Origin of the sequence: Lentisalinibacter salinarum (assembly GCF_040706555.1) — a bacterium.
Classification (GTDB): domain Bacteria; phylum Pseudomonadota; class Gammaproteobacteria; order Steroidobacterales; family Woeseiaceae; genus Lentisalinibacter; species Lentisalinibacter salinarum.
The window spans coordinates 853633-908862 of record NZ_JAPDRH010000002.1; the positions used below are offsets into that span (position 1 = coordinate 853633).

General features: G+C 67.0%; 56 protein-coding genes (2 of these 56 cut by a window edge). 34 read left to right on the forward strand and 22 right to left on the reverse strand.

Annotation, left to right across the window (positions count from 1 at the left end; genetic code table 11):
- On the reverse strand, positions 1-1654 hold the 5' portion of the coding sequence (locus tag ACJMKZ_RS06955) for an aminotransferase class III-fold pyridoxal phosphate-dependent enzyme (protein WP_405232463.1). The gene continues 713 nt to the left of window position 1, outside the view; the window shows 1654 of its 2367 coding nt (coding positions 1-1654); the start codon lies at positions 1652-1654; the stop codon falls past the left edge of the window.
- A gap of 8 nt (positions 1655-1662) precedes the next feature.
- On the reverse strand, positions 1663-3066 hold the full coding sequence (locus tag ACJMKZ_RS06960; protein WP_405232464.1) for a M20/M25/M40 family metallo-hydrolase: 1404 nt from the start codon (positions 3064-3066) through the stop codon (positions 1663-1665).
- Positions 3067-3142: 76 nt separating this feature from the next.
- Here ACJMKZ_RS06960 and ACJMKZ_RS06965 point away from each other — a divergent pair, with 76 nt between their 5' ends.
- Positions 3143-3760 (forward strand): DUF1294 domain-containing protein, encoded by a 618-nt coding sequence (locus ACJMKZ_RS06965; protein WP_405232465.1) that lies wholly within the window; start codon positions 3143-3145, stop codon positions 3758-3760.
- Here the strand turns inward: ACJMKZ_RS06965 and ACJMKZ_RS06970 are convergent.
- Entirely contained in the window at positions 3749-4141 is a 393-nt protein-coding gene (locus ACJMKZ_RS06970) for a DUF1499 domain-containing protein (protein WP_405232466.1), read from the reverse strand. The two genes, ACJMKZ_RS06965 and ACJMKZ_RS06970, sit on opposite strands and share 12 nt — an antisense overlap.
- A 192-nt stretch (positions 4142-4333) precedes the next feature.
- Entirely contained in the window at positions 4334-4939 is a 606-nt protein-coding gene (locus tag ACJMKZ_RS06975) for a PIN domain-containing protein (protein WP_405232467.1), read from the reverse strand.
- A 111-nt stretch (positions 4940-5050) separates the two neighbouring features.
- Between ACJMKZ_RS06975 and ACJMKZ_RS06980 the strand changes: the two genes are divergently transcribed.
- On the forward strand, positions 5051-6367 hold the full coding sequence (locus tag ACJMKZ_RS06980; protein ID WP_405232468.1) for an MFS transporter: 1317 nt from the start codon (positions 5051-5053) through the stop codon (positions 6365-6367).
- A 31-nt stretch (positions 6368-6398) separates the two neighbouring features.
- On the opposite strand, the gene ACJMKZ_RS06985 is transcribed toward ACJMKZ_RS06980, so the two are convergent.
- Complete coding sequence (locus ACJMKZ_RS06985; RefSeq protein WP_405232469.1) at positions 6399-6902, reverse strand: GNAT family N-acetyltransferase; 504 nt, start codon at positions 6900-6902, stop codon at positions 6399-6401.
- Between the two features lie 96 nt (positions 6903-6998).
- Here ACJMKZ_RS06985 and ACJMKZ_RS06990 point away from each other — a divergent pair, with 96 nt between their 5' ends.
- A complete protein-coding gene (locus ACJMKZ_RS06990) occupies positions 6999-9398 on the forward strand; it encodes a TonB-dependent receptor (protein WP_405232470.1) in 2400 nt (799 codons plus the stop codon).
- 89 nt (positions 9399-9487) lie between these two features.
- Here the strand turns inward: ACJMKZ_RS06990 and ACJMKZ_RS06995 are convergent, their stop codons facing one another.
- Positions 9488-10438, reverse strand: coding sequence for a metallophosphoesterase (locus tag ACJMKZ_RS06995; RefSeq protein ID WP_405232471.1), 951 nt, complete (start codon positions 10436-10438; stop codon positions 9488-9490).
- A gap of 147 nt (positions 10439-10585) precedes the next feature.
- Between ACJMKZ_RS06995 and ACJMKZ_RS07000 the strand changes: the two genes are divergently transcribed.
- Positions 10586-11683 (forward strand): hypothetical protein, encoded by a 1098-nt coding sequence (locus ACJMKZ_RS07000; protein WP_405232472.1) that lies wholly within the window; start codon positions 10586-10588, stop codon positions 11681-11683.
- A gap of 25 nt (positions 11684-11708) precedes the next feature.
- On the opposite strand, the gene ACJMKZ_RS07005 is transcribed toward ACJMKZ_RS07000, so the two are convergent.
- A complete protein-coding gene (locus ACJMKZ_RS07005; RefSeq protein WP_405233150.1) occupies positions 11709-12161 on the reverse strand; it encodes a YaiI/YqxD family protein in 453 nt (150 codons plus the stop codon).
- A 95-nt stretch (positions 12162-12256) separates the two neighbouring features.
- Here ACJMKZ_RS07005 and ACJMKZ_RS07010 point away from each other — a divergent pair, with 95 nt between their 5' ends.
- From ACJMKZ_RS07010 to ACJMKZ_RS07020, 3 genes are all read left to right on the forward strand, one after another.
- Complete coding sequence (locus ACJMKZ_RS07010) at positions 12257-12697, forward strand: hypothetical protein (RefSeq protein ID WP_405232473.1); 441 nt, start codon at positions 12257-12259, stop codon at positions 12695-12697.
- Between the two features lie 57 nt (positions 12698-12754).
- Positions 12755-13984 carry a lipase family alpha/beta hydrolase gene (locus ACJMKZ_RS07015; RefSeq protein ID WP_405232474.1) on the forward strand — a complete coding sequence of 410 codons (1230 nt, stop codon included), beginning with the start codon at positions 12755-12757 and terminating at the stop codon, positions 13982-13984.
- Between the two features lie 229 nt (positions 13985-14213).
- On the forward strand, positions 14214-15458 hold the full coding sequence (locus tag ACJMKZ_RS07020; protein WP_405232475.1) for a DEAD/DEAH box helicase: 1245 nt from the start codon (positions 14214-14216) through the stop codon (positions 15456-15458).
- A 59-nt stretch (positions 15459-15517) separates the two neighbouring features.
- On the opposite strand, the gene ACJMKZ_RS07025 is transcribed toward ACJMKZ_RS07020, so the two are convergent.
- Positions 15518-17263 carry a winged helix-turn-helix domain-containing protein gene (locus ACJMKZ_RS07025; RefSeq protein WP_405232476.1) on the reverse strand — a complete coding sequence of 582 codons (1746 nt, stop codon included), beginning with the start codon at positions 17261-17263 and terminating at the stop codon, positions 15518-15520.
- Positions 17264-17438: 175 nt separating this feature from the next.
- On the opposite strand from ACJMKZ_RS07025, the gene ACJMKZ_RS07030 reads away from it, so the two are divergent.
- The 9 genes from ACJMKZ_RS07030 to ureG all read left to right on the forward strand — a co-directional run bounded on the left by ACJMKZ_RS07030 (position 17439) and on the right by ureG (position 24825).
- Positions 17439-17738: a DUF4242 domain-containing protein gene (locus ACJMKZ_RS07030; RefSeq protein ID WP_405232477.1), complete on the forward strand. Its 300-nt coding sequence runs from the start codon at positions 17439-17441 to the stop codon at positions 17736-17738.
- A 211-nt stretch (positions 17739-17949) separates the two neighbouring features.
- Entirely contained in the window at positions 17950-19815 is a 1866-nt protein-coding gene (gene recQ / locus ACJMKZ_RS07035) for a DNA helicase RecQ (RefSeq protein ID WP_405232478.1), read from the forward strand.
- The gene (locus ACJMKZ_RS07040) at positions 19812-20681 is read left to right on the forward strand and encodes an urease accessory protein UreD (RefSeq protein WP_405232479.1); all 870 of its coding nucleotides are present in this window, start codon (positions 19812-19814) and stop codon (positions 20679-20681) included. The genes recQ and ACJMKZ_RS07040 overlap by 4 nt, the downstream gene beginning before the upstream one ends.
- A 14-nt stretch (positions 20682-20695) precedes the next feature.
- Positions 20696-20998, forward strand: a complete 303-nt coding sequence (locus tag ACJMKZ_RS07045; protein ID WP_405232480.1) for an urease subunit gamma — start codon at positions 20696-20698, stop codon at positions 20996-20998.
- 35 nt (positions 20999-21033) lie between these two features.
- Positions 21034-21339 carry an urease subunit beta gene (locus tag ACJMKZ_RS07050; protein WP_405232481.1) on the forward strand — a complete coding sequence of 102 codons (306 nt, stop codon included), beginning with the start codon at positions 21034-21036 and terminating at the stop codon, positions 21337-21339.
- Positions 21336-23048 carry an urease subunit alpha gene (gene ureC / locus ACJMKZ_RS07055; RefSeq protein WP_405233152.1) on the forward strand — a complete coding sequence of 571 codons (1713 nt, stop codon included), beginning with the start codon at positions 21336-21338 and terminating at the stop codon, positions 23046-23048. Before ACJMKZ_RS07050 ends, ureC begins: the two co-directional genes overlap by 4 nt.
- A gap of 13 nt (positions 23049-23061) precedes the next feature.
- A complete protein-coding gene (gene ureE, locus ACJMKZ_RS07060) occupies positions 23062-23529 on the forward strand; it encodes an urease accessory protein UreE (protein WP_405232482.1) in 468 nt (155 codons plus the stop codon).
- Entirely contained in the window at positions 23522-24205 is a 684-nt protein-coding gene (locus ACJMKZ_RS07065; protein WP_405232483.1) for an urease accessory protein UreF, read from the forward strand. Before ureE ends, ACJMKZ_RS07065 begins: the two co-directional genes overlap by 8 nt.
- 11 nt (positions 24206-24216) lie before the next feature.
- Positions 24217-24825: an urease accessory protein UreG gene (ureG, locus tag ACJMKZ_RS07070; RefSeq protein WP_405232484.1), complete on the forward strand. Its 609-nt coding sequence runs from the start codon at positions 24217-24219 to the stop codon at positions 24823-24825.
- Here the strand turns inward: ureG and ACJMKZ_RS07075 are convergent.
- Positions 24800-25411, reverse strand: coding sequence for a TetR/AcrR family transcriptional regulator (locus tag ACJMKZ_RS07075; RefSeq protein WP_405232485.1), 612 nt, complete (start codon positions 25409-25411; stop codon positions 24800-24802). The genes ureG and ACJMKZ_RS07075 overlap by 26 nt on opposite strands.
- Before the next feature lie 48 nt (positions 25412-25459).
- Here ACJMKZ_RS07075 and ACJMKZ_RS07080 point away from each other — a divergent pair, with 48 nt between their 5' ends.
- Positions 25460-26188 carry a CPBP family intramembrane glutamic endopeptidase gene (locus ACJMKZ_RS07080; RefSeq protein WP_405232486.1) on the forward strand — a complete coding sequence of 243 codons (729 nt, stop codon included), beginning with the start codon at positions 25460-25462 and terminating at the stop codon, positions 26186-26188.
- 16 nt (positions 26189-26204) lie between these two features.
- Here the strand turns inward: ACJMKZ_RS07080 and ACJMKZ_RS07085 are convergent, their stop codons facing one another.
- Positions 26205-26369: a hypothetical protein gene (locus ACJMKZ_RS07085; RefSeq protein WP_405232487.1), complete on the reverse strand. Its 165-nt coding sequence runs from the start codon at positions 26367-26369 to the stop codon at positions 26205-26207.
- 180 nt (positions 26370-26549) lie between these two features.
- Between ACJMKZ_RS07085 and ACJMKZ_RS07090 the strand changes: the two genes are divergently transcribed.
- The gene (locus ACJMKZ_RS07090) at positions 26550-27239 is read left to right on the forward strand and encodes an SDR family NAD(P)-dependent oxidoreductase (protein ID WP_405232488.1); all 690 of its coding nucleotides are present in this window, start codon (positions 26550-26552) and stop codon (positions 27237-27239) included.
- A gap of 17 nt (positions 27240-27256) precedes the next feature.
- On the forward strand, positions 27257-28081 hold the full coding sequence (locus ACJMKZ_RS07095) for a CmcJ/NvfI family oxidoreductase (RefSeq protein ID WP_405232489.1): 825 nt from the start codon (positions 27257-27259) through the stop codon (positions 28079-28081).
- A 90-nt stretch (positions 28082-28171) separates the two neighbouring features.
- Here ACJMKZ_RS07095 and ACJMKZ_RS07100 read toward each other — a convergent pair whose 3' ends face one another.
- From ACJMKZ_RS07100 to ACJMKZ_RS07120, 5 genes are all read right to left on the reverse strand, one after another.
- Positions 28172-28996, reverse strand: coding sequence for an alpha/beta hydrolase (locus ACJMKZ_RS07100; RefSeq protein WP_405232490.1), 825 nt, complete (start codon positions 28994-28996; stop codon positions 28172-28174).
- A complete protein-coding gene (locus ACJMKZ_RS07105; protein ID WP_405232491.1) occupies positions 28990-29379 on the reverse strand; it encodes a type II toxin-antitoxin system death-on-curing family toxin in 390 nt (129 codons plus the stop codon). Before ACJMKZ_RS07105 ends, ACJMKZ_RS07100 begins: the two co-directional genes overlap by 7 nt.
- Positions 29369-29581 (reverse strand): hypothetical protein, encoded by a 213-nt coding sequence (locus ACJMKZ_RS07110; protein ID WP_405232492.1) that lies wholly within the window; start codon positions 29579-29581, stop codon positions 29369-29371. The genes ACJMKZ_RS07105 and ACJMKZ_RS07110 overlap by 11 nt, the downstream gene beginning before the upstream one ends.
- Before the next feature lie 99 nt (positions 29582-29680).
- Entirely contained in the window at positions 29681-30502 is an 822-nt protein-coding gene (locus tag ACJMKZ_RS07115; protein ID WP_405232493.1) for a VOC family protein, read from the reverse strand.
- A gap of 73 nt (positions 30503-30575) precedes the next feature.
- Entirely contained in the window at positions 30576-31469 is an 894-nt protein-coding gene (locus tag ACJMKZ_RS07120; RefSeq protein ID WP_405232494.1) for an AraC family transcriptional regulator, read from the reverse strand.
- Positions 31470-31540: 71 nt separating this feature from the next.
- Here ACJMKZ_RS07120 and ACJMKZ_RS07125 point away from each other — a divergent pair, with 71 nt between their 5' ends.
- From ACJMKZ_RS07125 to ACJMKZ_RS07145, 5 genes are all read left to right on the forward strand, one after another.
- On the forward strand, positions 31541-31945 hold the full coding sequence (locus tag ACJMKZ_RS07125) for a hypothetical protein (protein ID WP_405232495.1): 405 nt from the start codon (positions 31541-31543) through the stop codon (positions 31943-31945).
- Between the two features lie 46 nt (positions 31946-31991).
- Entirely contained in the window at positions 31992-32600 is a 609-nt protein-coding gene (locus ACJMKZ_RS07130) for a TetR/AcrR family transcriptional regulator (RefSeq protein ID WP_405232496.1), read from the forward strand.
- A gap of 103 nt (positions 32601-32703) precedes the next feature.
- On the forward strand, positions 32704-34905 hold the full coding sequence (locus ACJMKZ_RS07135) for a TonB-dependent receptor (protein ID WP_405232497.1): 2202 nt from the start codon (positions 32704-32706) through the stop codon (positions 34903-34905).
- Positions 34902-36254: an MFS transporter gene (locus ACJMKZ_RS07140; protein WP_405232498.1), complete on the forward strand. Its 1353-nt coding sequence runs from the start codon at positions 34902-34904 to the stop codon at positions 36252-36254. Before ACJMKZ_RS07135 ends, ACJMKZ_RS07140 begins: the two co-directional genes overlap by 4 nt.
- On the forward strand, positions 36247-36879 hold the full coding sequence (locus ACJMKZ_RS07145; protein ID WP_405232499.1) for a glutathione S-transferase family protein: 633 nt from the start codon (positions 36247-36249) through the stop codon (positions 36877-36879). The genes ACJMKZ_RS07140 and ACJMKZ_RS07145 overlap by 8 nt, the downstream gene beginning before the upstream one ends.
- Before the next feature lie 33 nt (positions 36880-36912).
- On the opposite strand, the gene ACJMKZ_RS07150 is transcribed toward ACJMKZ_RS07145, so the two are convergent.
- Positions 36913-37137: a hypothetical protein gene (locus ACJMKZ_RS07150; protein ID WP_405232500.1), complete on the reverse strand. Its 225-nt coding sequence runs from the start codon at positions 37135-37137 to the stop codon at positions 36913-36915.
- 137 nt (positions 37138-37274) lie between these two features.
- On the opposite strand from ACJMKZ_RS07150, the gene ACJMKZ_RS07155 reads away from it, so the two are divergent.
- From ACJMKZ_RS07155 to ACJMKZ_RS07180, 6 genes are all read left to right on the forward strand, one after another.
- Positions 37275-37745, forward strand: coding sequence for a (2Fe-2S)-binding protein (locus ACJMKZ_RS07155; protein ID WP_405232501.1), 471 nt, complete (start codon positions 37275-37277; stop codon positions 37743-37745).
- Between the two features lie 2 nt (positions 37746-37747).
- Complete coding sequence (locus ACJMKZ_RS07160) at positions 37748-39949, forward strand: xanthine dehydrogenase family protein molybdopterin-binding subunit (protein ID WP_405232502.1); 2202 nt, start codon at positions 37748-37750, stop codon at positions 39947-39949.
- A gap of 107 nt (positions 39950-40056) precedes the next feature.
- Positions 40057-40650, forward strand: coding sequence for a TetR/AcrR family transcriptional regulator (locus ACJMKZ_RS07165; protein ID WP_405232503.1), 594 nt, complete (start codon positions 40057-40059; stop codon positions 40648-40650).
- Positions 40651-40689: 39 nt separating this feature from the next.
- The gene (locus ACJMKZ_RS07170) at positions 40690-42081 is read left to right on the forward strand and encodes a phytoene desaturase family protein (RefSeq protein ID WP_405232504.1); all 1392 of its coding nucleotides are present in this window, start codon (positions 40690-40692) and stop codon (positions 42079-42081) included.
- Entirely contained in the window at positions 42074-42496 is a 423-nt protein-coding gene (locus ACJMKZ_RS07175) for a nuclear transport factor 2 family protein (protein ID WP_405232505.1), read from the forward strand. Before ACJMKZ_RS07170 ends, ACJMKZ_RS07175 begins: the two co-directional genes overlap by 8 nt.
- A 16-nt stretch (positions 42497-42512) precedes the next feature.
- Positions 42513-44234: a class I adenylate-forming enzyme family protein gene (locus ACJMKZ_RS07180; RefSeq protein ID WP_405232506.1), complete on the forward strand. Its 1722-nt coding sequence runs from the start codon at positions 42513-42515 to the stop codon at positions 44232-44234.
- On the opposite strand, the gene ACJMKZ_RS07185 is transcribed toward ACJMKZ_RS07180, so the two are convergent.
- Positions 44231-45754, reverse strand: coding sequence for an HNH endonuclease signature motif containing protein (locus ACJMKZ_RS07185; protein WP_405232507.1), 1524 nt, complete (start codon positions 45752-45754; stop codon positions 44231-44233). The genes ACJMKZ_RS07180 and ACJMKZ_RS07185 overlap by 4 nt on opposite strands.
- 141 nt (positions 45755-45895) lie before the next feature.
- Here ACJMKZ_RS07185 and ACJMKZ_RS07190 point away from each other — a divergent pair, with 141 nt between their 5' ends.
- Positions 45896-46723, forward strand: a complete 828-nt coding sequence (locus tag ACJMKZ_RS07190; protein WP_405232508.1) for an arylamine N-acetyltransferase family protein — start codon at positions 45896-45898, stop codon at positions 46721-46723.
- Positions 46724-46771: 48 nt separating this feature from the next.
- Here the strand turns inward: ACJMKZ_RS07190 and ACJMKZ_RS07195 are convergent, their stop codons facing one another.
- The 3 genes from ACJMKZ_RS07195 to ACJMKZ_RS07205 all read right to left on the reverse strand — a co-directional run bounded on the left by ACJMKZ_RS07195 (position 46772) and on the right by ACJMKZ_RS07205 (position 48343).
- Complete coding sequence (locus ACJMKZ_RS07195; protein WP_405232509.1) at positions 46772-47158, reverse strand: type II toxin-antitoxin system death-on-curing family toxin; 387 nt, start codon at positions 47156-47158, stop codon at positions 46772-46774.
- 12 nt (positions 47159-47170) lie between these two features.
- Positions 47171-47398, reverse strand: a complete 228-nt coding sequence (locus ACJMKZ_RS07200; RefSeq protein ID WP_405232510.1) for an AbrB/MazE/SpoVT family DNA-binding domain-containing protein — start codon at positions 47396-47398, stop codon at positions 47171-47173.
- 171 nt (positions 47399-47569) lie between these two features.
- Complete coding sequence (locus ACJMKZ_RS07205; protein ID WP_405232511.1) at positions 47570-48343, reverse strand: SDR family oxidoreductase; 774 nt, start codon at positions 48341-48343, stop codon at positions 47570-47572.
- A gap of 279 nt (positions 48344-48622) precedes the next feature.
- Between ACJMKZ_RS07205 and ACJMKZ_RS07210 the strand changes: the two genes are divergently transcribed.
- Together ACJMKZ_RS07210 and ACJMKZ_RS07215 are read left to right on the forward strand one after the other, a co-directional pair.
- Complete coding sequence (locus ACJMKZ_RS07210) at positions 48623-50797, forward strand: TonB-dependent receptor (RefSeq protein WP_405232512.1); 2175 nt, start codon at positions 48623-48625, stop codon at positions 50795-50797.
- Positions 50794-52356: a hypothetical protein gene (locus tag ACJMKZ_RS07215; protein WP_405232513.1), complete on the forward strand. Its 1563-nt coding sequence runs from the start codon at positions 50794-50796 to the stop codon at positions 52354-52356. Before ACJMKZ_RS07210 ends, ACJMKZ_RS07215 begins: the two co-directional genes overlap by 4 nt.
- A 49-nt stretch (positions 52357-52405) precedes the next feature.
- On the opposite strand, the gene ACJMKZ_RS07220 is transcribed toward ACJMKZ_RS07215, so the two are convergent.
- Positions 52406-52621, reverse strand: a complete 216-nt coding sequence (locus ACJMKZ_RS07220) for a type II toxin-antitoxin system HicB family antitoxin (protein WP_405232514.1) — start codon at positions 52619-52621, stop codon at positions 52406-52408.
- 135 nt (positions 52622-52756) lie between these two features.
- Between ACJMKZ_RS07220 and ACJMKZ_RS07225 the strand changes: the two genes are divergently transcribed.
- Positions 52757-53599, forward strand: coding sequence for a penicillin-binding transpeptidase domain-containing protein (locus ACJMKZ_RS07225; protein WP_405232515.1), 843 nt, complete (start codon positions 52757-52759; stop codon positions 53597-53599).
- Here ACJMKZ_RS07225 and ACJMKZ_RS07230 read toward each other — a convergent pair.
- Positions 53586-55230 carry the 3' portion of a TonB-dependent receptor gene (locus ACJMKZ_RS07230; RefSeq protein ID WP_405232516.1) on the reverse strand. It continues 509 nt past the right edge of the window, so 1645 of the gene's 2154 nt are visible here — the last part of the coding sequence; its start codon lies off the right edge, out of view; its stop codon occupies positions 53586-53588. The two genes, ACJMKZ_RS07225 and ACJMKZ_RS07230, sit on opposite strands and share 14 nt — an antisense overlap.

Below are 55230 nucleotides of genomic sequence, written 5' to 3' on the forward strand. Positions count from 1 at the left end.
CCCGATCGGCCAGCCCTGCGATCGCCTCGTCCAGCGTCGCGCCGTAGCGCGCGGACGCATCCTCACCCCGGAACGGCCCGTTGTAGACGTCCGGCGCCGGCACGGTCGCGACCCGGTCGGGCGTCCGGCGTTCCGGCAGTTCTTCCGGCGAGAACGCCGCCACCGCCATGGTGTTGCCGTGGTAGGCATTGCGGCTGACAATCGCGCCGTCCCCGCCGGTGACCGCCTGGGCCATCTGCCAGGCCAGGTCGTTGGCCTCGCTTCCGGTGCAGACGAAGAAGCAGACGGAGAGTTCGCCGGGCAGCCGCGCGCCGAGACGCTCCGCGTAATCCAGGATGTGCTCGTGCAGATAACGGGTGTTGGTATTCAGCGTGCGTGACTGGCGCGCTATCGCCTCCGTCACCGCCGGATGGCAATGGCCGACGCAGGCGACGTTGTTGTAGGCATCGAGATAGGCGCGGCCCGATGCGTCGTACAACCAGACTCCTTCGCCGCGGACGATGTGCAGCGGCTCGTCGTAAGTGAGCGAGAGCCCGGGGCCGAGCAGGGCACGGCGCCGCTCGCGCAGGCTGGCGTCGCCATAGCCATTCCCGCCGCGCCGCTCCGTGGCGGCAGGCAGCCCGAGCTCGTGCCGCAGTACCCGCGTCGCCTCCCGTTCGTCGATCGCCTCCAGCCGCTCCATCGTGCGCAGGGAAGCCTCGTGGCCGCCGAGTATGTAGTCGACGTTTTCCGGGTGCTCCCGGGCCCGCCAGGCGCAGATCGCCACCGAGGTGGCGAGCCGCAGCTGCACGAGATGGAACAGGATGTCGACCTCGGCCGGCTCCAGCGGCCGCACCGTGTGGAAGGCGGCAGCGATCTCGGCGAGCACGGCGAGCTCGTCGTCGTGGCCGATGACCTGGTAGGCCGCCAGCACGGCGAGATCGTTCACCAGCGGTGCGTGCACCATGTCGCCGAAATCGATGATGCCGCTCACCCGCTCCGGATCCTCTGCACTCACCAGTACGTTGTCCGGGTTGAAATCGTTGTGGATCACCTGGGCACGCAGTGCCGCGAGCGCCGCCTCGCCCCGTGACGCATACCGGTCGAAGACCCGCTCGGCCAGTTCCCGGCCGCGGCGCTCTTCGATGTGTACGGCGAGTTCGCGCACCGCCGCCGTCTGGTTGACGTCCCACAGCAGGGGATGACGCGCCGCGGCGTGGAAGAAACCCTGCAGGGCGCGGCCGAGCGCCGCCAGCGTGGCGCCGAGATGGCGCCTGAGTCCGGGTGTCGAGGACACGTCGCCCACCGGCACGCCGGGCAGATAACTCACCAGGCGCACCAGACTGCGGCCGCCGGGCAGATCCACCGACTGCAGCAGCTCACCGTCGGGTCCCGGCTCGATACGCGGCACGGGCAGGTCCGGCGCGGTGCGGGCGATGTGGTCCAGCGCCCGCGCCTGGAAGTCGAGCACGGCCGGCGATTCGGCGGCATTGGAGACCTTCAGCACGAACTCGCGGCCGTCGTCCGCCGTGTAGCGGAAGTTCCGATCCCGCTCGCTGTCGAGCGGAGTTGCGCTGCCTGGGAGGGCGTAGTGCTCGCGCACCAGATCCGCGGCCTGTTCCGGCGTCAGGTCCGGAGCCGGCGTGGTCATCAAGCGTAGGGGGTCGGTGGTCATCGGCCGGGTCACTCGGCGGCGCCGATCTCCATGACGATCTCCCAAAGGAAGCGCACCATCTCCTTCAGCGACTCCTCGGCCACGCGCTCGTTGTCGCTGTGGGCGCCGTAGCGGCTGTTGATCTCGGCCAGCGTGCGTGCCGGGCCGATGCCGTAGGCCTGCACGCCCTTCGCCCTGAGCTGGGACATATCCGTGGCGCCGGTGGCCATCACCGGCAGCGTGGTCGAGCCGGGATAGAGCCGCTGAGCCACGCCCTCGATCACCTGGAACATCTCGTTGTCGATGCCGGACGGCGGCGCCTCCGGGCGGTAGATCTCCTCGGGCACGATCTCGATGGCCGGGTTGTCGATGAGCGCGGCGAGCTTGTCATAGAAGCCGTCTACGTCCTCGCCGGGCAGCATGCGGATGTCGAGCATGGCCTCGGCCTCGGACGGGATCACGTTGCGGCGGAAGCCGCCGTCGACGATGGTCGGCACGACAGAGGTGCGCAGAGCCGAGTAATGATAAGGGTCGTTCTGCCGGAACCAGGCGTCGATCTCAGTCTGGTGCTCCGGATTTTCGACGTTGGCGTAGCGCCAGGATGTCTCGCCGTCGGTGAGCTCGGCCATGCGCCGGAAATACGCGCGAGTGGTCTCGTTCAGCCGTATCGGCGTCTCCCAGTTGCCGGCCTTCGCTACGGCCTCGGCCAGCATGGTGACGGCGTTGTCCGTGCGCGGCATCGAGCCGTGACCGGCCGTGCCCCGCGCCACCAGCTTCGCCCGCCGCGGCATCTTCTCCGTGGTCTGGATACCCACCACCTTCACCTGGCCGTCCTCCAGCCGGTTGGTGCCGCCCTCGGCGATCGCGTACTCCGCCGCGATCTTGTCCCAGTGGTTCTCGATCATGTACGTGATGCCCCACTGCGGCGTGCCCTCCTCGCCGGCCTCGGCCAGGAAGATGACGTCCCGGTCCATCTCCACGCCGAGACGATTCAGCAGCAGGATGACCATGAGCCCGGCCGTCACGTTGTCCTTGTCGTCCAGCGTGCCGCGGCCCCAGACGTAGCCGTCCTTGCGCAGGCCGCTGAACGGCGGCTGCGCCCACTTATCCGCCTGCACGCCCACCACGTCCGTGTGGCCCATGATCAGTATCGGCGCTTTCGTGCCGTTGCCCTCGTAGCGGGTCACGAGATTGGCGCGGTCCGGATCCAGCGCGTACGTCTCGTATGCGATGCCCTCTTCCTGCAGCACCTCGCCCAGATATTCCGCCACCTCGGTCTCGTTGCCCGGCGGATTCACCGACTCGATCTGCACCAGGTCCACGAGGTAGCCGATGGACTCCTCGCCGACGGCTTCCCAGTCGACGAAGTAGCCGCTCTGGGCGGCGGCGGTGAGGGGAAGAACAATGAGTGTCGCCGCTATGGTCTTGAGCATGGAAGCACCTTGCACGAGTTCGGGTACAGTTTACTGAATCGGGTAGACTGGCGCCGTTCGGGCGGGGAGCAGAACGGTGCGGGTCAAGGGAACGATCACGTCGTGGCACGATGACAAGGGATATGGCTTCATCAAACCAATCGATGGAAGTGCCGATGTCTTCGTGCATGTAACCGCTTTCCGTAACCTGAGCCGGCGGCCCGCAACTGGCACGATCGTTTCCTACGCGCTGAGCAAAGACAAACAGGGCAGGCCCCGCGCCACAAGCGCAACGCTAGCCGGCGACCGGCTTCCGGTCAGAAAGAGGCTGGAGACCAGCCGGCTGCTAATTGCGCTCGCACTCGGGTTTCTGGCTTTTGCGGGTGGCGCCGTCTTCACAACGGGCTTGCCATGGATCGTATCGACCGCCTATCTGGCTGCCAGCACTGCAAGCTATCTCGTCTATTGGCTGGACAAGGCGGCGGCTCGAGCGGGCGGGCGACGTGTCCCTGAGAGCACACTACACCTGCTGGCGCTCGTCGGCGGATGGCCCGGCGCACTCTTGGCTCAGCAGCAATACCGGCACAAGACACGGAAGCCGGAATTCCGGATAGTCTTCTGGTTCACCGTCCTCGGGAACATCGCCGCGTTCGTCTACCTGATGACCCCGACGGGCAGCACGGCGTTGAGCGAGTTCATCGCGTCATTCGATTGAGCTGAGCGCCGTTCGCAGCGCATCCAATCGCCGTCGATTCTTGCCGAGGTCGGAGTAGCCGAGCCGCGACGACGAACGCATGGCGATCACTCGCTCCTCCGGCCGCAGGTGGAAGACGACGTCGTCGACGAAGCGCAGGATCTTCGTGCGGGCCTCGGCACGCAGGTAGTTGTCGCGCTGATCGACGATGGTGTACGAGGAGTCGTTCTCCACGTAATCAACCAGCCGCTGCCAGGCATCGTCCGGGTCACCGTCGATCTTCAGCGGCTCTATATGATGAGTGCCGTCCGAGGGCTCGGCATCACTGGAGACGCAGTTCGGCGTGGACGGGCACGGCGGCAGCCGGCCGGCCTCGGTGAGTTCCAGTTCGGGTCCGGTCATGGTGGCACAGCCTGTCAGGATGAGAATCGCGGCGGCAAGGGCCGCGGGATGCAGTCGGTGGCTCACGGGCGAATGATAGCCCACGCTCGAAGAAGGAGCCTTTTCAGGAAGGGCTCTTTGTGGGAGGGGCTCTTTGTGGGAGGGGCTTTAGCCCCGATTCACTAATCAATCGGACCTGAAGGCCCTCCTGCATCAGCGGCGCGTGATCGGGCGCGCGTAGTGCACCGTCTCCCCCTCGAAGCGCACGCAGCCCTGCTCTACCAGCGCCTCCACCAGCGCCTGCACCTCGGCGAAGTCGATTTCGCGGCCGAAATGGGAATGGACCAGGCGCATGAGCGTGCGGCGACGCCGGGGCCGGGCGAGGCCGCGGGAATGGAGATTGCGGATCACCTCCGCCACTCGCTCCTCCCGGGAGCTCGCTGTCGTGGCACCGAGGAACGGCAGCTCCGCCAGACTCCGCGCCCTGCGCACGGACATGCCCTCCGCTCGCAGCTGCGTGATGAAGGCATCGAGACCTTCGTCGGGCGAGACGACGTGCAGGTGTGCCTCCGGTTCCCGTTCGGCCATGCGGCCGAGGTAGCAGGCGATGTGGAGTTCGAGGGCGCGACGGCCGTCGCCGGTCACGGGCACGTAGGTCGCCCGCTCGCCCAGGGCCTGGACGGAAGAGACCAGGTCGAAAGGCAGACTCGCTTCCGGATCGCCCACGAAGAGAAAGACCCGCACAGGCTGGCCGTGCAGCGGCGCCAGATCGTCCGGCTGCACGTTCTCGTAATCGATGAGGATGCAATGTTTCCCCATGCTGCCCCCTCGAGGCCGCCCTGCGGATGAGCTTAGCACCGCGGCGGCGTTCCGGCATTTCCCGGCCGCAAAAAACGGGTACACTGCGGCGTGCTCAGGCGGGGAAGCCTCTTGTCGAAGAAGAACATGCTCGATAGCCGCAGGGGTCGCCTGACCACCTTCGGCATCCTCTACATCTGCGAGGGCATCCCGCTCGGGTTCGCCGCCGTCGCCATCGCCACCTACATGCGCCGGGCAGGCCTGGACGTGGCCCAGGTCGGCGCCTTCGTCGCGTCGTTCTACCTGCCCTGGGCGTTCAAGTGGGCCTGGGCACCGCTGGTGGACCTGGTGACGCTGAATCGCTTCGGCGGGCGCAAGGCGTGGATCGTGCTGTGCCAGGTGCTGATGATCGTCACGCTGTACTTCGTCGCCCAGCTCGACTACACGCAGCACTTCGACCTGCTGATCACGATGGTGATCGTGCACAACGTGTTCGCCGCCACCTGCGACGTGGCCATCGATTCGCTGGCGGTAAGCAGCCTGCGCGAGGAGGAACGCGCCCAGGGCAACGGTTTCATGTTCGCCGGCGCCTACATCGGTCAGGGTCTCGGCGGCGGCGGCGCCATGTTCGTCGCGGGTCTGTACGGCTTCGATGTCTCCTTCCTCTACGTCGCCCTGCTGCTCTGCCTGGTGCTCACCTTCGTGGTCTTCTTCGTGCGGGATCCGGCCGCGGGTGCAGCGGTGGCGGCGCGGCTGCACGGCGTATGGCAGGCGTTTCGCGATTCCGTGACGGGTTTCGCGCGGGAACTCGGCATCGGGCTCTTCCGCTCCGGCAAGGGCCCGCTGATCGGCGTGGTCTTCGCGCTGACGCCGATCGGCGCCATGGCGCTCTCCGGCGCGGCGTCCACCGCGCTGCAGGTGGACCTCGGCATGAGCGACAGCCAGATCGGGACGCTGAACATCTACGCCATGATCACCTCGGGCGCCGGCTGCGTGGTGGGCGGATGGCTCGCCGACCAACTCGGCAAGCGCAGGATGCTGGCGCTGTTCTACGCGCTGACCACGCTGCCCACGCTCTGGCTCGCCGTGGCCCTCGGCGGCGGCGCCGGCGTCGAAGGCGTCACCATCAACCAGTACTTCGCCGTGGCCATCGCCTTCTATCTCTGCATGGGCCTGCATTACGGCGTGGGCGCGGCCATCTTCATGGGCCTCACCAACCCGGCCGTCGCCGCCACGCAGTTCACGGGCTTCATGGCGCTGCAGAACCTGACCATCTCCTACTCGAATGCGTGGCAGGGCGTAGCGGTGGATGCGTGGGGCTACAGTGCGATGTTCTACCTGGATGCGGCGCTGGTCGCCGTGCCGATCCTGCTGATCCCGTTCCTGACCGACCGCCAGCCGCAGGAAGCGCCGCCGTCGCCGGCCCGGCCACTCCCGGAGGCCAGCTAACGTAGGAGGGGCTTCAGCCCCGATGCCTCACTCAAAGATCGAGCTCCATCCTGATCAGCACGCCCTCCCCGTCCCAGAGTTCTTCGCGGCTCTCGGACACGAGGCGGAAACCGAGCGAATCGTATAGCCGCCGCGAGGCCTCCAGCCCGTCGGTGGTCTGCAGGAAAACGCGCCGCATGCCCTGCCGCCGGCAGTAGTCGAGGGCCTGCTCGACCAGCCGCCGGCCGAGCCCCGCGCCGCGGACTTCCGGCCGCGCGAGCACCCATCGCAGCTGCCCGGCATCCTCTCCCCGACGGGCGATGGCGCAGCAGCCGACGAGCTGAGCGCCCTGCTCGGCCAGCCAGACCCTGCCCCGGGCTGCGTTGTCCAGCACGAATTCGGCGATGGTCCTGGCCACGAAGGCCTCGAAGCGCAGCCCGTAACCCTCCGCCTCGCGTTCGTAGATCTCGCCGTGCAGCGCCACGATGCGGCCAAGGTCGCCGCAGCGAAGATCGGTGCGGATCGCTATACCGTCTGCTGCCTGGTCGTCAGACATGGTCGCGTGATGCTTTATTACAACAGGAAAAAGTAGTGGGCTTTAACAATATACCCTGCTAGATTGCAGGTACACGACTTATCGGGGGAGAAAGTCATGAAATGTTGCGTATACGCTACGGTTGGTGGCCGGCATCTGCTGGCCGGTTTCGTCGCCCTGACGCTTCTGTCGGGTGGCGCCGCACAGGCCCAGCAGGAAACCATCGAAGAGGTCGTCGTCACGGCGACGAAGCGTGAGTCACGCATCCAGGACGTACCGTTCTCCATCAACGTGCAGACGCAGGAGGATATCCGGCGGCTCGGTGCGACCGATCTCGAGGAACTCTCTCGCAGCATCGCGGGCCTGGCCATCCAGAATCTCGGCCCCGGCCAGAGCCAGGTAGCCATCCGCGGCGTGTCCGCCGGCCAGATCGTCCGCGACCAGCCGGGCGTGAAGGAACAGGTCGGGGTCTATCTCGACGAATCGGTCATTTCGCTGTCGCTGTTCACACCGGATTTCGACCTGTATGACCTCAACCGTGTGGAAACGCTGCGCGGCCCCCAGGGTACGCTGTTCGGTTCCGGGTCCATCGGCGGCACCATCCGCTACATCACGAACCAGCCGCAGCTCGACCAGTTCGAGGGCTCGGTGGAGGCGGAGCTGAATACCGTAACGGACGGCGAGGTGGGCGGTCATCTGAAGGGCATGATCAACGCACCCTTCGCCGACGGCCGGGCCGCAATTCGCGCCGTCGGCTACACCACCCAGTACGGCGGCTTCATCGACGCCCTGCGCGAAGGCGGCGGCGTCGACGAGGACGTGAACAGCGGCTCGCGCAACGGCGCCAGGGTCGCACTCACCTTCACACCCACCGACAACCTCACGATCACGCCCCGGGTGGTCTACCAGGAGATCGAGACCGACGGCTTCAACCGCCAGGAGGTCTACAACCTGTTCGCCAACCCGTACACCACCACCCGCCCGGCGATTCAGCTCGGCGAGCGGGAGCAGTATCTGTTGCTGAGGGAAGAGTTCTCCGACGAAACACTGCTGTCGGACCTCGTGGTCGAGGCGACTGTGGGCGACTATGCAGTCACTTACGTGGGCAGCATCATGGACCGCGACATCCTGGTGAGCCGGGATGCGAGCGCACTGACCGGCAGCGTCTCGGTGGATCTGGGCTATCCGGACGAGGCGGTCACCCTGCCGTCGAATCTCCGCGATACGACAGACCTCAAACAGACGACGCACGAGCTGCGCGTAACCTCCGTCGCACCGGGGCCGCTGCAATGGGTACTCGGCGCGTTCATCTCGGATACCGAGCGCGAGTACATGCAGCGCCTGCCGACGCCGGGCTATGCCGATTTCACCGATGCCACGCTCGGCGCCGGAACGTCCGCGGCCGTCGCCAACGGGTTCCCGAATCTGGACTCGCCGTTCAACTCCGACCTGTTCTACGACATCCAGCAGACGGCAATCTTCGGCGAGGCATCGTATGACGTCACGGATCGCCTGAACATCACCGCCGGCGGGCGCTGGTACGACTTCGACGAGGACCGCACCATCAGCACCGGCGGCCTGTTCGCGGCGGGTGATTCCAACGTCCAGGACCAGACTTCCTCGGACGGTTTCACGCCCCGCTTCCTCGCCAGCTTCGACGTCAGCGAGAACTTGACCATCAACGCACAGGCCGCCCAGGGCTTCCGCCTCGGCGGCGTCAATGACCCGCTGAACGTCACGCTCTGTTCCGACGAGGACGAACTGATATTCGGCGCATTCCAGGACTACGACGACGAGACCCTCTGGAACTACGAGATCGGTCTGAAGTCGCGTTTCGACAACGGCATCACGTTCAACGCGGCGGCGTTCTACGCCGATATCGAGGACCTGCAGGTGACGCTGGACGCCGGGTCCTGCTCCTCTCGCATCTCGTTCAACGTGCCGGAGGCCGAAAGCACCGGCGTGGAGTTCGAACTCGGCGGCATGCTGACGGAGGCGCTTGAGTTCTCGCTCATCGGCTCCGTCATCAACTCGGAGTTCAAGTCGACGGTCACGGACGCCACCGGCTCGGTGCTGGGCGGCGTCCAGGACGGGAACCGGCTCGCCTCCGTACCCGAGCTCCAGCTCGCCGCCACCGGCACCTACTACTTCCCGCTGAACTTCGGCGGCAACCAGTCGGATGCCTACGTCTCGGCCACCGTCCAGCACGTGGGGGATCGGTTCACCCAGCCGGGCGACCAGGTTCCGGGCGCCGGCGAGTTCGTCTCCGGCCTGCCCTTCGGCGGCGCGACCGGTAACGAGGTGACGAGCGTCGATCTGGAGCTCGATGCCTACACGATCGTGAATCTGCGTGCCGGCATCCTTAAAGAGACCTGGGACGCGGTCCTCTACATCGATAACCTGACGGACGAGAACGCGGACCTGTCCTTCGACCGGGAACGCGGCGGCCGCGCGCGGCTCGCATTCCGCACCAATTACCCGCGCACGGTGGGCGTGACCGTCCGCATGCGCTTCTGAGATCCGGAGCATGTAGGAGGGCCTTCAGGCCCGATTGATCAATGTATCGGGGCTAAAGCCCCTCCTACAGGCCCCTCCTACAGGCCCTCCTACATGCGATCGACGGACACGAAGCGCTCGCGGCTGAGTTCCACATCCCCGTCGTCCCAGCGGTAGGCCACCAGCTTGCCGCCTTCCTTCGCCACGCTGTAGTCCAGGCAGGCGATGTTTGGCGCCAGCGGTGCGGGCTCGCCCTCCAGCCAGTAGTGGCCCACGAAGCAGGGCGGGTCGTCGTGGGAGTACTCGACGAGGTGGTCGCCCTCGATGGGGTCGTCCGGGATGTGGGTCTCGACGGATTCCGGCCCGAAGTGCGCCTCCCGGTAGGTCGTGGCGTGCGAGTCCCACCAGCGCACGCGGATGCGGTGGCGTTGATTGCCGCCCTTGTCGCGCACCGACTTGCCGTCCGGCAGGTCGATCTCCTTGCCCTTCAGCAGCGAGTCGATGGCCTCGTGCTGCCAGGTGCCCGGCTCGCTGCCGGCCACCAGGAACGCCTCTGTGAGATGCTGCCCGCCCACCTCCGCGCGCACCTCCGAGAGCAGGTGCGGGTCCCAGCAGGCATGAATCACCCTGAGTGCGCCGAGGTCCAGCCACATCGGCAACGTGCGGAACCAGTCGAGCGTCTCGCGCATCTCGTCCTCGCGGCCTTCGTAGGCGCTGATGAAGGCGTCGTGCTGGTCCCGGTTCTTTTTCGACCAGGGCCGCAACGGCTCGCCGGTGTCCGGGTGCGGCGTGTGGAAACCCAGCGCGTTGAACTCGTGGTTGCCCATGACCGCCAGCGCCGCACCCGAGTCGATCATCGGCCGTACCACGTCGATGACCGCCCGCTGATGGGGTCCGCGGTCGATGAAGTCGCCGAGGAAGATGACCTCGCGGGTGGGGTGCCGCCAGACACCGTCCTGCTCGGTGTAGTCGAGCTTCTCCAGCAGTCGGACCAGGGGATCGGCGTAGCCGTGGATGTCGCCGATGAGATCGTAGCCCTGTGGCGGATGGGGGTGGGTCATGAGGATATTCTAATGTAGGAGGGCCTTCAGGCCCGATTCCGAATCGCTAATCGGGCCGGAAGGCCCTCCTACATGGCATTCGGGCGATTTGACAGGCACCGCCCGCAGGCGGATAAAGGACGCTCACCCGCCGGACAGGTGATCGCCTTGAACGGTATCTCGGCGCGGCATCGCGGGACTCTCGCTCCCGCGCAAATTCCAGCGGCAGCACTGCTGCTGGCGACGATGCTCGTGTCCGGTACCGCGCCCCGCGCCGAATCCATCCAGCCCGGCTTCTTCTACCACGACCCCTCCGGCATCCGGCTGACCGAGGCGCGGTCCGGCGCCGCATGCGTCGAGGACGAGAAGCCGACCGGCGTCTGCGAAACGGCACACAAGATCCTGATCACCGGCGAGGAGACCTGCGACTACCCGCCGGACAAGCGCTACCCGTGTACCTGGTTCGGCTACGAGTTCGATTATCAGGATGCGACGCCCGGCACCGATATCGAATGCACGGTGAGCCGCACCGATCCGCGCGGCCGGCGCACGACCGGCGAGTATAGCCATCGACTGGCGGACGCCAGTGGCCACATCTTCAAGGCGGACTTCCGGACCTATGCGCCGGTCGAGGAACGGGTGATCCTCGCGGAGGTACACCAGTGCGCCTATCAGGGCGAACTCGTCTCCACCGTGGAGTTCCTCATCTACTACGAGCCGGGCACCGGGATCGCCGCCGCGGATGCAGCCGGAGATGACGACCCGCTCTTCGCCGAAACCCCGAACGCGTGTTCCGATCCCTACCTGACGGAACGCACGGCCGAAGGCCTGCTGAATGCCCCGGCCGTGCGCAAGCATGCAGCCTCCGAGCACATCCCGACTTTCTGGAGCCAGTGCCTGTACGGGGGCACCGGCGGCGGGCGCGGCAGCGTCGGCTACGCCTTCAAGTTCATGCTGTCGGACATGTTCGATGTGGACAAGGTCGAGCGCCGGCAGATCATCTTCAATGCCACCTTCGCCCAGGGCAATGCGCCGCTGAAGGAGGTACGCGAGGACCTCGGCGACCTCGCCTTCGTCTTCGAGGAAGGCAACCGCAGCACGCTGTTCGTGATCACGGGCATCAAGGGTCCGAAGGACGGCGCCAACCGCTCCACCGAGTTCACTGCGAACTACTACATCGAGCACCCCGAGATCGGCCACGAGGACCGCATCGCGAAACTCGTCGAGCAGGCCGAGCGTCACTTGCGGGAGTGGGGGGTCGACTGAGACCGAGCCGGCTGCGCCGCCGGCTTCAGTCCGTCCGGTGGTGCCGGGTCAGCAAACGATCCAGGTGATTCGCGAATTCCTGCTTGTCACGCTGGCTGAACGCCGCAGGACCCCCGCCCGTCTCCACGCCGCTCGAGCGCATCGTGTCCATGAAGTCGCGCATATTGAGCCGCGCGCCGATGTTCGCTTTGGTGTGCAGCTCGCCGCGGGGACTCAGCGCATGGGCCTCTTTCGCGATCACCTCGGCCGCCAGCGGTATGTCGCTGGTGATGACGAGATCGCCGGGCTGCACCCGTTTCACGATCTCGTTGTCCGCCACGTCGAATCCGCGGGAGACCTGCAGCGCGTTGACGTTGGCAAGCCGTGGCGTCGCCACCGGCTGATTCGCCACCAGCGTGACCTCGACCCCGGTGCGCTTCGCGGCACGGAACAAAATCTCCCGCACCACGACGGGACAGGCGTCGGCATCCACCCAGATCTTTACGCCTCACCCCCGCCCGTATTGGCAAATTTGACAGCAGTGCAATTTGTCATACATTGTAATACAAGAATCGGAACAGGAGACTCCTTGACGTGGCGAAGCGTACCGCGCGCAGGAAGACGAAACACCGCAGGAAGAAGGACAGGATCGTCCAGGCAAGGATACCGGAGGAACTCGATGAGGAGTTACACACCCGCGCGGGCGAGTTCGGGCTCTCGGTCTCGGCAATCGTACGCAACGTGCTGCTGAATACGTTCAATCTGGTCGAGGACGTGGTCAACGACAGCACCGGCATCGCCCGGGCGCTGGGCGGAGCGGCCCCGCAAGGTGCGGATGGCGAGCCGGGGACAGTGGAGACGAAAGAGGAAGACTCGGCGATCGTCGGCTGGCAGGAGCTGACACTGAACGTCAACGGCGTCTGCCACGAATGCAACACTGTACTCCGGCGGGGAGACCAGGCGGCCGTCGGTGTACCTCTGTCCGCCCGGCCTGTCTTCCTCTGCCCGGACTGCCTGGACTCGCTGGCGAAATAATCGTCCCCCGAATCGCCGTCCCGAAGTCACCGTCCCGAAGTCACCGAGGATATCCCCATGGCCACATCCCTCAGGAACGTGCGCGGTCTGACACGCCTCGGCTTCGACTCCGTCGCCGGCCTGGTCGATACGGTGGAGCGGATGCACGAGACGATCGCCCGCCATCCCCTTCCTTTCATGCCCCGCCCCGCGGGACCCACCCGCGCCCGCGGCCTCATCGCGAGCGGCATCTACTCCATCATTCGCGGCGTCAACGGCGCCGTCCGGGAAGGCACGGATCTGTCGCTGCGCACCCTGTATCCTCAGGAAGCTGCGCCGCGCACAGCCCGGAACGACGCCGCCTGGATATCCGCCGTGAACGGCGTCTGCGGCGATCATCTCGAAGACACCTCCAACCCCCTCGCCATCACCATGGGATTCTCCACGCCGGAGGTCGCGCTGGAGCCGACCCGCAGCGATCTGGCCGAGGCGGTGCCCGACGCCAGCCCGCGCGTCGCGGTGTTCGTGCATGGCCTCTGCATGTCCCCGTACAGCTGGTGGCGGAAATCCTCACCCTCGGCCGGTGACCGGTTGCGGGACGAACTCGGCTGGACGCCCGTTTATCTGCACTACAACTCCGGCCGGCACATCGCCACCAACGGACGCGAGCTGGCGGAGCAACTCGAGCGGCTCTGCGCCGCATGGCCGGTGCCGGTGGAATCTCTCAGCCTCATCGGTCACAGCATGGGCGGCCTGGTCATACGCAGCGCCTGTCATTACGTGGGTGAGAGCGACCGGCAATGGCTCGATCGGCTGGACCGCGTCGTCTGCCTCGGCACTCCCCACCACGGCTCCGCGCTGGAGAAAGCCGGCAGTCTCGTCGACCGGGTCGCCGAGACGATCCAGTACACCGAGCCGCTGATGCTCGGGCGCAAGCGCAGCGCCGGCATCCAGGATCTGCGGCACGGCAATCTGCTCGACGAGGACCGGGACCAGGACGACCCCCGGAATCCGCTGCAGGATCCGCGACGCCCGGTGCCACTGCTCGACGACGTCGACTACTACTTCGTGGCCGCGGCGGTGGGCCGCCACGAACACGATCCGGCGAGCGTCATCCTGGGCGATTTCCTGGTCCGGCTCGGCAGCGCGACCGGTGCCCACAACGACGAGCTGCGGCGGCTGCACATACGCCCGGAGAATTGTCGGGTGTTCCCCGAGACGAGCCATATGGATCTCCTCTCCGACGAGGGCGTGCACCGGCAACTGATCCGGTGGTTCGGCGGCGGTGCGTCAGTGGGTCGGGCCTGAAGGCCATCATGCATCGGGCCTGAAGGCCCTCCTACGTGATTCGGGGCTAAAGCCCCTCCTACCTTGCCGCTCTTGTGGTACAGTGCGCGCAGCCTGGCGCCCATCGGTCGGCGCCAATCACTCCGCAGCGCACCCTGCGCTTCCGGAGCCACACCCAAAGAATCCAGTCTGGGCCGAACCGTGCGCGACTCCGTCGTGCTGCGGGTCAGACGAATCGGAGTAACTATCCATGCTTTTTTCTGAACTCGGCCTTTCGGCCGAATTGCTGAGTGCTGTCGAAAAACAGGGTTACCGTGAGGCGACCCCCATCCAGCGCGAGGCCATACCCCCCATCCTCGAAGGCCGGGACATCCTGGCCAGCGCCCAGACGGGCACCGGCAAGACCGCCGGTTTCACGCTGCCGCTGCTGCAGCGGCTCATGGCATCGCGGCCCGGCGGCAAGCGCCGCATCCGTGCCCTGATACTCGTGCCCACGCGGGAACTCGCCGCCCAGGTCAGCGAGAGCGTCAGGAACTACGGCTGCCACCTGCCCACGCGCTCGCTGCAGATCTTCGGCGGCGTCAGCATCCGCCCGCAGATCAAGCGCCTGCGCGACGGGGTGGACATCGTCGTCGCCACGCCGGGCCGGCTGCTCGACCACGTGGAGCAACGCACCATCGACCTCTCGGGCGTCGAGATTCTGGTCCTCGACGAGGCGGACCGCATGCTCGACATGGGCTTCATCCGCGACATCCGCAAGATCCTGAAGCTGCTGCCCACGCAACGGCAGAACCTGCTGTTCTCGGCCACCTTCTCGCCGGAGATCCGCAGCCTCGCCGCGGATTTCCTGAGCTCGCCGGTGGAGATCTCGGTGGCGCCGCGCAACACGACGGCAGACCGTGTCACCCAGCTCGTGCACCCGGTGGACAAGGCGCGCAAGCGCGAACTGCTGTCCCACCGCATCGGCGCGGAGGACTGGCGCCAGGTGCTGGTGTTCACCCGCACGAAGCATGGCGCCGACCGGCTGTCGAAGCAGCTGTCGGCGGACGGCCTGGACGCGGCCGCCATCCACGGCAACAAGTCCCAGGGCGCGCGCACCAAGGCGCTCGCGGACTTCAAGTCCGGCAGGATCCGGGTGCTGGTGGCCACCGACATCGCGGCCCGCGGCCTCGACATCGACAGCCTGCCCCACGTGGTGAACTACGAGCTGCCCCACGTGCCCGAGGACTACGTGCACCGCATCGGCCGCACGGCCCGCGCGGGCCTGGACGGCCATGCCGTCTCTCTCGTCTGCGTGGACGAAGACAAACTGCTGCGCGACATCGAGCGGCTGCTGAATGTCCGCATCGACAAGGAAGTGATCCCGGGCTACGAACCGGACCCGCGCATCCGCCCGGAGCCGCTGCAGACGGCACGCAAGCCGCGGCCGCAGCCGCGGCGCAACGGGCCGCCGCGCCGGCAGAATAATCAGTCCCGGGGGCGCAAACGCGCGTAGCCGCATGGCGGAGAGACCTGAAGCGCGATCGCGACGCCCGTCCCTTCGTCAGACGGACGTCAGGCCAACGATTTTCTCAGCACGGCGCACTCGGCAGCTCTCGCGGGCGCCCTGAATTCCCGGAAACAGGATTCCGCGGCCTCGAGCTCGAGCCGGGCACCAGCGGCATCGCCCGAAGCCGCCAGCAGTCGCGCCAGCCTTAACCGGCATGTCGCGAGATTCAGGCCCGCTCTTGCCGCCTGCCAGCAGCGGACGGCATCGCGCATCTCCGCCACCGCCCGCCCCGTATCGCCTCCGAGCGCCGCGAGCTCGGCCCGTGCCCGGGCGACGGCGCCATTGTGGAATGCCGTCACCCACAGCTCGGGGTGCTGTTCGAGTTCCTCCATGGCCCACCGGGCGGCGTCCTCGTCACCATGCTGGGCGGCGATGATGACGAAGACCGCCAGCAGCAGTCCGCGGCGCTGGCGCATGCTCCAGTTACGATCTTCGAGAGACCGTCGCAGGCCGCGAAGTGCCGTCCCGGCATCTCCTCGCTCGGCCTGCAGCAGGGCGAGACCCGGCTGGGGTTCCCAGCCCAGGTCGTGGGCACGCCGAAATGCGTTCTCGGCTTCCTCGAGATCACCTCGCATCAGGTGCAGGTCGCCGAGAATCCGATAGGCGTCCCCGGCGGCAAAAGGGGAAAAACTCGCCAACTGATCGCAGGCGATGTGCAGCTCCCGCTCCGCTTCGGCCGCCTCGCCGCTCACGCTGAGTACCTCCGCCCGATGCAATTGGCATAGCCCGGAGAAGCGCGTCATGCCCTCGCGCTGGCACCAGCGCGAGAAAGTCTCGCTCCACTGGGCCGCGCGCTCCCAGTCACCGCGATTGCAGCAGACCCAGATCAGTCCGCAGTAAACGACGCCTCCGGCGTGGCGCCCGACGCGGCCCGAGAGTACGGCCGCAGCGGCCTCGTCGACATGCTGCATGCCGACTTCGACATCGCCGAGCGCGATCTCGCCATAGCCCAGGAAGACCAGCGCGAGCGCCTCGATCTCCTCGCTGCCAAGGCGGCGGGCAATCTCCATCCCGCGGCGGGCATGCGCCACGGCCGCCGCCGGGTCGCCGGTACCGACGGCGATGCGAGCACTGATGTAGGCCTCGAAACCGTGCTCGGGGCCTTCCTCGCATCCTTCGAGATAACGACGTCCGCGAGTCAGCCAGCCCTGCGCCACCGGGATGCGCGCCGCCTCGAAGCTCAGTTCTGCCAGTCGCAGCGCCACACGCGCCGCGCTCGTACATTCCCCCGTCGCGGACCACGCGGCCACCGCGCGCTCGAGTGCGGCCACACTCTCCTCCGCGCACCCGGAACACTGCAACGCATCTGCCAGTCGCTCCAGGTCCCGGGCGTCGAGCGCACGCTCTTCGTCGGCCTTCTGGTAGGCGGCGACGGCACCGTCCCAGTCACGGCGTTCGAAGCTTGCTCTCGCGAGTGCCAGGGAATCCTGCTCGTCAGAGGCGTCTTCGGATTCCTCGTCCAGGCACAGTCGGTAGCCCTGACGGGCGTAGTTGCGGATGGCGCTACCGAGTCCGCCCCGCTTCAGCGCAGACCTCGCGAGACTCACTGCCCGCTGCAGAGAACCGTCGCCGACGACGACGTTCGGCCACAGAGCATCCATCAGTTCGTCCTTGCCCATCACCCGATCACGATTGCGACAAAGCAGGGCCAGCAGATCGAAAACCCGTGGCTGGAGCGGGACCTCTTCCCCGTTCAGCCGCAGTTCACGGAGGTCCTCGTCTAGCTCGAACTGACCGAATCGACAAACCATGACACTCCCGGATCCGGCGATCCATGGTGCTGGGCGTCAGCCAATGATATGCCCTCGGTAAGAATACGGGAAGGAAGGTTCGTCCAGGCATCTCTAACCTGTATTCATCGCGTGAGGGATCACCCGAACCGCGAAGAAACTGAAGCGCATTGAAATGATTCAAAGGAGAGATACCATGCAAACTTACGCCATACGCCGCCGCAACGCCTGGAAGTCAGCTGCCGAGCTGGAGACCGTTGCCAGCCGCTCCGCGAAGATCGGTAACGAGGACATGCCGGATCAGGTGCGATGGATCCGGTCCTACGTCGTACAGGAAGACGACGGAACGCTGGGCACCGTGTGCATCTATCAGGCCGTGAGTCCCGAGGCGATCCGCGACCATGCCGGCCGAGTCGGCATGCCGGCGGACGAAATCACCCTCGTGGCCAACACGGTCATCGTCCGCGACGACCCGGTCGCGGCCAAAGCCGCCTGAGGGGCATTCTGGCAGTGGTCCCGAGGCCCCGCGCCCGGCTCTCCCAATTGCTGCAATCTGCAGCCGGGCACGGGACCTCGGGTATCACACCGTGAGGGCGCCGCTGGCAACCCTGAACCGCGGAGGGATACCGGCGCAATTCTGTTTTTCGTGAAAGTCGGGCCTGAAGGCCCTCCTACAATCTTCCCGGGGCTGTGCGATCATTCGTGGCATGCCCGATCCTGCCCTCCAGACCCTTCGCGACGTCTTCGGTTACCAGCGCTTCCGCGGCGATCAGGCCGCGGTCATCGAGGCCGTGCTGGCCGGCCGCGACGCGCTGGTGCTCATGCCCACCGGCGGCGGCAAGTCGCTCTGCTATCAGATCCCGGCGCTGGTGCGCGGCGGCGTCGGCCTGGTGGTCTCGCCGCTGATCGCCCTCATGCAGGACCAGGTCCGTGCCCTGCACGAGCTCGGCATCGAGGCGGCATTCCTGAACTCGAGCGTGAGCCGGGAGGAGCAGGGGGACGTCATCGCCCGCCTGAAGGCCGGCGAGATCCAGCTGCTCTACGTCGCGCCCGAGCGCCTGGTGCAGCCCCACACCCAGGCGCTGCTGGCCGAGCTTCCGCTGTCGGTGATCGCCATCGACGAGGCGCACTGCGTCAGCCAGTGGGGCCATGACTTCCGCTCCGACTACCTGGCGCTGGACACCCTCGGCGACCTCTTCCCCGGCGTGCCGCGGCTGGCGCTGACCGCCACCGCGACGCCGATCGTGCGCGAGGAAATCGTCGAGCGCCTCGCGCTGAACGATCCCGCCGTCTTCGTCAGCCCCTTCGACCGCCCGAACATTCGCTACCTGGTGCAGCCGAAGTCGGACACCCGCCGCCAGCTGACCCAGTTCCTGCAGGGCCACGCCGGCGAGGCAGGCATCGTCTACTGCCTGTCGCGGAAGAAGACGGAGAGCATTGCCGAGGCGCTGCAACGCGAGGGCCACAACGCGCTCCCCTACCACGCCGGTCTGTCCGCCGAGATGCGCGCGGATCACCAGCACCGCTTCCTTACCGAGGAATCCGTGATTGTCGTGGCCACCATCGCCTTCGGCATGGGTATCGACCGGCCGGACGTTCGTTTCGTGGCGCACCTCGACCTGCCGAAGAGCATCGAGTCCTACTACCAGGAGACCGGCCGCGCCGGGCGCGACGGCGAGCCGGCCGAGGCCTGGATGATCTACGGCCTGCAGGACGTCGTGCGCCTGCGCCAGATGGTGGACGACTCCGAGGCGGACGAAGACAGGAAGCGCCACGACCGCCAGAAGCTGGACGCGCTGCTCGGCTGGTGCGAGGTCACCGAGTGCCGCCGCCGCCCGCTGCTGGCCTACTTCGGCGACGAGCTCACTGAAGACTGCGGCAACTGCGACAACTGCCTGAACCCGCCGGCCACCTGGGACGGCACCGAGGCGGCGCAGAAGTTGCTCTCCGCCGTCTACCGCACCGGCCAGCGTTTCGGCGCCGCCCACGTGGTGGACGTGCTGCTGGGCAAAACCACGGACAAGATCGCCCAACACCGCCACGACCGGCTCTCGGTCTACGGCATCGGCACCGAGCTGGCAGGCCCCGCCTGGCGCTCGGTGGTGCGCCAGCTCATCGTGCAGGGCTACCTGAAATCCGACCAGAGCCGCTACGGCGCGCTGGTGCTCACCGACCGGAGCCGGCCGCTGCTGCGCGGCGAGATCGAGCTCCGGCTGCGCGAGGACCGCAAGCTGAAGACGGAGAAGAAGCAGCGCCGGGATGCCGCCGCCGATCTCGCACCGGCAGACCAGTCGCTGTTCGAGGCGCTACGCAAGCGCCGCAAGGAGATCGCCGACCGGCTCGACCTGCCGCCCTACGTCATCTTCCACGACGCCACGCTGCAGCAGATGGCCGAGCACCGGCCGAAGACGGAAGCCGAACTGCTCAGCATCAACGGCGTGGGCGAGGCGAAGCTGGAACGCTACGGCGAGGCATTCCTGGAGATTATTGCAACCGAAGGCGCCGCGGACGAGGCTGCGGACGAGACGGCGGATCAGACCGCCCGCGCCTCCGCCGGCGCCGGCACGCCGTGAGCGCCGACGCCGGGCCTGCCCTGCAGCGCTCCTCCGGCACCGCCCGGATTTCGTTCAAATGCCGTGCCTCCGGCACCTGTCTCGACGAGCTGTACCAGCAGGGCTGCTCGAAGGTCCGCTTCCCCCGCAAGCAGGACGGCACTCCGGAAGCCGTGCTACTGAACACCGCGGGCGGCCTCGCCGACGGCGATACGCTGACCAGCGAAATCCACTGGCGCGGAGGCGCGCGGGCGACGGTGACGAGCCAGGCGGCGGAGCGCGTCTATCGGGCGGCGGGCGGAGGCTCGGCCCGGGTGACGACCCGGCTCCGCGTCGACGCAGACGCCGTCGCCTGCTGGCTGCCCCAGGAAACCATCGTCTTCGACGGCGCCCGGCTCGCCCGCTCTCTGGAGATCGAGGTGGCGCCGGACGCCCGCCTGCTGGCGCTGGAGAGCACGGTGTTCGGCCGCCGCGCCATGGGCGAGACCGTGAGCCGCGGGCGCGTCTCGGACCGCTGGCGCTTGCGGATCGGCGGCCGCCTCGTCTTCGCCGATCATTTCCTCCTGGACGACGCGCTCACCGGGCCCATCGACACGAGTCTCGCCCGCGGGCCGGTGGCCGACGGCGCGCACTGCCTCGCGACCCTGGTCGTGGTCGCACCGGACTCCGACCGCATCGTGACGGCGGCCCGGGAAGCGCAGTTCGAGTCGTCATCCGAATCACCGGTGAAAGAACGTGCCCACATCGGCGCAACCCTCCTCGACGGGCTCGCCGTCCTCCGCATCGTGGCCGCGGACGGCGCCGCGATGCGCGCCGGCCTCACCCGCCTCGTCACGCTGGCCGGCGAGACCTCTGGTATAACATTGCCACGCGTGTGGCACTGCTGAGGACAGGGACCGGTATGCATCTCACCCCCAGGGAAAAAGACAAGCTGCTGATATCGCTGGCCGCGATGGTCGCGCGCAACCGGCTGGAACGGGGCGTGAAGCTGAACCACCCGGAAGCCGTCGCCCTCATCTCCGACTTCGTCGTCGAGGGAGCCCGCGACGGCAAGTCCGTGGCCACGCTGATGGCCGAAGGCGCGAAGGTGCTGACCCGCGAACAGGTCATGGAAGGTATCCCGGAGATGATCCACGACGTGCAGGTGGAGGCCACCTTCCCGGACGGCACCAAGCTGGTCACCGTCCACGAGCCTATTCGCTAAAGCCCATTCGCCAGACCCCGATCAAGGAGGCCACCATGATCCCCGGCGAAATCTTCCCCGCCGACGGCGAGATCGAGATCAACGCGGGCGCCGAGGCGGTCACCGTCACGGTGGCCAATACCGGCGACCGACCCATCCAGGTGGGCTCGCACTACCACTTCTTCGAGACCAACGGCGCGCTCGACTTCGACCGCGAGGCAGCCCGGGGCCGGCGCCTCGACATCGCCGCCGGCACGGCGGTGCGCTTCGAGCCCGGCCAGAGCCGGGACGTGACGCTGGTGCCGATCGCCGGCGACCGGAAGATCTACGGCTTCAACCAGAAGATCATGGGAGACATCTGATGGCGAGCATCCCGCGCGCAGCCTACGCCGCCATGTACGGCCCCACCACCGGCGACCGGGTGCGCCTGGCCGACACCGACCTGATCGTGGAGGTGGAGTCCGACCGCACCGTCTACGGCGAGGAGGTGAAGTTCGGCGGCGGCAAGGTCATCCGCGACGGCATGGGCCAGTCCCAGCACGGCCGCGCCGACGGCGCCGTCGACACCGTGATCACCAACGCGCTGATCGTCGACGTCACCGGCATCTACAAGGCCGACGTGGGGCTCCGCGACGGGCGCATCGCGAAGATCGGCAAGGCCGGCAACCCGGACACCCAGCCCGGCGTCGACATCGTGGTGGGCCCGACCACCGAGGCGATCGCGGGCGAAGGCAAGATTCTGACCGCCGGCGCCTTCGACGCCCACATCCACTTCATCTGCCCGCAGCAGATCGAGGAGGCGCTGATGTCCGGCGTCACCACGATGCTGGGCGGCGGCACCGGCCCTGCCACCGGCACGAATGCTACGACCTGCACGCCGGGCGCCTGGCACATCGGCCGCATGCTGCAGGCCGCCGACGCCTTCCCAATGAACCTCGCCTTCGCCGGCAAGGGCAACGCCTCGCTGCCCGCCGCGCTGGAGGAACAGGTGCTCGGCGGTGCCTGCGCGCTGAAGCTGCACGAGGACTGGGGCACCACGCCGGCGGCCATCGACTGCTGCCTGTCCGTGGCTGACGACTACGACGTCCAGGTGATGATCCACACCGACACGCTGAACGAGAGCGGCTTCGTCGAGGACACGATAGCGGCCTTCAATGACCGCACCATCCACGCCTTCCACACCGAGGGCGCCGGCGGCGGCCACGCGCCGGACATCATCCGGGTGTGCGGCCAGCCGAACGTGCTGCCCTCCTCCACCAACCCCACGCGGCCCTACACGGTAAACACCATCGACGAGCACCTGGACATGCTCATGGTCTGCCATCACCTCGACCCGTCCATCCCGGAGGACATCGCCTTCGCCGAGAGCCGCATCCGCCGCGAGACCATCGCCGCCGAGGACATCCTGCACGACCTGGGCGCGTTCTCCATCATCGCCTCGGACAGCCAGGCCATGGGCCGGGTGGGCGAGGTGCTGATCCGCACCTGGCAGACCGCCGACAAGATGAAGAAGCAGCGCGGCCGCCTGCCCGGGGAGCGGGGCGACAACGACAACCTGCGCGTGCGTCGCTACATCGCCAAGTTCACCATCAACCCGGCCATCGCCCACGGCATCGCCGACTACGTGGGCTCCGTGGAGGAAGGCAAGCTCGCCGACCTGGTGCTGTGGTCGCCCGCCTTCTTCGGCGTGAAGCCGGACCTGGTCATCAAGATGGGCAGTATTGCCGCGGCACCCATGGGCGACCCGAACGCCTCCATCCCCACGCCCCAGCCGGTGCACTACCGGCCCATGTTCGCGAGCTACGGCCGCGCCATGCACGAGAGCGCGGTGACCTTCGTCTCGGCGGCCGCCCAGGACGCCGGCATCCGCGAGACCCTGGGACTGGCCAAGCAGACGCTGGCGGTGCGCAACACCCGCGGCGGCATCGGCAAGGCGGACATGCGGCTGAACGACTACTGCCCGGCCATAGAGGTGGACCCGGAGACTTACGAGGTGCGCGCCGACGGCGAGCTGCTCACCTGCGAACCGGCCACGGAACTGCCGATGGCCCAGCGCTACTTCCTGTACTGACCCGGTGCCGGCAATGACCCTGCCGCGGGCACAGCGCGTCATCGCCGATCCGCCGGCGGACGCCGACGTGGTGGAGCTCGACTACGACGCCCGGCACCGCCGCCGCATCGCCATGCGCACGGAATCCGGGCGGGAGTTCATGCTGGACCTGCCGAAGGCGGTCGCCCTCGCCGAGGGCGACGGCCTCGCGCTCAGCGACGGCACCGCAGTGCGCGTCCGCGCGAAACCCGAACGGGTCATCGACGTCCGCGCGGAATCGCCCGAGCAACTGCTGCGCATCGCCTGGCACCTGGGCAACCGGCACCTGCCCACGCAGATCGTCAGCGACACCCTTCGCATCCGCTACGACCACGTCATCCTGGACATGCTCGCGGGCCTCGGCGCCGAGACCCGCACGACGGATGCGCCGTTCCACCCCGAGGGCGGCGCCTATGCGGGCCATTCGCATCACTTGCACGACGACGGCCACGGCCATGAGTGACGCGCTGTTCCGCCTGATGTCCTGGCTCTCTCCCGCGTATCCGGTGGGCGCGTACGCGTTTTCCCACGGCCTCGAATACGCCGTCGATGCCGGCCTGGTCCGCGACCGGGACGACGTCCGGGACTGGATCGCCACCGTCATGTCGGTGGGCAACGGCTACGCAGACCTCGTGTTCGTCGCGGCGGCCTGGGACATGGACGCCGGCCGCCCGGCCGCGCTACGCGAACTGCGCGAACTCAACGAGCTGTCACTCGCCTTCCAGGGCACCGCCGAACTGCGCCTCGAGAGCACGGCCCAGGGGCGGGCATTCGCGAGCGTCACGGCGGACGCCTGGCCCTGCACGGCCACCGACGCACTGGCGCAACTGCCCCGGGACGAAGTCGTTCACGCGGTCGCCGTCGGCGCGGTCGCGCGAAGCCACGGCATCGGCCGGTCGGAGACCCTCACGGCTCACGCCCACGCCTACGCGGCGAACCTGGTATCGGCCGCCGTGCGGCTGATCCCGCTGGGCCAGACCGACGGCCAGCGCATCACCGCCGAGCTGATGCCGGTCTGTCTCGCCGCAGTGGAACGCGCGGCGTCCACGCCGATGGACGAGGTCTCCTCGTCGACGCCGATGGTCGACGTCGCCTCCATGAAACACGAAATCCAGTACACGAGGTTATTCCGGTCATGAGCGATAGGATCATGAGCAATAGCGGACCCCTGCGCGTAGGCATCGGCGGGCCGGTGGGCTCGGGCAAGACTGCGCTCACCGAGGCGCTCTGCCGCAGCATGGCCGGGGACTACTCTGTCGCCGTCGTCACCAACGACATCTACACCCGGGAAGACGCCGAATTCCTGACCCGTGCCGAGGTGCTGCCAGCCGAGCGCATCATGGGCGTGGAGACCGGCGGCTGCCCGCACACCGCCATCCGCGAGGACGCCTCCATGAACCTGGCGGCCGTCGCCGACATGCACCGGCGCTTCGCGGATCTCGACCTCGTCATCATCGAGTCCGGCGGCGACAACCTGGCGGCCACCTTCTCGCCGGAACTGGCCGATCTCACCATCTACGTGATCGACGTCTCCGCCGGCGACAAGATCCCACGCAAGGGCGGCCCGGGCATCACCCGCTCGGACCTGCTGGTCATCAACAAGATCGACCTCGCCCCGCTGGTGGGCGCCGACCTCGGCGTGATGGACCGGGACGCGCGCCGCATGCGCGGCGAGCGGCCGTTCCTGTTCACGAACATGAAGGACGGCACCAACGTGGCCGAGGTGCGCGCGTTCATCGAACGGACCGGGGGCCTGTAGGCGCGGCGTCGAGGAGCGCGGCGGCGCGCTCGGCCCAGCCGGCCAGCATCGCGGGCCGCTCGATCACATCGAGTTCCAAGCCCTGCGCCCGTTTCGAGAGATAGAACAGCCAGCCGCCGAACACGGTCATGGTCAGCGCCGCGAGTGCCGGTTCGTCGAGTCCGCGGCCGGCGGGCCTGTCCGCCACCCAGCCCATCAGCGCCCGCAGCATCGCCTCGTTGGCCTCCGCCTCGAAGGCACGACCGTCTTCGGTGAGCCGCAGCTCCTCGATCAGACGGCGCCAGGGACGCTGGCGCTCCGTGGCGGCCTCGAAGCGCCGGGCCAGCGCCACCAGCTCCGCCCTTGTGTCACCCAGCTCGCCGACGGCGTCGAGATCGAGCTCGTCCGGCGTCTCCGTGATGCGCTCCCGCGCCAGCTCCACGAACAGCGCCTCCTTGCCGGAGAAATGCCGGTAGAACGCACCGGCCCGCGGTGCGAGGCCGGCGGCTTCCTCGATGGCCCCTATCGACGTGCCGGCGAAGCCCCGCTCGGCGAACAGCGCCAGCGCGGCCTCCTTGATCCTGTCTCTGGTGTTGACCCTGCTCATATAACGCTGTTATTTTAAACGATAACGTTGTTATTGCAAGGCCGCAGCATGGAATACGACACGGCAACTCCGACGGCGCGGGACGAGTCCGCGGACCGCCTCCGCGCCGGCACCGACATCCTGCTCGTCGCGGCAATCTCCGCAGCCGCATTTGCCGCCGAGAGCGCTGCCGCCGGGTTCCTGCCGTGGGGCGCGGAGGCACGTGGCGTGGTCGCCGTGCTGGCCGGCGCCATCGCGGCGGTGCTAATGACCCGGCATCGCGGCGGTACGCTGGCCGATCTCGGCTTCAGGGAGCCACGGCGCTGGTCCACCGTTCCGCTGTGGGTGGTCGGGATCCTCGCCGCCTACATCGTCGCCCAAGGCCCCGTGCCCCTGCTCGTGGGCCAGTTCCTGCATGTCCCCGAGCCGGACCTCTCCCGCTACGACGCCCTGCGCGGCAATCTGTTCGGGGTGCTGGCCATGGCGCTGGTGCTGCCGCTGACCGCGGCGATCCCGGAGGAGGTGCTGTATCGCGGCTTCCTCATCGAGCGGCTGTCGCGTCTGCTCGGCCCGCTGCCGGGCAGCGCCCTGATCGCGGTGCTGCTTCAGGCGCTGGTGTTCGGTTCGGTGCACTTCCAGTGGGGCGTCGGCGGTGTGGTGGTCACCACCGTCATGGGAATCGTCTGGGGAATCGCGTTCCTGCTGTGCGGGCGCAACCTGTGGATCGTGATCATCGCCCACTCGGCCGCGCATCTCGCCCTGCTGGCGCAGTTGTACTTCTCGCCGGCGCCCGCCTGACCGGGCCGGGAAGCGTTCAGGACTCGTCCTTCTCCGCCTGCTCGGCCTCGGCCGGGTAATCGCCCGCGTGCTCGCGCAGCACGCGCACGATTCCGGTCACGCCGGACGTCGTCATCTGCCGGTTGATCGTGTCGTCGAGATCGTAATCGTCGACCTGCCCGTTTTTGTCCTTGTCACTCATGGCTGTGCCCTCCCGTTTGCAGCCGGCACCCGAGCTGTTGTACGGCAGATGTACCGTGGGCGCCAAGAACTGCATCACATCCGGGACCTGGCCGTCTGACGCCGGGGCCGGCTGCCGCGGCGCGTCCGGCCTGCTAGCATGCAATGCAGGAAGCAGACCAGAATCAGGGAGAGAGAACCCATGACCAAACCCGTCTGTGCGGTCGTCGGCATCGGTCCCGGCAACGGCGAGGCCTTCGCAAGGGCGTTCGACGCCGAGGGCTATGCCGTGGCGCTGCTGTCCCGCTCCACGGATCTTTCGGAGCGGCTCGCCGGCGAACTGGCCGACGCCCGCGCCTATGCCTGCGATGCCACCGACCCGGATGCCGTCGAGACCACCTTCCGCCGCATCCGCGAGGATCTCGGTCCGGTCGACGTTCTGATCTATAACGCCGGCAGCGGCAGCTGGAAGAGCGTCGAGGAACTTACTGTCGCCGAGTTCGAGCACGGCTGGCGGGTAAATGCGCTGGGCGGGCTCGTCACGGCCCAGCAGGTCATCCCGGACATGAAAGAGAAAGGCGCAGGCGACATCGTTTTCGTCGGCGCCACCGCATCGCTCCGCGGCATACCGAAGACGGCCGGTTTCGCGCCGGCCAAGGCGGCGCAGCGCATCCTCGCCCAGTCGATGGCGAAGCACCTCCAGCCCCATGGCATCCACGTCGCTGTGCTGATCATCGACGGCGTCGTCGGCGAGCCGGACAGCGCGGAAACGAAGGAGGGCAAGCGGCTCGACCCGCGCCATATCGCGGAGGCGGCTTACCGGCTCACGCAGCAGCCCCGCTCGGCGTGGAGCTTCGAGGTGGACCTGCGGCCGATGAAAGAATCATGGTAGGAGGGACTTCAGGGCCGATGCGCCGGCGGACCGGGCCCGTCACCGCCCGGCTGAAGTTCCTGGCCGATCTCGACGGGCCGCTCGCCTACGTGCCGTCGAAAGGCGGCGGCGACAGCACCGAACACCTCGGCAATTTCACCACCCGGGAGGTCGCCGTCCACGACGCCCGGTCGCATCTAGGGGACACGCGTCTCGATGCCGAGGGCTTCATGCTGGTCGCGCAGCCGACAGCAGTCACCGATTTCCATGACGACGAGCAGATCGCGGCCTTGCATCACGAAGAGGTCAGGACGCTGCTGACCCGGCTCACCGGCGCGGCACGGGTCGAGATCTTCGACGACACCCGCCGTGCCTCGTCCCTCGAGCGCCAGCGCGAGCGCAATATTCGAGACCCGGCGGCCATCGTGCACAACGACTACACCGCGCGCTCCGGCGTGAAGCGTCTGCGCGACCACTACGCAGACGCGCCGGAGGAAGCCGAACGCCTGCTCGCGCGCCGCTTCGCCATCATCAACGTCTGGCGCTCCACCGCCGGAGCCGTGCTGAATCATCCGCTGGTGATGGCCGATGCGACGACCGTCAGGGAGGAAGACCTCGTGGCCGTGGAGCGGCGCGGCGAGGACCGCATCGGCGAACTGCAGGTGGCGCTGCACCACCCGGAGCAGCGCTGGTACTACTATCCGCGCATGCAGCCGGACGAGGCGCTGGTGTTCAAGACCTTCGACTCGGCCACCGACGGGCGTACGCGGTTCACGCTGCATTCCTCCTTCGATGATCCCTCGGCGCCGGCGGGGGCGGCTCCGCGGGAGAGTATCGAGACGCGGTGTCTGGTGTTCTTCTGAGGGCGATTGCGCGTAGGAGGGGCTGGCAGGAGGGGCTGGTAGGAGGGGCTTTAGCCCCGATTCAATACAAAATCGGGCCTCAAGGCCCTCCTACGTGGGCGACAGTGCCGCCGCGAGGAACGCCTCCAGCCCTCCCAGGTAGCGCTTCTCGCTCAGCACGTGGGCGCCGTTGTGGGGACCGGACAGTTCCAGGAACTCGCGCGGCTCGCCGGCCGACTCGTAGATGTCGCGGCCGTGGTGGAACGGCACGATGTCGTCCTCGCGGCTGTGGATCACCAGCACCGGGCAGTCCGCATCGGCCACGTACTCGGCCGTGGGATAGCGGAAGCGGCTCAGCCAGCGCACCGGCAGAAACCAATAGAGTTCGGCGGCCAGCGCGGGTAGCGACGAGAAACTCGACTCCACGATGAGCGCGCCCGCCTCCCGGTTCGCCGCGAGCCAGGCACCGACCGCGCCGCCCACCGAGCGCCCGAACACCACGATGCGCGACGGCGCCACGCCGCGCTCCTCCGTGAGGTACTGCCAGGCCGCCTCCGCGTCCCGGTACGTGCCCCGCTCCGACGGACTGCCCTCGCTGCGGCCGTAGCCCCGGTAGTCGACGATCAGCACGTCCAGTCCCAGGCCGTGGAACTGGCGGACGGACTCCAGCCGATGCGAGATATTGCCCGCGTTGCCGTGGAAGAACAGGAGCGTGCCGCGGGCGGTCTCTGTCGCCGGCACGAACCAGCCGTGCAGCTTCACGCCGTCGTCAGCGGTGAATTGCACGTCCTCGTACGCGAGGCCGATGTCCGCCGGCGTGGCATCGAGTTCGCGTCCCGGCAGGTTGGGAAGGTAGAGCAGACGGCCCTGCATCGCGTAGACGAGGCCGACGAAGAGGAGGTAAAAGCCGACGAGGATGGAGAAGAGTTTCAGCATCGAACGAGGTGTTGCCGGAGCCAGGGCAGCAGGCGCGCGAAATCGCATTCGCCCTGTTCGAGCAGCCCGATGAGAAATCCGTGGGCGCTGTCCGCTTCCACCCGGAGCTTCCAGCCGTTCAGGCGCAGGAAGACGTCGGTGGCGAAGAAGGCCACGCGCTTGTTGCCGTCCACGAAGGGATGGTTCATCAGTGAAGATTCGAACAGCGCCGTGGCCATCTCCGCCAGGTCTTCGTAGTAACCGGTGCGCGGGCGAAACAGGGCACTCTCGAGCAGGCCCTGATCGCGCACGCCCGGCGGGCCGCCGAATTCGCGGATCAGGGACTCGTGGATCGCCAGCACCTCATCGGCCGTGAGGAACAGGACCCGGCTGCTAGCGGGCAAGAAGCTCCCCGAGCCGGCGGTTCTCGTCGATGGAATCGTCGAGATGCTTCAGCACGTCGGGACGCACGCGCCGGCGCTGCAGGTACTCGCTGATGGCCTCGGTCAGCAGGCCCGAGACACTCTGGTGCGACTCGTCTGCCATGGCGCGGAGTTCCGCCCAGACTTTCTCGTCGACTTTGGAACTGATCTTGATGGCTGCCATGGAAAGGATGCTAGCCTGACATATCTTGATTCGTCAAGACATGTAGGAGGGGCTTTAGCCCCGATCCATGATCGGGCCTGAAGGCCCTCCTACGCCCAATCAGACCTTTTGTTCGCAGGCGATGAATTGCGCGCCCGCCGGGTCGGCGAGTACGGCGTAGCTGAAGCCGCCGAAGCCCTTCGGGCCGGCGACCACCCTGCCGCCGTTTGCCTCTGCCGCCGCGATGGCCTTCTCCAGCGACGGCACCGCGAAGTACAGCAGCCACGCCGGCGGCAGGTCGGCGTTGCCGCCGCGGGCGTGGCAGACGCCGCCGGCCACCTCGCCTTCGGCGTCCAGCATGTTGTAATCGTCGTAGCCGCCCATGTCGACGGGCTGCGGCGTCCAGCCCAGCACCGCCTCGTAGAACGGCCGCGCGCCGGCCGCGTCGCGGATGGTCAGGTCCCGCCACACCTCGCGGCCGGCGACCGGACCGAGCTTCGTATAGCGGCCGGTGAATACCGTCATCGGTTCGCCGCCGGGCGGGGTCACCGTCATGACGTTCGTCATGGTCTTGCCGTCGCCGAAGTCCTCGGTGATGGTGTGGCGGGCGCCGTCGTCGTCGCTGCGGCTGACTTCCAGTACCGGCCCGTTGAACCGGCCGCGGAAGATCTGCGGTTCGCCCTCGGACGGCACCCAGGTCATCACCGCCTCGCCGTCGGCGGAGAGACGGATCACCGTGTGGCAGTGCATCGTCGTCTCGCCGTCGCGGCTCTGGGTGTAGCTGCCCGCGAGTGCCGTATCGCCGAGAGTCCGTTCGTTGTGCAGCTTGCCGGTAAATTGCATCGGCCCGGCCGACGGATCCACCACGATCTCCTCCTCCCCCTGCCAGCGGCCGTCGGCCAGCCCCAGCAGGAACGCCAGCGGATCATTCTTCTCGTTCATGGCTGCTCTCCCCTTGCCAAGCAACACGATGTGTCTATTGTCCGCCGCGGACGCGACGGCTGCTTGACAGATTTTAAGCGGCGGCGGCCACGGGCAGCACGCAGTCCATGTCCCAGTAGCGCATCCCGTGTCGGCGCGGATCGTTGTAGTACACCTCCATCGCGGGACCATTGCCCTGGCGCCAGGCGCCGGCCGGCAGAAACACGCGCAGCAGATGATCCCAGGCCGCGACGAATTCGTCCGGGCCGCCGCGGCACGGCAACACCGCAGCGGTGGTCGCCGGCAGGACCCGGATCAGGATGCCATCGTCCGCCGCGACATCGTCATCCACGGCGTGCGCCAGCTCGTAGCGGTACAGCTCTGCCGGGGTCTCCAGGTCGCTGTCCTGACTGAGTCCCATGAACCAGCGCCCGGGACGGCGCTGCTCGCGGGCATCGAGCCACGCCTCCAGGCGGTCGAACGCCGCGGCCAGGTTATCGCCCTCGTGCGCCGCGCGCACCTCCAGCACCGCCACCCGGCAGGACTCGCGCTCTCGGATCGTCACCGGGAACTCGGCCGGGCCCGGCGCATCGGCGAAACCCACGGCGAGCGGCGAGTCACCGTCCGAATTCCCGTCGTCCCCCGGCAAACCCCGGTTCAGCGGCCGCACCCGATCCCAGCGGCTGGGCGCGATGCCGAAGGCGCGCCGGAAAGAGCGGGTGAAGTCCGAACTCTCGGAGTAGCCCGCCTCCAGCGCCACGCGTGTGCACGACCACTCCGGGAAGGCGCGCATGAGACCGCAGGCACACTCGAGCCGGCAGCGGCGGACGAACGCGCCGAAGTTCTCGCCCTGGACTTCGGCAAAGATCTGGTGCAGCCGAACCGGGGACAGGCCGGCGTCCGCTGCCGCGGCTTCCAGCGAGAGCCTGGCGGTCGGCGCGGCACGGATCTGCCCGCGCACGGACTCGACGATCTGCAGGTAGCGCATCGACTCGACTAATGAGCAGCCCGAGACGCAAGTATGATAGCGCGACAACCATCGATCACAGGAAAGCCGACATGATCCTGCGCCGCCTCGCCTACTCCGTCCGCAAGCAGGACTGGCTGGCCGTCGCCATCGAGTTCGTCATCGTCGTGGCCGGCATCTTCGTCGGCCTGCAGGTCAATAAGTGGAACGAGCAGCGTCAATTGCGCGAGCGCGAGCAGAACTACCTCGAACGCCTGGCGGAGGACGTGGCCAGGATGGAGGCCGAGTTCACCGAGATCGACGGCCGCCCCTCACTCGCTCACTTCGACCTCGACGCCGCCTGCAAGAACCGCGAGCTGCGCAACGCCGCCTGGGAGATCTACGACCTGATGTGGGACTGGGAGCAGGGCACGCTGCGGGCGGCGGGGCAGTTGAAGGAGTTCGGTGGCCAGCTGGATGGCCGTATTTCAAGAGGTCTCGCAGGCGTTACCGACTAAATAGTATGATCGTACTGTTAATGCAGACCACGACAGGAAGCCGGACATGCCCAGGAACGCGCCCGTACGCCGCCGCAGCCAGCAGGAGCGCAGCGAATCCACGCAGACCGCGTTGCTGCAGGCCACGGTGCGCTGTCTCGGTCGGGACGGCTTTGCGGCCACCTCCATCAGCTCCATCATCGCGGAGGCCGGCGTCTCGCGCGGCGCTCTGCTGCACCACTACCCCACCAAGAACGAGCTGATCGCCAGCGCCATCGTCTGGTTCTATCGCCAGCGCCTGAACCGGTTCAAGGAGAAGTTGCTCGGGGCCGATACCGACCGTCTCTCGCTCGAGGACCGGCTGCAGGTTCTGCGGGAGGATTTCGAGACCTGGTACGCCACCGCGCTCGAGATCGAGGTGGCGATGCGTACCAACGAGGAAATCGCCGCGCTGCAGCGCGAGATGACCGCCATCGACGACGAGGAGATGAGCCGCGAGTACGAGCAGCTGTTCCCAGAGTTCGCGGCCGCCGAACATCCGCGGGACCTCGTCGGCATCGCCTGCTATCTGATGCGAGGCCTCGCCTCCGACGCCGACGGCCCGGCCACGGACCGACGATTCGAACTGGTCGTCGCCATGCTGAAGGCCTATCTGGAGGCCGGCCGACGGGGCTGACCAGCGCTTCTTTACAAACAATACGTCTGTACGGTATGTTTCTTCTCGAGCTATTTCCGGGAACTGACCGTGCCGGTCCGAGGCCGGCGCCAGGGGGCTGCAAATGCGTTCTTTCACCTCTCGCCTGATCCGCCGAGCGGGCGCCGCACTCTTCGCCGTCTCCGGCGCCGTCGCCGCACCGGTCTCGGCTCAGGAGATCGACTCGGATGCCACGGTCATCGAGGAGATACTCGTCACGGCCGACAAACGATCTGCCCGCAGCGTCCAGGACCTCGCCGCGAGCATCACCGCCTTCGACGCCACCAAGCTCGAGCGCCTCGACGTCCTCGATTTCGACGACTTCATCGTGCAGGTGCCGGGCACAAATTTCATCAACGACGGCGGCCCGGGCCGGAGCAACGAGGTCGCTTCCATCCGCGGGCTGTCCGCCGTCGCCGACAATACCGAGGGCGTGGTGGCCCAGTATCTGGACGGCGCGCCGCACTTCGGCAATACCTACCGCTTCTTCGACATCGGCGAAGTCGCCGTGCTGCGCGGCCCGCAAGGCACGCTCTGGGGCGCACAAGCCATCGGCGGTCTCATCTATTTCCGCTCCAATCGTCCGGACCCCGCCGGCTTCGACGCGGAAGTCCAGGGCGACGTCTACGGCACGAGCGGCGACAGCGGCACGAGCAGCCGCCTGAGCGGTTACGTGAACGTGCCACTGGCCGAGGATGTGTTCGCGGTGCGTCTCGCTGCTCAGCGTATCGACGAGGCGGGCTACATCGAGAATATCCGCACCGGCACCGAGGGCATCAACGACGTCGAGGAAACCGCGTGGCGTCTGTCGGCGCTGTACCAGCCCACCGATTCGCTGAGCGTCACCGCCATCTGGCACGGCAACGATCTCGAGGCGGACGCACCGACCTATTTCGATATCAGCCTGGGCGGCCTCCAGGTGGATCAGCCGTCCGATGCCGGCCCCGCCGAGCAGAATTACGACCTGTTCAATCTCATCGTCGACTACGACCTCGGCTGGGCGACCGTTTCCTACAACGGCTCCCGCTACACCAACGACGGCTTCTACACCGATTTCAACGACGAGCTCGGATTCCTGCAGCAGGTCACGACCACCATCGACGAGAAAGCGACCACTCACGAACTGCGCCTCGCCTCCGCCGGCGGCGGCCGGCTGCAGTGGATCGTTGGGCTCTATTACGACGAGTACGACGATTTCGACCAGACCATCGATTACAGCCTCGCCTCCCTCGACGACCCTTCCCCTGCGGAGGGCCTCACCCAGGGCGGACTGAAGATCCTCACCGACCGGGCCCTGTTCGGCGAGGTCAGCTACGACCTCACCGACAAGCTCACGGTTCTGGTCGGCGGACGCTTCTTCGACTGGGAAGTGGATAACCAGGAGGTATTCCTGATCGGCGGCGCAGACTTCGGCTTCGTCACGAATGGTGTGGCCTCCGACAGCGACTTCTTCCACAAGATCGCCATCGAATACCGGGCGACCGACGACCTGATGGTCTATGGCTCCCGCGCCGAAGGCTTCCGCTTCGGCGGCTTCAACACCTTCGTCGGCGAGGACCTCTTCGGCATCTCCGAGGAGTTCTTCGAGTTCGGCCCGGACACGCTGGTGAGCTACGAGGCAGGCGTCAAATCGACCCTGCTCGACAACCGCATGATCCTGAACGCCGCCGTCTACTTCCTCGACTGGCAGGAAGTGCAGGCGGTCGTACAGAGCGACACGGCAGGCGCATTCGGCCAGGGGTTCTTCACCACCAACGCGCCCGACCTCGAGGCGATGGGTGCCGAGATCGAGATCGTCACCCAGGACCTGATCGCACCGGGCGTCTACGCCGCGCTCACTTACGCGTGGACCGAGAACGAGTTCCAGGACGACGCCCAGCTCTTCCCCGGGACGCGCGTCACCATCAGCAAGGGTGACGAACTGCGGCGCACGCCGACCGATACCTGGTCCCTGGACGTCGGCTACCAGTTCGCCCTGACGCCGAACGCCGACGCATTCGTCCGTGCGAACTACTGGCACAAGGCCTCCACCTCCACGTTCGGTTTCAACGGCAACGACGGCAACGTCACCGTGCCGTCCCAGAACGTCGTCAACTTCTCGGCCGGCGCGAACTGGAACAGCTGGCAGCTGAAACTCTACGTGGACAACGTCACCGACAAGGCACCCTGGCTGAACGTCTTCTCCGGGGGCGCCGTCGGCACGCCGGAGGCCGGCCAGGCCGTACGGGCCAACACCATACGTCCGCGCACCGTAGGACTCGAAGCGACGTACCGTTTCGGCCGTTGAACCAACGCGTCGGCGCCACGACGGTTGCGGCCTACTCCGCGCCGCTCGTCCCCATCTGGATGCTGCACACGCCGGCGCTGTCCATCCTGCCCGGGCTCTACGCCACCGTCGCCGACATCGATCTCGCCGTGCTGGGCATCATCCTGGTTGCAAGCCGGGTGCTCGACGGCGTCACCGATCCGCTGATCGGCCTGCTGTCGGACAAGACCGACTCGCGCCTCGGCAAGCGCAAACCCTGGATCATCTTCGGCGGGCTGCTCTGCATGGTTGGCGTCCTCTTCTGGTTCCGCCCGGGGCCCGACACCGGCGCCGTGTACTTCCTGCTGGCATCGATCGCCGTCTATCTCGGGTGGACCATGGTGGAGATCCCCCACGGCGCCTGGCTCAGTGAGCTGACCACCGACTACAGCGAACGCTCACGCATCTCGGGCTTCCGCACGACCGCCATCTACCTGGGCTACGTCCTGTTCTGGAGCGGGCCCTTTCTGCCGATCTTCGCCACGACGGAGATCACGCCGGAGGTCACCCGTTTCCTGTCCTGGGTCGTCGTCGGCCTCATCTTCGTCAGCGTCACCTGGGCCGTGGTCCGTGTACCCCAGGGTCACGTCGGGGTGGCCCGGACCCCCGACCTCAAGACCGCATTCCGCGGTCTGGCCTCCAACCGGCCGATGCGCTACTTCTCGGTGCTGATGCTCGCGAGCGCCATCGCCAGCGGCATGGTCGCCGGGCTGTACTTCTTCTTCATCGCCAACTACCTCGGCATCCCCGAGCGCTTCAGTCACATCGGCCTGGCCGTGGCCACCATCGGCGTGGCGAGCGCGGCGCTCTGGGGCGTCGTGGGCGCGAAAATCGGCAAGCACCGGATGCTCGCGCTCTGCAATCTGAGCACGGTGGCGACGCTGGTCGCCATGGGCTTCATCCGGCCCGGCGAAGCGGCGTACCCGGCGATGTTCACCGTCTTCAGCCTGTCCGCCCTGTTCTCGGCGGGATCCACGGTCGCCTACTACGCGCTGATGGCCGACGTCGTCGACTACGACACGCTGAAGACCCGCAGCAACAACGCCGGCAACTACTATTCGCTGATCACGCTGTTCCAGAAAATCGGGCTCGGTGCGGGCGCGGGCCTGGCCCTGATGCTCGCCTCCGCATTCGGTTTCGACCCGGATGCGCACAACCAGGGCCTGGCACTCGCCGGCTTCTTCATCGCCTTCCTCGGCGTTCCCATCCTCCTGAATCTGGCCGCCACCGTCCTCGCCTTCTTCTTCCCGATCACCGCCAGCCGTCACCGCATAATCCGGCGCAGACTGGAGGCGCGTGAGCGGCGCACAGCCGGGATGCGACATGTCTGAAATCCGCATTTATACCGGCCGCGGCTGCGGCTGGGCCGTCAGGAACTACGCGGCCCTGCGCGAGAAGGGCGTGGAATTCACCGCCATCCCCGCCGTCGATGCCGGCGGCAACAAACTCCCGGAGTTTCTAGCCGCTACGCCCTACGGCAAGACGCCGGTCCTTGTGGACGGAGCAACCATCGTCTTCGAATCCAACATCATCAACGAATACATCGAGGAGCGCTTTCCGCAGCCGCCCCTGTTGCCAGACGACCCGCGGGACCGCGCTGCAGCGAGAAAGTGGATCCACTACTGCGACAACCGACTGTTGCCGCAGCTCACGACGATCGCGCGGTCGGGCAAGGACGAGCGTGATGCCGCTATCGCCCGTCTCGAGGAGCAACTGGACTGGTTCGAGGCCGCCGTCCTCGTCCCGCGGCTCGAAGGGCCGTACTTCTTCGGCGACCGATTCTCGTTGCTGGAGATCGCCTTCCACACCTTCTACACCACCCTCGGCGCCGTCGAGGCGCATGGCGCAAGTGATGGGGCGGCACCGCCGCCGGCCATGCGCGACTGGCGGGCAGCGATCCTGGAACGGGAGTCGGTCCGGTATGCCGAGGCGTTCAGGGACGGGCTCGGGTTTTAGGGGGTCGGGGTTTCGGGCCTGAAGGCCCTCCTCCTACAGTGTCGTCAGGCGGTCGGCTATGCCCTGGAGGGTGTCCTTCAGCGCCATCTTCCGCGGGGTGTCGCCCAGCTGGCGGCCCGGGACGGCCAGCTGCCGTGCCAGGGGAGCGTCGCGCTCGCCGGCCTCCAACCGCGCCGCCGCGGCGTCCAGCAGTCCGGTCAGCTCGGTCGCGACCGCACCGAGTGCAACCCGGTGCAGCGATGCAATAGTCAGGGGCAAGACTTCTCTCCTCTCGAACTCCGGCGCGGTAAACCCGATCCCCCGCCGCGTGGTCAATCGTTCGACGCTGACCGAACGGCCAGTTACGTGGGCTATACTCGGGCGACATCCGAACGGCCACACTACCGGAGCGCCCCATGCCATTCACCCTGACCGTGAACGGTGAGTCCCGCACCGTCGACGTCCCCGAAGACAAGCCCCTGCTGTGGGTGCTGCGGGAAGACCTCGGACTCACCGGCACCAAATACGGCTGCGGCATCGCCCGCTGCGGCGCCTGCACCGTGAGCGTGGATGGCGAGGCCACGCGCTCCTGCCGGCTGCCGGTCTCCAGCGTGGGAGAGCGCCCCGTCGTCACCATCGAGGGCCTGGAGGGCCTCGACTCGCCGGCGGGGCTCGCCGTGCGCAGCGCCTGGCGCCAGCTCGACGTGGTGCAGTGCGGCTACTGCCAGTCCGGGCAGATCATGTCGGCCACCGCACTGTTGAGCGAGAACCCGGACCCCGACGACCAGGACATCGACCGCGCCATGCGCGGCAACCTCTGCCGCTGCGGCACCTACCAGCGCATCCGGGCGGCCATCCGCCAGGCTGCCGACGAGATGAAGGGCTGATCATGTTCGGACGCTTCGACAGACTCCCCCGTCCCGCCCTCGACCGCCGCACCTTCCTCAAGGTGGTCGGCCTCTCGGGCGCGGGTTTCATGATCGGCTGTGGTCGCGGCGAGGAGGCGGCGCCGGGATCGGGTAGCGCCACCGGATCAGCCGGTTCTGCCGCCGGCACCGAAGAGATCGCGACCGGCCCGTTCATCCGCATCGGCACGGACAACACGGTGACGGTGATCGTCAAACACCTCGACAAGGGCCAGGGCGTCACCACCGGCCTGCCCACCATCGTGGCCGAGGAACTCGACGCCGCCTGGTCGCAGATGCAGGCCGAGTTCGCGCCGGCGAACGTGGAGCTCTACAACAACCTCGCGTTCGGGCCCATGCAGGGCACGGGCGGATCCACCTCGGTGGCCAACTCGTGGATGCAGCTGCGACAGGCGGCCGCGGGCGCGAAGGCCATGCTGGTGGGCGCCGCCGCGGCGCGGTGGGATGTGCCGGCGGGCGAGATCACGGTCAGGGAAGGCGTGCTCAGCCACCAGGCCTCGAGCCGCAGCGCGACCTTCGGCGAGCTCGCCGTCGCCGCCGCCGATATCACGCCGCCGGAAGACCCGGCGCTGAAGGATCCGGCCGAGTTCACCCTCATCGGCACGAAGGTCCCGCGGCTCGATTCAGCTGCCAAGACCGACGGCAGCCTCGAGTTCACCATGGACCTCTCGCGCCCGGGCATGCTGACCGCGCTGGTCGCCCATCCGCCGCGCTTCGGCGCGAAGGTGAAGTCCTTCGACGCCACGGAGGCCAAAGCGGTCGCCGGCGTCACCGACGTGGTCGAGATCCCGCGCGGCGTCGCCGTGGTGGCCGACAGCTACTGGTCGGCGCTGAAAGGCCGCGAGGCGCTCACCGTCGAGTGGGACGAGACCAACGCCGAGAAGCGCGGCTCGGAGGCACTCTTCGCTGAGTACGAGGGCAAGGCGAAGGAAGACGGCCTCGTCGCCCGCAACGACGGCGACGCGCCGGCCGCGCTGGCCTCCGCCGAGACCGTGATCCGCCGCGAATACCGCCTGCCGTTCCTGGCCCATGCCACCATGGAGCCGATGGACTGCGTCGTCGAACTCGCCGACGGCGGCTGCCGCATCTGGACCGGCTCGCAGATCCAGACCCTCGACCAGAACATCGCGGCCGGTATCCTCGGACTGCAGCCGGAACAGGTGGAGATCAACACCGTGTTCGCCGGCGGCAGCTTCGGCCGCCGCGCCGTGCCGGACTCCGACTACGTGGCCGACGCCGTCTCCGTAGCCAAGGCCATAGACGGCCGCGCCCCGGTCAAGCTCATCTGGACCCGCGAAGACGACATGCGCGCCGGGCGCTACCGACCCATGAGCTACCACTTGCTGGAAGGCGCACTGGACGCCGACGGCAAACCGGCCGCGTGGCGACACCAGGCGGTGATCCAGTCCTTCATGAAGGGCAGCGCCTTCGAGGGCATGATTCAGGACGGCCTCGACCCCTCCGCCGTGGAGGGCTCGCGGGAACTGCCCTACACCATCCCAAACCTGCGCGTGGACTGGCACGAGACCGACAACGGCGTGCCCGCGCTGTGGTGGCGCTCCGTCGGCCACACCCAGAACGGCTTCGTCACCGAGGTCTTCATCGACGAACTCGCTGCGGCCGCCGGACGCGACCCGGTCGAACTGCGCCGCGAACTCCTGGCCGAACACCCGCGCCACCTCGGCGTGCTCGAACTCGCCGCGGAGAAGGCCGGCTGGGGCGAGGACCTCGGCCCGAACCGCGGCCGCGGCGTCGCCGTGCACAAATCCTTCGGCACCTACGTGGCCGAGGTGGCCGACATCACCGTCGAAGATGACGGCAGCTTCAGCGTCGACCGTGTCGTCTGCGCCGTCGACTGCGGCATTGCGATCAACCCGGACGTCATCCGCGCCCAGATGGAAGGCGGCATTGCCTATGCCCTCTCCGCCGCGCTGCGCGAGGAGATCACGCTGAAGGACGGGAAGGTGCAGCAGGACAACTTCGACAACTACCGTTCGCTGCGCATCGACGAGATGCCGAAGGTGGAGGTGCACATCGTCCAGTCCGGCGAGGCGCCGACCGGCGTCGGCGAGCCCGGCGTGCCGCCGCTGGCGCCGGCGGTGGCTAACGCCCTCTTCGCCGCCACCGGCAAACGCACCTATCGCCTGCCTTTCCTGAGCGGCTAGCCGCCTCTCGCGGAACCCCCGCGACCACCGCCGGCGAATGCCGCTGGACATCTCGATCGTGCCGTCCTTATAATTGAATTCAATTCAATTTCATGCCCGGGGGGAGCATGGGGGCAAGAACGTTACGCTCGGAGCGCAGCCGCGAGACGATCATCGCCGCGGCAGCCGACGCACTCGTGGACGGCAACGGCGACTTCGAGTTGCAGGACGTCGCCCGTCGCGCCGGCGTCTCGGTGGGCCTCCCCTATCACCGTTTCGGCTCGAAATCGCAGCTGATCGCCGCCGTTGTCGACAATTTCTACGACGAACTGGACCGCAGCATCGACCTCTCCGACCTGCCGCCGGGCGACTGGACGCTGCGTGAGCGCGAACGCGTATCCCGCCTGATCGACTTCCTCTACGACCACCCGCTTGCCGCCATCATCATCTCGCGCCTGGCCCGGGACCCCGGCGTAGCCGCTGTCGAGGCGGAGCGCTGGCAGCGGGTGATTGCCCTGGCGGCCCGCAACATCGCCAAGGGCCAGCAGCGCGGGCAGATCCCCGCCCGTTACGACCCCGACATCCTCGCCGCGATGATCTGCGGCGGCGTCCGCCATGCCGCCGGCCAGGCCCTGGCGACGGAACAACGCCCCGGTCGTGCGGCGCTCGCCGACGAAATCTGGGATTTCATCCTCGGGGGCCTGCGGCTGACCGCCCCCTGACAACCCTCGACCACCCTCGGCCATCCTATGGGAGCTGACATGGACAACAGAGAACACGTGGTGATCATCGGTGCCGGCGTCGGCGGTATGTGCGCAGGCGCACTGCTCGCGAAGAACGGCTACCGGGTCACCGTCTGCGAGAAACTGAACACCGTGGGCGGGCGCACGCGCACCCAGGAAATCGAGGGCTACCGCCTGCCCCGCGGCGCGGTGTCGTTCCAGCTCCGCGGCGTCCTGCCCGACATCTGCGAGGAGGTCGGCGCCGAGTTCGAGAAGCGCCCGGTCAGCGAGATGTGGTTCTGGATCAAGGGCGGCGGCGAGTTCGTGCCCCTGCCGGCGAAGAGCGGCACCGGCAAGATGCTCGAGATGTTCATGAAGGTGCACGGCGGCGGCTCGAAGAAGGCCATGGCCCGCGTGGGCCTGGAGCTCTCGATCACGAAGATCGGCAAGGCCTTCCGCGACCCCGAGGCGACCGCCGTGGGCGACGATGGTCCCACCTTCCGTGAATGGCTCGAGCGCTACACCGACAACGAGGACCTGCTCGCCCTCTTCCACGCCATCACGTCGGCCGTCTCCGCGGTGAACGACTTCGAGTATCCCGCGCGGCACTGGTTCGCCCACTTCGCCGCCACCGAGGCCCGCATGGACAAGTACGCGATGCTGCCGGGCGGCTTCGTCTCGGTCAGCGAGGCGCTGGCGCGGGTCATCGAGACCAATGGCGGCCGCGTGCTGCTGGAGACGCCGACACTCGCCATCGAGACTACGGACGGCCGGGCCACGGGTGTGCGCATCGAGAGCGACGGCCGCGAGGAGACCTTGCCCGCGGACATCGTCATCAGCAACACCGGTCCGTCGGTCACGGTCCAGCTCGCGGGCCGGCAGGCGCTCGGCAGCGACTACACCGAGACGCTGGAGAAACGCATTCGGCCCACGCCCATCGTCGCCACTTACGTCGTCTCCGACGAGCCCCTGTTCGAGCCGCGTTCCGCCTTCCTGGCCGCCGGCCTCGAGCGCATCGTTACCGGCGTGCCGCTCACGAATATCTGTCCGGAGTGGTCACCCGATGGCCGCCACCTCACCGCTTTCTACGGCACGCCGAAGAGTTGCCTGCATCCCATGGACCGGGAAGACGAGCGCCGCGCCAACATGGCCGACGTGCGCACGCTGTTCCCGGACTTCGACGAGAAGGGCGGGCGCTTCCTCGACGTGCAGCTGCGCGACATCGACGACCCGGACGTGGTGGCGCGCTCCTGGCCGGGCTACAACCTCCCGGTGGAGACGCCGCTACCGAATCTCTACAACGTCGGCGACGGCTGCGGCCCACCGGGCTACGTCGCCACACCGGCGGCGGCCAAGAGCGCGCGCATGGCCGTCGACCGCATACTCGAACGAAGCGCGCAGCAACCAGCGGGGAGAGCACACCATGGGTAAGCCCTACGAGACGGTACAGCGCTACATCGATTCCATGATGGCGAAAGACCTGGAGGCGGTCCTCGACTGCTTCCACGACGACGTCATCTACCACTACCACGTCGGCACGCGGCCGTTCGAGGGCAAGGAGTTCCTGAAGAAGGGCATCACCATGCTCTGGCCGCACCAGGAGACGAGCCGCTGGCGCATCGTCAACTACCTGGAGGACGACGAGAAGATCATCTTCGAGGGCATCGACGAATACGACCAGCCGGACGGCGTCACCGTGCGCATGCCCTACATGGGCATCTATCAGATCAGGGACGGCCGCATCTGGCGGGCGCGGGACTACTTCGACATGCCCGGCTACATGAACATGACCAAGGGCGACGCCAACCCCTGGCTGCTGAAGGTGGCCGACAGCATGGCTGCCTGAGACTCGCCGCACCGTCATGATCCTGGATGACGAAGCCACCCTCGAGCGTTATCGCGCCAGCGGGTGGTGGGGGGACGTCACCGTCGACGATCTCTTCCGCGCCTGCGTCGACGCCGCGCCGGAGCAGCTCGCCCTCGTGGACGCGCCGGACCGGCCGGCGTTTTGCTACGGCGAGCCGCGACAGCTGAGCTTCGCCGAGACCGACGCCTGTGTGAACGCGCTCGCCGCGGGCCTGCTGGCCGCCGGCGTACGCAAGGACTCGGTGGTGGTCGTGCAGCTGCCGAACATCGCCGAGATCGTCATCGCCTTCCTCGCCTGCGCGCGCCTCGGCGCCATCGCCTCGCCGGTCATGCTGGCCTACGGCGAACGCGACATGCGGCGCATCTTCGGTCACCTGCGCCCGGCGTGCGTGCTGACGCTGGCGCGGTACAAGGACCAGCGCCCGGCGGAGAGCGCGCGCCGCATCCTCGCCGAGGGGGACTCCCCGGCGGCGCCGGTGCTCGGCCTGGGCGAGGGCGGCGGCGACATCGGCGACGTCAGAGACCTCCAGGTCGACGACGGCGCACTCGAGGCCTACCTGGACGGCCTCACGGTCGGCGCCGACGAGATAGTCACCATGCACTGGACCTCCGGCACCACCGGCAACCCGAAGTGCGTCCCGCGCACCCACAACCAGTGGCACGCCACCGGCGGCTGCTGCCGCGACGCCGGCGGCCTGCACCACGGCGACCGCCTGCTCGCGCCCATGCAGATGGTCCACACCGCCGGCTACAACGGCCTGTTCATGCCCTGGCTCGAAGTCCAGGGCACCCTCGCGCTGCACAACCCCTTCGACATGGGCATCTTCCTCGACCAGCTGGAGGAACTCGGCATCCACCACACCGTCGCCGCACCGGCGATGCTGAACGCGCTCCTGCGCGAGCGCATCCTCGACGACCGGGACGTCTCCTCCATCCGCAGCATCCTCTGCGGCTCCGCGCCGCTGGACGCCTGGATGATCGAGGGCTTCCGCGAGCGCTACGGCATCGAGGTGGTCAACGCTTTCGGCTCGACCGAGGGGATCACGCTGCTCTCCGGCCCCACCATGACCGGCGACCCACACCGCCGCGCCCGCTACTTCCCCCGCTTCCGCGGCTCCGCCCGCAAGCAGAGCGACGGCAGCGACTGGGGCATACGCATCGCGCGCGGCGTCGAGTCGAAACTCGTGGACATCGAAACCGGCCGGGCGGTCACGGAGCCGGGCCAGCCGGGCGAGTTCCTCTTCCGCAGCCCTGCCCTGTTCCCCGGCTACTGGACCGCCGAGGGCACGGTCGACCGCGGGGACTTCGACGAGGAAGGCTACTTCCGCACGGGCGAGCTGTTCGAGATCGCCGGTGATGGCGAGGACGCCGACTACTTCCACTACATCGACCGCTTGAAGGACGTCATCAACCGCGGCGGCCTCAAGATCCCGGCCGGCGAACTCGAATCCGCCATCCAGGCATTGCCCGAGGTGCAGGAAGCCGCCGCCGTCGGCTACCCGGACGAGCGGCTCGGCGAGCGCATCTGCGCGGCGGTGGTCACGGCGCCCGGCGCGAGCCTGTCGCTGGAGTCGCTCATCGAACAGCTGTCCGCCGCAGGCGTTGCGCGGTTCATGCGGCCGGAGCGGCTGGAGATCGTCGACGCGCTGCCGCGTAATCCGACGGGGAAGGTGCTGAAGGGTGAGCTGGTTCGGTTGCTGCTGGCAGCGCGTAACTAGCCGGCGGCGGCTTCCCGCGGAAACAGATGCCCGACCCCCAGATCCCAGTCCATGCGCTCCCCTTCCCAGCGCGTAACGCAGGTCTGTGAGGTGATGCCGAGGTCGCGCATCTCGCGTTCGAGCCAGACGTCGAAGGCGCGGCGCTCTTCTTCCGGGGTCAGTCGGGCGTAGCGGTCTATGCGTTGCCGGCGCGCGTCGCGGAAGACGACTTCGCCGTCGTCGCTCTTCTCGCAGTCGAAGCCGCCTTCGTGGACGAGGCGGTGGTGATGGCGGCACAGCAATACGAGGTTATCGAGGCTGGTCTCTCCGCCGTCGGACCAGTGCCTTATATGGTGGCCGTCGAGGTAGGCCTTGCGGGTGCAGCCGGGGAAGCGGCAGCCCTTGTCGCGGATGCGCAGCGCGCGGCGGATGGCCGGCGAGATGGAGCGGGATTTGCGGCCGATGGACAGGGGTTCGCCGTCGGCATCTTCGACCAGTCCGAGGACGGAGCAGTCGCAGGCGAGGCGGCGGGATGTTTCCGCGGAAACGTGGTGAGCATTTTCTATTTGGGAGGTGGTTTGGGAATGGATCGGGCCTGAAGGCCCTCCTACATGGGAATCCAGCATTTCCGCAGAAACGTGGACGACGACCTGGTAGCGGTCGGCAGAGGAGGAATCCCTGGCGCCGTGGGCGAGGTAGGTCTCGGCCATTTCGGCCAGGGCGTCGGCGCGGCGTTGGGGGAAGGTGTAGCGGGTGGGTTCCGGGTCGGGGTCGGGCTCCGGTGTTTCCGCGGAAACGTCTGTCGCCGGAGAAGAAATCGGGCCTGAAGGCCCTCCTACATGCACATCATCGTCAGCATTGAATTGGTGGTCCATGGCCTTGTCCAGGGCCTTCAGGAGCAGCGCGCCGACCTCCGCCGGGAGTCTCGCCTTCAGCACCAGGGCACCGTCGTCATCGTAGTAGTGTTCGACGCTGCGCATCTCGTACTGGAAGTTCGCGTTCGCGGCGTCCTGCAGCCGCTTCGCGCGGCGGCATTTCGCGACGATGCCTTCCACATGGTACGCGGTGCCGTGGCGGGCGATGCCCAGGAGGTAGTCCTCGTTCTGTGCATCCGCCACACGGGTCATGGCGCGGACCTTCGAGTAGGAGATCTCGCCCTTACGGAAGGCCTCGGAGATCTTCGGCAGGTCGGGGAGCGTGCGGGCCACACGCACCTTCTCCCGTGCCGCGTTCATGCCGATGCCGCATTGCCAGTTCAGCCAGTGGGCGGTGGAGCAGAGACCGGGCAGCTGCCAGTAGCCCTTCTCGTCGAACTCGCGGATGAGCTCCAGCAGGCGGTAGGTCTTCGCGTAGATGTTGCCGCAGAGGGCGGTGATCTCCGCGCCGAGTTTCTCGCCGGCGGCGTAGCGGGCGCGGCCTTGAAGCTCGCCGTCGGGACCGGGGTCCGCCTGGGGGTCGCGGCTGAAGCCGCTCCTACATTTGTCGTTCTGCGCGTCGCGATCGTCGGCCAAATCGCTGGTAACTGCCCGATTCTGCAACATCGCGGCTCCCTCCGCCTGCACCCGCCTGATACTGTAATTCTATACAGTTCTCCGCCAAGAGCCCTTCCGTTTTCTGTGCGAATCAGGCAGAAATGGCCCTTGCTGCGGCGGCAGACATCACAAGAATCACGGAATCCCGTCATGCAACTCCAGTGCTATCTCGACCGCATCGGCTACGCCGGACCCGTAGCGCCGACGCTTGCCGCACTCACCGGCCTCCTCCGCCACCATGCCCTTGCCATCCCCTTCGAGAACCTCGACGTACAGCTCGGCCGCCACCTCACCCTCGACCCGGACGCCGCCTACGACAAGATCGTCCGCCACCGGCGAGGCGGCTGGTGCTACGAGCAGAACGGGCTGTTCGGCGCGGTGCTCGCGGAGATCGGTTTCGCGGTGACCCGGGTCGCCGGCGCGGTCATGCGCGAAGGCCGCGAAGACATCTCCGACGCCAACCACCTCGCCCTGCTGGTCAAGACGGAGGATGCCCCCGACCGCCAATTCCTCGCCGACGCGGGCTTCGGCGGCAGCCTGCTCGAGCCCATCGAACTCGCCGAGGTCATCCACCGCCAGCCGCCCTTCCAACTCGGCCTCCGCCGCCTCGACGACGGCTGCTGGCAGTTTCACGAGGACGCCGGCGACGGTGAATTCACCTTCGATTTCGAGCCCGTGGCCGGCGACGAAGATGCGCTCGCGCGGCGCTGCGCCTACCTGCAGAGCGACCCGACCTCCGGGTTCGTGAAAAGCCTTGTCGCCCAGATCCGCCTGCCGGACGCCCACCGCACGCTGCGCGGGCGGGTGCTCTCCGAGATCGGGCCGCACGGCGAAAGCGAACGCCTGATCGAGAGCGCCGACGACCTCGTGGAGACGCTGTCGCGGCAGTTTCACCTCGACGTGCCGGAGGTTGGCGACCTCTGGACGCGCATCGTCGAGCGGCACGAGGAATTCATGAAGGAACAGCGCGAGAGCTAGCGCAGGAGCGGCTTCAGCCGCAATTTGCCATCGGGCCTGAAGGCCCTCCTACATGGAGGTTGTATTGGCCTCGATCCACGCGCTTAGTTGGGCCTCGCTCATCTCCCCCGCCGCGAGCATCCTGATCGTCACGACAGCGTCCGCTTCGTCGGCCACCAGCTCATAGCCGTTCACCATGAGGAACACATCGATCGCTACCAGCGCGATGCGTTTGTTGCCATCCGGGAAGCAGTGGTTGCGGGCAAAGCCGTAGCCATAGCTTGCAGCCAGGTCGCAGATCGTCGCGTCATCACCGTATGCAAGCAGGTTGCGCGGACGGGCCACTGTGGACTCGAGCCTGTCGCCGTCCGCCGGTCCCGGAAGACCGCCGTGCTCCGCGATCAGCTCACGATGGAAATAGAGGACGTCGCGGGATTCCAGCCAGACGAACGACACGCGGCCGACGCGCTATTTCGCCAGTTCGCGCAGAGCGTTACGGTACTTGCGGCGGGTCTTCTCGAAAGCCTTCAGCTTCATCTCGAACTCCGGGTCGTAAGGGGATAGTTCGACGCCGTCTTCCGTACGCGTGATCGTGAGCGCATCGCCCTCGGACAAATGCAGACGGTCGAGTTCCTCCCTCGGCAGGATCACGCCGAGGGAATTGCCGATTTTCCGGAGTTTGATGTTGGCGGCCATTGCGGAATCAGGGCGAAATGGGAAGTTTCGGTTATTATAACTCTTGTTATAACATCCGGGCAATAAGGGGGCGAATTCGAAGAGCTGACCAGGGTCCGGCCTGAAGGTCCCCTACCGGCACCACTGTAGGAGCGGCTTCAGCCGCGACCAACATCGGGCCTGAAGGCCCTCCTACGATTCGGTTTCGGGCAGACCTGCGCGGCGGCGGCCCTCGTCGTCCTTCAGGGAAAAATCACCGCCGGCGAACTCCCCGCCTTCGGGGCCGCACAGGAACGCGATCGCCTGCGCCACCCATTCCGGCGGGATGTGCGCCGACCAGGGCATCTTGCTCACCGGGTTGATGCCCGACTCGCGGATGGACGTCTGCATCTCCGTCGCGACGGTGCCCGGGCTCAGTCCCACCACGCGGATGCCCTCATCGCCGTACTCGCGGTGAGCGCAGCGCGTCAGAGACAGCACGGCGGCCTTGGTAGAGCAGTAATGGCTCCAGCCTTCCAGCGCGCTGGTCGCCGCGCCCGAACTCAGATTCACGATCGTGCCACGCCCTGCCTCCAGCATCACCGGCAGCGCCGCCCGCAGCCCGTGGTAGACGCCCTTGACGTTGATGTCGACGACTCGCCCCCAGGCCGCCGGATCGCTCTCCGCGATGCGGGCGATCGGGTCGATGGTGCCGGCGTTGTTCACGAGGATATCGAGACCGCCGAACTCGTCCACCGCCCGCGACACCGCCTGCTCGACGGCCGCGAAATCCGTGACGTCGGTCGCTTGGGCGATCGCGGACCCGCCGGCCTCACGGATCTCTGCGGCGATGCGCTCAATGGCATCGCCACTGCGCGCCGCCAGCACGACGTTCACGCCCCTCCGGCCGAGATAGCGAGCGGTGGCCTCGCCGATCCCGCGGCTGGCCCCGGTGACGAGTGCCGTCATCCCTGTCAGTTCGCTCATCCAAGTCTCCTCAATAAATATGCAGGAGCGGCTTCATCCGCGAGCACCCTATCGCAAAGGGGGTCTCTCAGCACCGATCGGAGCTGAATCCGCCTGTCCGGCTGCCGGCGCCTGCAAGCCGGCGGCAGATGAAACAATACCGTAACTTCTGTAAGATTCTGTTTTTCTGCGATAAATTCCGAAGCAACAGCTCCAGGGGGGAATACCATGGGTTTGCGTAGTGGTTACGCGGCAGTAATCAGTGCAGGCGTTATTTGTGCGGCCGCAGGATCGCCTTTCATGCCGTCCGCATCGGCTTACGCTCAGGGCGTCATCGAAGAGATCGTCGTCACCGCCCAGAAGCGCGAGCAGAGCCGCGAAGACATCGGCATGGCCATTTCGGTACTCGGCGAGGACGCGCTGAGCGAGCAGCGCATCGTCGGGCTCGACAGCCTCAGCCGCAACATCCCGTCCCTGGACATCTACCGCGGCAACGGCAGCAATAACCCGACGATCACACTCCGGGGCATCGGCACCACGAACCCCTGGGTGAACAACAATCCGTCCGTCGCCGTGCATGCCGACGGCGTCTATCTGCCGATGAGTGCGTATCTCACGTTCCCGCTGTTCGACCTGCAACGCGTCGAGGTGCTGAAAGGGCCGCAGATCGGCCTGTACGGCCGCAACAGCACGGCCGGCGCCATCAACTTTGTGAGCCGACGGCCGGCGCCGGAGACCTCCGGCTATGTCGACGTATCCTACGGCAACTACGACGCCATTAACCTGGAGGCGGCAATCGGCGGCGCCCTCACCGACACCGTGGAAGGCCGTTTCGCCGCGTTGTACCAGGACGGCGGCGGCTACATGGACCGGCCGGGGACGGTCGATTCCACCGCAGGCTTCACCCGGGTGCCAGGCGTGGTACCCCCGGTCCCCGAAGTCGGCGCGGAGGACGATTACGGCGACAAGGACGTCCTGGCGTTTCGCGGGTCGCTCGCGTTCGATTTCTCGGAGAACTTCGACGCCCTCGTCAGCATCCACTACGCGCAGGATGACTCCGAAATCGTCGGCTCGACCAACATCAATGGCGATATCCTCGGCGTCTTCCAGCCACCCGCCGACGAACCCTACAAGGACTACGACAACGTCGAGCCCTTCAACGACAGCGAACAGCTTGGCGGCGTCGTAGAGCTGAACTGGCGGCTCGGCGATTACCTCCTGACCTCTATCACGGGCATCGAGACCCTCGAGCGCGAATACAACATCGGCGACTTCGTGCCGATTCGTGTGGCCGAGGCGAGCTTCGACGAGGAGTTGCAGAGCCTCTATCAAGAAGTGCGCCTCGACTATCAGGCGGATCCCAATCTCCGCTGGCTCGTGGGCGTCTCCTACACGGACGACGACATCGACTACAACAGGGTACTGACCGCCTACGATCTCTTGCTGGGCGCGCTCGGTACCCGCTTCGATCAGGACGATGAGTCTTACGCCTTCTTCGGTCAGGTCGAGTGGCAGCTTGATCCCGCCTGGCAAATCACGGGTAGCCTGCGCTACACGGACGAGGAGAAACGCTACGATGGCGGTTCGTTCGACATCGATCCGTTCGGTGTCTCCGCCGTCGGCAGTGCCTTCCCGAATGTGGTGCCCGACGGGCTGTTCGACCAGCGGGTCTATGATGAAGACGACCTATCCGGCCGGACCAGCCTCCAGTGGGAGCCTACCGACGGGGCGATGTACTACGTCAGCGTGGCGCGCGCGTTCAAGAGCGGCGGCTTCGACGGCTCGGGCATCACGGAACCGGCCTCGTTCACGCCGTATGGTGCGGAGACGGTCTGGGCTTACGAGGCCGGCACCAAGCTGAAACTGCTCGAGGACCGGCTCTTCGTCAGCGCTTCCGTGTTCCGAAACGACTACACGGACAAGCAGGTCCTGTCTCTCCAGGATCTCGGCACCGGCATCGTCGAAGCCATCATCCAGAACGCCGCGGAGTCCGAGATCACCGGTCTCGACGTCGAGGCGGACTGGCTGGTCGGGCCGGCGCTCACGCTGAGTCTGCGCGGCACCTGGCTCGACTCCGAAATCACCGGCTGGGACAGCGCCGACCCGGCTGAGGTCCAGGCGCGCGTCGGGAATGAACTGCCCGGCACGCCCGAATTCTCGGCCACCGCGAGCGCAACCTGGGAAGCTCCGATCACGGGTCAGCGGACCCTCACTGTCCGCGGTTGGGCCACCTACACGGAAGAAGCCTTCCGCGACATCGAGAACAGCGAGACGTCGTTATCCGAAGACCACGGCACGGTGAATCTGCGCATCGGCCTGAACGACAGCGCGGGCTGGTCCGTGTACGCCTTCGGCGAGAATCTCCTCGACGAGGAATACGTCACGTCGCGGCGCGTTCTCGTGGGTATGGTCGGTGAGTACTACGGGCCGCCGCGGACCTACGGCATCGGCTTCCGCTACAACATGACGCAGTGAGACGCGACTGGCGGACAAGGGCGGCCTCGTTGCTGCTCGCCGGCCTCGTAGCGGCCGGCGCCGCCCGGGCCGGTGACAACGCCGCACTCGCCAACGCCGGGGACTCGGTCAACGAAGACTGGCTGCCGGGCATCGAAACGATCGTCTACTGGCACTGGCAGAAGCACCGCCTCGGCCCGGCGCTGACGGGGAATGCGAGCTGGCGTCACTTCCTCGAGTTCGTGGAAGGAGAACTGACCGAGGCCGGGGTCGTCGATATCGAACGGAACCGCTGGCAGTTCCGCCGCTGGCACCCGGCGACCTACGAGCCGTCGGCCGACGCCCTGACGGTATCAGGGCGGGCGGTCCCGGTCGCCGCCTTCGGCGCGAACTCCGGTGCGACATCACCGGAGGGCCTCACCGCAGCACTCACACTCTTCGAAGACGGCAGGGACCTCGCCGGCCGCATCGTCGTCATGCCGCTGACACTCGATCCGGCGGTCGCGCAGGGGCTGGCGACGACCGACTACGAGTATCAGGCGCCGATCGGCACCTACCCCTGGTCCGACGACGTCGGCAGAGTCGGCCCCGGCACGACGGCTGCGAAACCACCCGATGACTCGATCGATTCCGTCAGCTGGCGAATCTTCCCGCAGCTCATGCAACTGCCCGGCGCCGTTAGAAAAGCCAGAGAAGGGAATGCGGCAGGACTCATCCTGATTGCTGACGCCGGTGAGGAACTCGCCGCGGGACTCTACACTTTTCCTGTGCCGGCCCTGTACGACATCCCGACACTGATCGTCGCGCGGGACCCCGGCCGCGAGGTGATCGCCGCGGCCGAACGCGGTGCCGAAGCGACGATCCGGCTCCGAGCCGAGGTCGTTGAGAGCGACGCTTATCAACTGATCGGCTACCTGCCCGGGCGCGACTACGGCACGCCGGACGACGAGGTCATCCGACTCGTCACTCACACCGATGGTCCGTCGATCTCCCAGGACAACGGGGCGCTCGGCCTGCTCGGCGTCGTGCAGTACTTCGCCGAACTGCCACGGGAACACCGGCCGCGGACACTCATGGTGTATCTCGACTGCCGGCACTACATGCCGGGACAGGAACACGACTTCGCTGCCGTGGACTACCTGGCACGGCAGCCGGAAGCCGCGGCGAATCTCGTCGCGGTGGTCGGCATGGAGCACCTGGGACAGATCGAATATGTCGAGCAGGGCGATGAACTTATGGCGAGCGGCCGCATCGACCCGAGCATGGTGTGGACCACCGACAGCGAGGCCCTCATGGCGCTCGCGAAAGCCGCCATCATCGACAACGAACTGCCGTCGGCCACGCTTCGAAATATCTTCCGCCCCGGCATCCACGGCGGGAGCCAGGGTCGCTGGTACGGCATGGCGAACCCGGAACGCGCCGGCGGCCTGCCGGCCGTCGCCATCATGGGCACGATGGGCGGCTACTGGGGGACCTCATCCGGTCTCGCGCGTCTCGACCCCGAGCTGTTCCGTCGTCAGGTAGCCACGTTCGTGCAGATCACCGGCGGGCTCATGACGCTGGAAGAGCTCGACAGATAACCCGTTCGGGCAGAACAAGGTAGGAGCGGCTTCAGCCGCGATCGAGAGATCAGGCCGCCTGAACGTCGACCAGTTCACCCTGCGAAGCCGGCTCCGGGATCGGCTCGCCGTCAGCCTTCAGCTCTTCGATATGGAATCGGATCGCATCACGGATGAGTGCTACCACTTCATCGCGTGAATCGGCTGCCGCTATGCAGCCTGGCAGGTCGGGGATGTATGCGCCGTAGCCGGTCTCGCCCTTTTCAACGATCACGAGATATTGCATAGGGATCATTTTAGCCCAGCCTGTTTCATGATGCTTTTCGAGGTGCTACGGACGAAACGGGATCCCGCGTAAAGAAATACACCTGAAGACATGATTCGGGTGAGAATCGAGCAACAACCTCCAGCCGATAAGCCCATGCCAATACCCAACCCACCCACCTTCTTCACCCTCGCCCTCGCCCTCCTCGCCACCCCGGCCGCCGCCGACTGGCCCACCTACGCCGACCGCGACGACGTCTGCCTCGTCGTCCACGAACTCGAGAGCGGCCGCGAGTACGTAAGTAACCCGGAGCGCTGCGACGAGCCGCGCCGGCCCTATTCCACCTTCAAGATCGCCAATGCGCTGCTCGGCCTCGAGACCGGCCTGCTCGCGGATGCGGATTCGGTCATGCGCTACAACGCGGCACGCTATCCGGCCGAGGACTGGTGGCCCGCCGGCTGGGACCGGGATCAGCCGCTGCGCCGGGCCATCAACATGAGCGCCGTCCCCCTCTTCCGCCAGCTCGCGGCGGACATCGGCCCGGTTCGCATGCAGGCTTTCCTCCAGGAGATCGACTACGGCAATGCCGACATCGGCGGCGAGGCCGATGCCTTCTGGCTGACCGGGGATCTGCGGATCAGTGCGGTGGAGCAGGTGGAGTTCCTGACGCGGCTTGCGACCGGGCGGCTGGAGGTGTCGGCCGAGTCGATCGCGGCGATCAGGGATGCATTGGCGCGGGAGGTGGCGCCGGGGGTTGTGCTCTATACGAAGACCGGGAGTGGGCGGATTGAGGGGGATGACGCGAGTGGATTCCTCGGGTGGCAGGTGGGCTGGGTGGAACGTGACGAGACGATCACCGTCTTCGCCTTCTGGACTGAGGCGGAGACCTATCAGCTAATGAGAAGCAAACGCCAGGAGTTTCTGGAGACGTTCATCGGCCGGGCCCGGCTGACTCACCGGGCCCCTGCCGATCCGGCAGCGCAGGCTACTGCCAATTGAACGTCGCCCCGATCCCGTACGTCCGCGGCATACCGTAGTTCGAGCCGAATCCGACGCTGGAGAACAGCACCTGCGTGCGATAGGTCTCGTCGAAGAGATTCTCCGCCCACAGGAACGCGTTCCAGCTTCGGTCGGCGTTCGAGATGCCGATACGGGCATCCGCCAGCCAGTAGCTGTCCTCGATGGCCTCGGCCGGCGCACGGATGATGTCGAAGGTCACCTCGTCCTGGTAGACCGCAGCCAGCATGACGTCAGCGACGAGATCCGGCGTCAGGTTCCACTCATAGCGCACGAGCGCGTTGAAGCTCAGCTCGGGTGAATTGGGCAGTTCGCTCCCTTCCGCCACGCCGGCCACCTGCGAACGCGTGATTTCGGTATCGAGGAGCCCCAGCCCCAGCCTCACGTCCAGCCCTTGCGCCGGGCGCCACCACAGCTCGGCCTCGGCGCCCGTTACCTCCGCGTCACCCACGTTGGTGATACCGAACAGTGTGCCGACGGGCGAGTCGAAGAGACCGCCGTAGAACTGGAGATCCTCGTAGTCATAGAAGAAAACCGCCGTGTTCAGCTGCATCGTGTCGTTCAGCAGGCGAGACTTCGTGCCTATCTCGTAGGCATACATCGTCTCCTCCTCGAACGCGGTGAGATCGGCCGGGTTGAATGTCAGCTGTCCCTGGAAGCCGCCGGACTTGAAGCCCTTGCTGATGCTGGCGTAGACCAGCGTGTTCTCGAACCCGGAGTAGTCGACCGCAATCTTCCCCGACACGTCGTCCACGTCGTAGTCGTTGGAGACCGGGGGAAAGACCTGGATCTCCGCTCCGCCGGCGATGAGGTAGGTGAAAGCGTCGCTGAACTCCTTATCTTCAGTCGTGTAACGCAGACCGCCGGTGAGTTTCCATTCCGGCGTCCACTGCCACTCCGAGTGGACGAACAGGGCCTGGGAGTCCGTCTCCTGGCGGTACTCGTTACCGATGGCATCGACCCCCGCCAGACCCAGGAGCGGCAGCAGGTCCGATGCGTCAAACCGGTCGCGCGTCTCCACGTCGTCGTTGCCGTAGAACGCGCCCCCGATCAGCACCCAGTCGCCGCTGGCGTACGTGGCGCGCAGTTCCTGCGAGAACTGCTCGACTTCATTCAGGAAGACACCATCCAGCTGGATGAGACTCGACGCGTCGCGATCCTCGATGTGCAGCCGCTGCAGTTTCTCGAAGCCGGTCACGGAGGTGAGCGTCAGCGCGTCGGACAGCGCCCAGTCGATGGTCAGCGCGCCGCCCAGGGCATCGAGATCCATCTCCGACTCGTTGGACGCGGCCGACGTGAAAGGATCCGTAATATCGTCATCCGCGGGGGTGAAGGGGTTGTCGACCTTGGTCAGCCAGACGTCCGACTGATCCTCGCCGCCGTGCGCATTGAACAGTACCGTAATCTCGTCGTTCGGCTGCCACTGGAGCAGCCCGCGCCAGGAAGTGCGGTCGATCTCGCCGACGTCCTCGCCGGTCAGCCGGTTGGTCTGGTGGCCCTCTCCCCGCTGGTAGGTCTGTGCGGCGAAGCGCCCGTTCAGCCCGGGTACGATCTGGCCGCCGATGGCGCCCTCCGCGCCGACAAAGTCGTAATTGCCGACGTCGAGCGTCGCC

Coding starts and splice junctions, on each gene's coding strand:
- ACJMKZ_RS07110 (WP_405232492.1), bottom strand. CDS start 29,581: ATGGCAGCCATCAAGATCAGTTCCAAAGTCGACGAGAAAGTCTGGGCG.
- ACJMKZ_RS07155 (WP_405232501.1), top strand. CDS start 37,275: ATGCCATTCACCCTGACCGTGAACGGTGAGTCCCGCACCGTCGACGTC.
- ACJMKZ_RS07220 (WP_405232514.1), bottom strand. CDS start 52,621: ATGCAATATCTCGTGATCGTTGAAAAGGGCGAGACCGGCTACGGCGCA.
- ACJMKZ_RS07185 (WP_405232507.1), bottom strand. CDS start 45,754: ATGTTGCAGAATCGGGCAGTTACCAGCGATTTGGCCGACGATCGCGAC.
- ACJMKZ_RS07080 (WP_405232486.1), top strand. CDS start 25,460: ATGGAATACGACACGGCAACTCCGACGGCGCGGGACGAGTCCGCGGAC.
- ACJMKZ_RS07200 (WP_405232510.1), bottom strand. CDS start 47,398: ATGGCCGCCAACATCAAACTCCGGAAAATCGGCAATTCCCTCGGCGTG.
- ACJMKZ_RS07025 (WP_405232476.1), bottom strand. CDS start 17,263: ATGGTTTGTCGATTCGGTCAGTTCGAGCTAGACGAGGACCTCCGTGAA.
- ACJMKZ_RS07135 (WP_405232497.1), top strand. CDS start 32,704: ATGCGTTCTTTCACCTCTCGCCTGATCCGCCGAGCGGGCGCCGCACTC.
- ACJMKZ_RS07115 (WP_405232493.1), bottom strand. CDS start 30,502: ATGAACGAGAAGAATGATCCGCTGGCGTTCCTGCTGGGGCTGGCCGAC.
- ACJMKZ_RS07125 (WP_405232495.1), top strand. CDS start 31,541: ATGATCCTGCGCCGCCTCGCCTACTCCGTCCGCAAGCAGGACTGGCTG.
- ACJMKZ_RS07075 (WP_405232485.1), bottom strand. CDS start 25,411: ATGAGCAGGGTCAACACCAGAGACAGGATCAAGGAGGCCGCGCTGGCG.
- ACJMKZ_RS06995 (WP_405232471.1), bottom strand. CDS start 10,438: ATGACCCACCCCCATCCGCCACAGGGCTACGATCTCATCGGCGACATC.
- ACJMKZ_RS07065 (WP_405232483.1), top strand. CDS start 23,522: ATGAGTGACGCGCTGTTCCGCCTGATGTCCTGGCTCTCTCCCGCGTAT.
- ACJMKZ_RS07180 (WP_405232506.1), top strand. CDS start 42,513: ATGATCCTGGATGACGAAGCCACCCTCGAGCGTTATCGCGCCAGCGGG.
- ACJMKZ_RS07030 (WP_405232477.1), top strand. CDS start 17,439: ATGCAAACTTACGCCATACGCCGCCGCAACGCCTGGAAGTCAGCTGCC.
- ACJMKZ_RS07095 (WP_405232489.1), top strand. CDS start 27,257: ATGCGCCGGCGGACCGGGCCCGTCACCGCCCGGCTGAAGTTCCTGGCC.
- ACJMKZ_RS07020 (WP_405232475.1), top strand. CDS start 14,214: ATGCTTTTTTCTGAACTCGGCCTTTCGGCCGAATTGCTGAGTGCTGTC.
- ACJMKZ_RS07120 (WP_405232494.1), bottom strand. CDS start 31,469: ATGCGCTACCTGCAGATCGTCGAGTCCGTGCGCGGGCAGATCCGTGCC.
- ACJMKZ_RS07190 (WP_405232508.1), top strand. CDS start 45,896: ATGCAACTCCAGTGCTATCTCGACCGCATCGGCTACGCCGGACCCGTA.
- ACJMKZ_RS07085 (WP_405232487.1), bottom strand. CDS start 26,369: ATGAGTGACAAGGACAAAAACGGGCAGGTCGACGATTACGATCTCGAC.
- ACJMKZ_RS07175 (WP_405232505.1), top strand. CDS start 42,074: ATGGGTAAGCCCTACGAGACGGTACAGCGCTACATCGATTCCATGATG.
- ACJMKZ_RS07090 (WP_405232488.1), top strand. CDS start 26,550: ATGACCAAACCCGTCTGTGCGGTCGTCGGCATCGGTCCCGGCAACGGC.
- ACJMKZ_RS07015 (WP_405232474.1), top strand. CDS start 12,755: ATGGCCACATCCCTCAGGAACGTGCGCGGTCTGACACGCCTCGGCTTC.
- ACJMKZ_RS07145 (WP_405232499.1), top strand. CDS start 36,247: ATGTCTGAAATCCGCATTTATACCGGCCGCGGCTGCGGCTGGGCCGTC.
- ACJMKZ_RS07170 (WP_405232504.1), top strand. CDS start 40,690: ATGGACAACAGAGAACACGTGGTGATCATCGGTGCCGGCGTCGGCGGT.
- ACJMKZ_RS07165 (WP_405232503.1), top strand. CDS start 40,057: ATGGGGGCAAGAACGTTACGCTCGGAGCGCAGCCGCGAGACGATCATC.
- ureG (WP_405232484.1), top strand. CDS start 24,217: ATGAGCAATAGCGGACCCCTGCGCGTAGGCATCGGCGGGCCGGTGGGC.
- ACJMKZ_RS07100 (WP_405232490.1), bottom strand. CDS start 28,996: ATGCTGAAACTCTTCTCCATCCTCGTCGGCTTTTACCTCCTCTTCGTC.
- ACJMKZ_RS07050 (WP_405232481.1), top strand. CDS start 21,034: ATGATCCCCGGCGAAATCTTCCCCGCCGACGGCGAGATCGAGATCAAC.
- ACJMKZ_RS07130 (WP_405232496.1), top strand. CDS start 31,992: ATGCCCAGGAACGCGCCCGTACGCCGCCGCAGCCAGCAGGAGCGCAGC.
- ACJMKZ_RS06985 (WP_405232469.1), bottom strand. CDS start 6,902: ATGTCTGACGACCAGGCAGCAGACGGTATAGCGATCCGCACCGATCTT.
- ACJMKZ_RS07210 (WP_405232512.1), top strand. CDS start 48,623: ATGCCGTCCGCATCGGCTTACGCTCAGGGCGTCATCGAAGAGATCGTC.
- recQ (WP_405232478.1), top strand. CDS start 17,950: ATGCCCGATCCTGCCCTCCAGACCCTTCGCGACGTCTTCGGTTACCAG.
- ureE (WP_405232482.1), top strand. CDS start 23,062: ATGACCCTGCCGCGGGCACAGCGCGTCATCGCCGATCCGCCGGCGGAC.
- ACJMKZ_RS07160 (WP_405232502.1), top strand. CDS start 37,748: ATGTTCGGACGCTTCGACAGACTCCCCCGTCCCGCCCTCGACCGCCGC.
- ACJMKZ_RS07225 (WP_405232515.1), top strand. CDS start 52,757: ATGCCAATACCCAACCCACCCACCTTCTTCACCCTCGCCCTCGCCCTC.
- ACJMKZ_RS06970 (WP_405232466.1), bottom strand. CDS start 4,141: ATGACCGGACCCGAACTGGAACTCACCGAGGCCGGCCGGCTGCCGCCG.
- ACJMKZ_RS07205 (WP_405232511.1), bottom strand. CDS start 48,343: ATGAGCGAACTGACAGGGATGACGGCACTCGTCACCGGGGCCAGCCGC.
- ACJMKZ_RS06960 (WP_405232464.1), bottom strand. CDS start 3,066: ATGCTCAAGACCATAGCGGCGACACTCATTGTTCTTCCCCTCACCGCC.
- ACJMKZ_RS06975 (WP_405232467.1), bottom strand. CDS start 4,939: ATGGGGAAACATTGCATCCTCATCGATTACGAGAACGTGCAGCCGGAC.
- ACJMKZ_RS06990 (WP_405232470.1), top strand. CDS start 6,999: ATGAAATGTTGCGTATACGCTACGGTTGGTGGCCGGCATCTGCTGGCC.
- ACJMKZ_RS07045 (WP_405232480.1), top strand. CDS start 20,696: ATGCATCTCACCCCCAGGGAAAAAGACAAGCTGCTGATATCGCTGGCC.